Origin of the sequence: Ruegeria pomeroyi DSS-3 (assembly GCF_000011965.2) — a bacterium.
GTDB classification, from domain to species: domain Bacteria; phylum Pseudomonadota; class Alphaproteobacteria; order Rhodobacterales; family Rhodobacteraceae; genus Ruegeria_B; species Ruegeria_B pomeroyi.
Map to the genome: position 1 here is coordinate 2,459,882 of NC_003911.12, position 57,357 is coordinate 2,517,238.

Consider the following 57,357-nt stretch of genomic DNA (forward strand, 5'->3'; position numbering starts at 1 on the left):
AGGCGCGGGGGCCTGCCCCCTCTCTCCGGTCCGGAAGGCGGCCCGGCCATCCTTGACAGAAGGAACAGGCGCATGATGATGGTGCGCTGCTATCTCGCCCCCTCCGAAATCGAAGGGCTGGGGGTATTCTGCCATGACGACATCGCCCGGGGCGACAAGGTCTGGCGCCATGACAAGATGCTCGACATCACCTTTCCCGAAAGCAAGCTCGACAGTGTCGAACCGCATGTGAAGGAGTTTCTGGAGCGCTATAGCTATCCCGATATCAACCGTCCCGGCTACCTGATCCTGGAAAGCGACGAAGGGCGGTTCATGAACCATTCGATGTATCCCAATCTGGATTTCGCAGACGGGATCTGGGGGGTGGCGCTGACCGATATTCCGGCAGGCACCGAACTGACCTGCGATTACGCCGATTTCCTGACCGGCGTGATCCACATGCAGCCGCCGCGCCACAAGGTCACCGCGCCCAGCGTCACCTTCAGCTAAGCCCGCGCCACAGCGGCAATCGGGGGCCGGGTGCAACACCCGGCCCCTTTCTGTGGCGGCAATCGGGCGGCGACGCTACACCCCGGCGCACGGATGGTGCATAACCGGGCCAGTGAATCACCCAGTCCAAGGACCAGACCCATGCACGACATCCGCGCCATCCGCGAGAACCCCGCCGCCTTTGACGCCGCGCTTTCGCGCCGCGGGAGCGCGCCGGTGTCGTCGGACATCCTGGCGCTGGACGAGGCGCGCCGGGGCAAGATTCTCGCCGCCGAGACCGCCCAGGCCGACCAGAACAAGGCCAGCAAGGAGGTCGGCGCCGCCAAGGCACGCGGCGACGAGGCCGAGTTCGAGCGCCTGCGCGCGCTAGTGGCCGAGAAAAAGGCCGAGATCGCCGCGATGCAGGCCGAGGCCAAGGAGCTGGACACCCAGCTGAGCGAGCTGCTGGCAGGGCTGCCGAACCTGCCCGCCGAAGACGTCCCGCAAGGGGCGGATGAGGCCGACAATGTGGAACTGCACCGCTGGGGCACCCCGCGCGAGATGGATTTTGCGCCCAAGGAGCATTTCGACCTGGCCTCGGTGCAGGACGGCATGGATTTCGAAACCGCCGCCAAACTGTCGGGCGCGCGTTTCGTGCTGCTCTCGGGCGCGGTGGCCCGCATCCACCGGGCGCTGGCGCAATTCATGCTCGACACCCACAGCGAACAGAACGGGCTGACCGAGGTGAACGGCCCGGTGCTGGTGCTGTCCGAGATGATGTATGGCACCGGCCAGCTGCCGAAATTCGGCGAGGACAGCTATCAGACCCGCGAAGGCTGGTGGCTGATCCCCACCTCCGAAGTGTCGCTGACCAATATCGTCAATGGCTCGACCATTGCCGAGGATTATCTGCCGCGCCGCTATACCGCCCATTCGCTGTGCTTCCGCTCCGAGGCGGGTTCGGCCGGCAAGGACACCCGCGGCATGCTGCGCCAGCACCAGTTCGAAAAGGTCGAAATGGTCTCGGTCACCCATCCCGATCATTCCGACGCCGAGCAGAAACGCATGTTGCGCTGCGCCGAGGGCATTCTCGAGGCGCTGGGGATCCCCTATCGCACCATCGTTCTGTGCACCGGCGACATGGGGTTCGGCGCGCGGCGCACCTATGACATCGAGGCCTGGCTGCCCGGCCAGAACACCTATCGCGAGATCAGCTCGGTCTCGACCTGTGGTGATTTTCAGGCCCGCCGCATGAATGCGCGCTTCAAGCCCGCCGACGGCGGCAAGCCGCAATTCGTGCACACGCTGAACGGCTCGGGCCTGGCGGTGGGGCGGTGCCTGATCGCGGTGCTGGAGAACGGGCAGAACGCCGATGGCTCGGTCACCCTGCCCCAGGCGCTGGCCCCCTATCTGGGCGGCAAGCTGACGCTGAACACGGACGGCACCCTGAACTGATCCCAGGGACCCGAACCGACCCGAGAAGAGGCGAAGAATTTACTTCTTCGCCTTTTTCTTTGCCTTCTTCTTGTCTTTCTTCTTGTCCTTCTTCTTGCCGGACTTCTTCTTGACCTTCTCTTCGGCCTTGCGGATTTTCTCTTCGAAATCCTTCTTTTTCTGCTTGGCCTTGGCCGCCTTGGCCGCTGCCTTGGCCTTTTTCTTGGTCTTCGCGTCGGCCTCGGCCAGTTCGGCCAGCGCCGCCGCCTCGCCGGCGCGGATCTCGGCCTCGCTCGCCTCGTCGCGGCTAGGTGCCGGTTTGGCGGGAGCCGCCTTGGGCGCGGGCACCGCGGCGGGTGCGGTGGCCGCCTTGGTCACGGCAGAGGCGGGTTTCTTGCCGGAGGCAGCGCGTCCAGCGACCGGGCGTCGCGTGCGTGGGGTGCGCCCCGCCGGTTTGCGGGCGGGTGCCGGGGTGGCGCCACGTGCGGCGGGCTTTGCCGCCGCCACCAGCGCCTGCGCCGCCGCATGAATGGCCTTGGCCCTGAGCGCGCCGACGCGCGGCAGTTCCATCAACCGCTCGACACTGACGGCGGCGACCGCCTCGGCACTGTCGAACCCGTTTTCGGCCAGCATCTTTGCCAATGCAGGGCCGACACCCTCGATATCCTTGACAGGGGTCATATCAGAACTTCCTTTGCCTCCCGCATCTAGAACTATACATTGTATATACAAAAGGCGCGGCGCCCGCACCCCCTTTTCCTTGACCTGTACCGGAACTAGCCCGTCACCACCGCCACCCTGCCTGCGCGTTTGGGAAAGGGCACCAGACAGCGCGCCTCTTCATCCCAGAGCTTGAGGTTGAGCGCCGCGACCGCCTCTGCAAAGCGGATCCGGCGCGGGGCATATTCGGGCGGCAGATTGTAATGGCAGCCGCGCAGCCGGTAGGACGGGATACGCGCATTGAAATGGTGGATGTCGTGCAAAGTGATGCAGGCCACGGCGGTGTCGAACCACCAGCCGAAATCCAGCGCCGACGATCCCTGCAACGCCGCCAGTTGCGGGTCGAGGTCCGGGCGGCGGTCCCAATAGGTGTCCTCGAAATTATGTTGGAGATAGACGAGGAACACCCCAAGCATCCCGCCCAGGAAGGAAAAGCCCAGCCAGACCCAGAAACCGGTCATGCCCGCCAGCGCCCAGAGCAGAGTCAGGAAAGCGACGATGGAAAGGTTGTGCAGAACCACGCCGCGCGCACCGAACCGGGTCGCATTCTTGGGCCAGCGGTAGCGGATGAAATAGGTGAACGCCGCCCCCAGCGGAATCAGGATGAACGGGTTGCGATAAAGCCGGTAGACCAGCCGCTGGCGCCAGCCCGCCGCCTGCCATTCGCGCAGGGTCATGGTGTGGATCTCACCGGTCTCGCGATGTTCGAGATTGCCCACGCCCGCATGATGCAGGTTGTGGTTCTGCTTCATCACCTCGAAGGGTGCGAAAGTGAAGGGTGACAGGACATGGCCCGCGATCTCGTTCTGATTGCGCGTCTCGAACAGCGAGTGGTGGCCGCAATCATGTTGCAGCACGTAAAGCCGCACCGCCGCAAAGGCAAAAACCACCCCGGCCGGGATCAGCACATACCAGTGCCCGACATAGGTGATCGCCAGATAGAGCGCGGTGAAATAGACCGCGAATGTTCCGAAGTAACTCAGACTGGCAAGGCGGTTGTCCTGCACCGCGTATTGCCGGGTATATGTTCTCAGATCCATCTCCGCACCGCTCCCTCGGATGGCCGGGTTCACTTGCGATAAAAGACTTGGGTGCGCGGCGGCCCAAAGACAAGCGCGCCGCGACAAAGAAACCTTTGCGTGCATAGTGATAGCGCCGCAAGCGGGTGTTTGTCACCCGCTGCGACAATTCGCATCGCAATCCGGCGCGATTACGCACCGGATGGCCCGCTGCGCGCGGCCTAGCCGCGCGATTTGAGGTGTTTGGCCAGGGCCCCGGCGTTCTTCTTGCGCCGGCCCTTGTAGGGGTTCTTGTCGCCCTGCCCGCGCAGGGTCAGCCGGATCGGCGTGCCGGGCATGTCGAAATCGGCGCGCAGCCCGTTGACCAGATAGCGCGAATAGCTTTCGGGCATCTTGTCGGGATGGCTGCACATCACCACGAATCCCGGCGGCCGGGTCTTGGCCTGGGTCATGTAGCGCAGCTTGATCCGCTTGCCCTGCGGTGCGGGCGGCGGGTGCTGTTCCAGCATGCCGATCAGCCAGCGGTTCAACGCGGCGGTGGGGATGCGGCGGTTCCAGACCTCATGCGCGCGCAGGATGGCATCATGCAGCCGCTCCAGCCCGCGCCCGGTCTTGGCCGAGACGGTGACCAGCGGCGCGCCGCGCAGCTGCGGCAGCAGCCGCTCGAAGCTCTCTTTCAGCTCGCGCAGCTTGTCCTGCTTGTTCTCTTCGACATCCCATTTGTTGACCGCGATCACCACGGCGCGGCCTTCACGCTCGGCCAGGTCTGCGATGCGCAGATCCTGCTGTTCAAAGGGGATGGCCGCGTCCAGCAGCACCACCACGACCTCGGCAAACTTGACCGCGCGCAGCCCATCCGAAACCGACAGCTTTTCCAGCTTTTCCTGCACCTTGGCCTTTTTGCGCATGCCAGCGGTATCGAAGATCCGCATCGGCGTGTCGTTCCAGTCGATCTGGAGCGAGATGGCGTCGCGGGTGATCCCGGCCTCGGGACCGGTCAGCAGGCGGTCCTCGCCCAGGATACGGTTGATCAGGGTCGACTTGCCCGCATTGGGGCGGCCCACCACCGCGACCTGCAGCGGTTTTTCGCGGGTGATCGCGTGGGGTGCCGCAACCTCCTCCCCGTCCTCATCCTCGGGGTCGAGGTCGACATCGGTTTCCGGCGCCTGCTCTTCGGCCTGCTGCTCCATCTCGTCGGCCAGCGGCATCAGCACGGCGTAAAGCTCGTTCAGCCCCTCGCCATGTTCGGCGCTGAGCCGGATCGGCTCGCCAAGGCCCAGCCCATAGGCCTCGATCACCCCGGCATCGGCGGCGGCGCCCTCGGCCTTGTTGGCGGCCAGGATCACATGCGCCGAGCGGCGGCGCAGGATATCGGCGAAAATCTCGTCATTGGGAGTCACGCCCGCGCGGGCGTCGATCATGAACAGGCAGATATCGGCCATGTCCACCGCCCGTTCGGTCAGCCGCCGCATCCGGCCTTGCAGACTGTCGTCGGTGGCGGTTTCAAGGCCGGCCGTGTCGATCACCGTAAAGCGCAGGTCGCCCAGCCGCGCCTGCCCTTCGCGCAGGTCGCGGGTTACGCCCGGCTGGTCATCGACCAGCGCCAGCCGCTTGCCGACCAGACGGTTGAACAGGGTGGATTTGCCCACATTGGGCCGCCCCACGATGGCGAGGGTCAGAGACATGGCACTCTACTTTTCTAGACTCAGACGCGCCCTATAGCGCGTCCGCGCGTCAACGGAAAGCGTGCAGTTGGCCCTTGGCCCCAACGACATAAAGCGTGTTGCCCGCCACCACCGGCCCGGTGGTGGCCCCGCCCGGCACCTCGACCCGGCTGATCATCGCGCCATCCTCGGGGTTATAGAGCCGCAGATAGCCGTCGTTCGAGGCGACGATCACCCGGCCGCCCGCCACCACCGGCCCGTAATGGGCATAGCTGGCGCCGCGTTTCTTGGGCTTGTCCTTGATGAACCCGGGCAGGTCCTGCGCCCAGATCACGCTGCCGTCGCTGGCATCGAGCCGCAGGATCTGGCTGCGGTCGCTGACCAGGAAGATGCTGTCACCCGCCGGCCAGACCGGCCCCAGCGCGCCTTCGGTGGCGGTCCACAGCCGTTCGCCATTGTCGGCGCGAAACGCCACGGTGCGCCCCGAATGGTTGCCTGCATAGACGGTCTTGCCCTGAATCACCGGGCTGCCGGTGACATCGCCGATCCGCGCCGCCGCGCGGCCCTTGCGCTGCCCCGAGACCGAGGCGCCCCAGCGGCGCACCCCGCCCTGGCGGAAGCTGCCGATCAGGTCGCCCGAGCCAAAGGCGAAGATCACCAGGTCCGGGGTCATCGCCGGTGCCGGTGCACCCAGAACGTTGCCGACGCTGGGCGTCGCCTGAACCTGCCAGGCGATACGGCCGTCCTTGATGTTGATGGCCCAGCCGGTATCGTCGCCGGCCACCAGATAGAGCAGCCCGTCGCGAATGGTGGGCGTGCCCGAGCCGGTGGCGTTCAGCTTCTGCTGCCAGCGCACCGTGCCGGTCTTGGCCTCGAGCGCGGTCAACAGGCCATAGCCCGACGAAACATAAAGGATGCCGTCGGCATAGGCCATGCCACCGCCGGTGGCCTGTCCTTCATCCTCGCCCGGCGGCACCAGATCGGTCTGCCAGGCCAGCCCGCCGCCCGGGGTCACGCCCGAAACGCGCGCCGCACTGTCGAGCGTATAGATCAGACCGCCCGCTACCACCGGATCGGCGGTGATGCGCTGGCGTTTCTCGTCGCCCGAGCCGATCGGGGTCGACCAGACCAGTTGCGGCGTGCTGCGCAGCGCCGGATGGGCGGTGCGGAACGCCTCGGTCCCCGGGGCCTGTGCCCAGGCGCTGTTGGCCTGTTGCGCCGGCAAGCGGATCGCACGGCCCTGATTGACCACCGCGTCGGTGGCACCGGGGCGGATATCCTCGCGCGCGCCGGGCAGGATCACCTCGGGTTCGGCACAGGCCGAGAGCAGCAGCAGCGCGCTGCCCATCAGGGATGCCCCGATCCGGGAGAAAGAGCTGGTCACCATGGTCGAACTCGCCTGTCTGTCGTTGTCTCTTTGCCGCCGCGCGGCGCTTTTGCTATCCCGGGTCTCAGCCCTGGCGGGACGGCAGCGGCGCGGGGTCGGCCCCCAGCGCCACCATCAACTGAGTTGCGCGCTGTTGCAAGTCCGTGCTGACCTCGGCGTCCTCGCGGATGGATTGCAGCCGGGCCAGCGCCGCCTCGGTGTCGCCTTCGGCGATGTCGATCAGCGCCAGCTGTTCCAGCGCCAGCAGGCGCAGCGGCGCGCCGGGCTGGGCCAGCGCCTCGAACTGCTGGCGGCGGTCGCTGACCGGCAGCGTGTCGGCCTGCAGCAGCAGCGCCTTGAAGGCGGCGATCTGACGATAGACCGGCGGCAGGTCGCCCTGCGCGGCCAGTGTTTCAAGCCGGGCAACCGCCGCGGCAGTGTCGCCCTTGCCCGAGTCCGCGGCCGCCGTCAGCAGCGCCAGCACCGCCGCGCCACCGGTGCTGTCGGGCGTGATCGCCCCCAGCGCCTCGGCCCGGGCGGCGGCATCGTTGGCGGACAGCGCCGCGATCACCGCGTCGCCCAGCCCCTGAGCCTTGGCGGTGGCCTGCGCCTTGGAATACTCGTTCCAGGCCGCGCCGCCGACGATGGCCACCACCGCCAGCCCGCCGATCCAGCCCCAGCGCTTGAGCAGCAGGAACATACGGTCGCGGCGGACCTCTTCGGTGACCTCGTCAATGAAACTGTCGGTGTCGCTCATTCCTGGCCCCTGCCCTGTTGTCCTGACCTTTTCCGGTTCCGGCCTCTCATACCCCGGGCCACCGGGCAAGCCAAGAGGCGGCGAACCTGCATTTTTCTTGCGCATTTGCAGCGAGGGGGCAAAAAATGAACTGAACTGACCAGTTCAGTATGGACAAGACGTCGCGGAAACCCCATGTCTCTGCGCAACGGCCCGGGACGCGTATTTCCCCTGGGCGGGATTGAAGAAAGGCACATCATGCGACTGGTTCCCTTCCTCACAGCGATCCTCGTGACCGTCACACTTTACATGCTGGTGTTCGAACGCGATGCGCTGATGGCCTTTGCCAAGGCCGAGAGCACGACCCAGGCTGCGCCAGAGACGCCGCCCGCCGCCGATCCCGTCGGGGCCGCCATTGCCGAAACCGCCACCATCGGGGTGGTCGTGCTGCGCTCGCAGGCGAGCGAGATCGACAGCGCCGTGGTGCTGCGCGGCCAGACCCGCGCCATGCGCCAGGTCGAGGTCCGGGCCGAAACCACCTCGACGGTGATTTCCGAACCCAAGCGCAAGGGCAGCTTTGTGAAGGCGGGCGATCTTCTGTGCGAGCTCGATCCCGGCACCCGCCCGGCCAGCCTGGCCGAAGCGCGCGCCCGCAAGGCACAGGCCGAAAGCTCGATGCCCGAGGCCGAGGCCCGGCTGGACGAGGCCAAGGCGCGGCTGAAAGAGGCGCGCATCAACGACAACGCGGCGCAGAAACTGGCGCAGACCGGCTATGCCTCGGAGACCCGCCGGGTCGCGACCGAGGCGACGGTGCGCTCGGCCGAAGCCGGGATCAAGGCCGCCGAGGCGGGGCTGGAAACCAGCCGCGCCAGCATCGAGGCCGCCGCCGCCGCCGTGGACGCGGCCCAGCGCGAGATCGGCCGGCTGACCATCATGGCGCCGTTCCAGGGCCTGCTGGAAAGCGATACCGCCGAACTGGGCAGCCTGCTGCAGCCCGGCGCGCTCTGTGCCACCATCATCCAACTTGATCCGATCAAGGTGGTCGGCTTCATCCCCGAGACCGAGGTGAACCGGGTCCAGGTGGGCGCGCTGGCCGGGGCCGAACTGGCCACCGGCCTGCAGGTGCAGGGCCGGGTCACGTTCCTCAGCCGTTCGGCGGACGAGACCACCCGCACCTTCGAGGTCGAGATCACCGTGGCCAACCCCGAACTGCTGATCCGCGACGGCCAGACCGCGACCATCGCGATCTCGTCCGACGGGGCCAAGGCGCACCGGCTGCCGCAATCGGCGCTGACCCTGAACAACGAGGGCGAGCTGGGCGTGCGCGTCGTGCGCGAAGGCAACAAGGTGGGCTTTGTCCCGGTCGAACTGGTGCGCGACACCCCGACCGGTATCTGGGTCACCGGCCTGGCCGAACAGGCCGATGTCATCGTGGTCGGTCAGGATTTCGTGACCGAGGGCGTCACCGTGACGCCGACCTGGCGGGAGGTCTCTGAATGACCGGTATCGTCGACTGGGCCGCATCCCGCGCGCGGATGGTTCTGGCCTTCATCGCCATCTCGCTGCTGATCGGCGGCTTTGCCTATGTGAACCTGCCCAAGGAGGGTGAGCCGGATATCGAGATCCCGATGTTGTTCGTGTCGGTCAGCTTTCCCGGCATTTCCGCCGAGGACAGCGAAAGCCTGCTGGTCAAGCCGATGGAGACCGAGCTGGCCGATCTGGACGGGCTGAAAAAGATGTCGGCCACCGCCGCCGAGAACTATGCCGGCGTGGCGCTGGAGTTCGAATTCGGCTGGGACAAGACCGCGATCACCGCCGATGTGCGCGACGCGATGAACACCGCCCAGGCCAGTTTCCCCGACGGGGCCGAGCAATATACACTGACCGAGGTCAACTTTTCCGAGTTCCCGATTGTCATCGTCAACCTGACCGGCGCCGTGCCCGAACGCACCATGGCGCGCATCGCCAAGGATTTGCAGGACGATCTGGAATCGCTCGACGCGGTGCTCGAGGCCGGGATCGCCGGCAGTCGCGACGAGATGCTCGAGGTGATCATCGACCCGCTGCGGCTCGAGGCCTATAACGTCACGGCGCTGGAACTGATCAATGTGGTGCAGAACAACAACCAGCTGATCGCGGCGGGCGAGATCGAGAGTGAACAGGGCTCGTTCGCGGTCAAGATCCCCTCGTCGTTCAAGACCGCGCGCGATGTCTATGACCTGCCGATCAAGGTCAATGGCGACCGGGTGGTGCGGCTGGGCGAGTTGGCGCAGATCAACTATACTTTCGAAGACCGCAAGGGCACCGCGCGCTTTGACGGCGAAAGCACCGTCGCGCTGCAGGTGGTCAAGCGCAAGGGCTTCAACCTGATCGACACGGTCGAACAGGTCAAGGCAACCGTGGCCAAGTCGCGCGCCGCCTGGCCGCCTGAATTGCAGGCGGCGGTGCAAATGGGCACCTCGAACGACCAGAGCCGGGTCGTGGGCTCGATGGTCAGCCAGCTCGAAGGCTCGGTGCTGACCGCCATCGCGCTAGTGATGATCGTGGTGCTGGCCAGCCTGGGCAGCCGCGCGGCACTGCTGGTGGGCTTTGCCATCCCGACCTCGTTCCTGCTGTGCTTTGCCTTTCTGGCGGCGATGGGCGTGTCGATCTCGAATATCGTGATGTTCGGCCTGATCCTGGCGGTGGGGATGCTGGTCGATGGCGCCATCGTGGTGGTGGAATATGCCGACAAGCGGATCAAGGACGGCATCGGCCCGATGCATGCCTATGTCGAGGCGGCACAGCGGATGTTCTGGCCGGTGGTCTCGTCGACGGCGACAACGCTCTGCGCCTTTCTGCCGATGCTGTTCTGGCCCGGCGTGCCGGGCGAGTTCATGGGAATGCTTCCGGTCACGCTGATCTTCGTGCTGTCGGCCTCGCTGGTGGTGGCGCTGATCTATCTGCCGGTGATGGGCGGCGTGTCGGGCCGCATCAGCCGCGTGTTCAACCGCATGTCCGACTGGCTGCGCGCGCGCACGCCCTGGTGGGTGCGCGCAGCCCTGGTGCCGCCCGCGCTCTACGGGATGTTCCTGGGCGCGATGCAGCTGCTGAACCCCGCCTATCTGCTGCCGGGCGGGACGCTTGTCGGCGCGCTGCTGTTCCTCATGTCGGCCTTTGCCGCCTCGGTCACGCTGGGCGCCGCCCGGATCGAGATGCCCCAGCGCCGGGTCGCCGCCCCCGGCGGGCACACGCCCTTTGGTCATGTGATCAAGTTCATCGCCGGCAACCCGGTGATGCCCATCGTCTCGATCCTCGCGGTGACCTTTGCCGTCTATCAGGTGGTGTTTGTCATCTTCCCCGAGCGCGCGCTGGGGATCGAGTTCTTTGTCGAAAGCGAACCGGAACAGGCCACCACCTATGTCCGCGCGCGGGGCAACCTGTCGCTGGCGGAAAAGGACGTTCTGGTGCGCCAGGCCGAAGAGGTGATCGCCGCCCACCCGGCGGTGATCAACGTGTTCTCCTTTGCCGGCGAGGGCGGGCTCGACCAGAACAACGGCGGCGCCCAGGCGCCCGCCGATACCGTGGGCCAGATCCAGTTCGAGATCATCCCGTGGGAGGACCGCCCCACCGAAACCCACCCGCTGACGGGCTGGCTGGGCAGCCGCATGAGCGCCTGGCTGGGCTTCGAGGAAGAGGTGGTCGCCGCCGAATATGACGGCGATTTCGTGCTGGAACAGCTGAGCAACGAACTGGCCAAACTGCCCGGCATGGTGGCCGAGATCGAGGCTTTGGGCCGTGGCCCGGCCTCGGCCAAGCCGGTGCATCTGCGCATCAAGGGCGACGATTGGAACACGCTGCTGGCCACCACCGCCCAGGCGCGCGCCGCATTCGAAGAGACCGCGGGCCTGATCAAGATCGAGGACAACCTGCCCCTGCCCGGCATCGACTGGCAGATCGACGTCGATGTGGCCAAGGCGGGCCGCTTCGGCGCCGATGTGGCCACCGTGGGCGCCATGGTGCAGCTGGTCACGCGCGGCGTGTTGCTGGGCGAATACCGCCCCGCCGATGCCGATGACGAGATCGAGATCCGCGTCCGCCTGCCGGAACAGGACCGGGTGCTGAGCACGCTCGACACGCTTAAGGTGCGCACGCCCGAGGGGCTGGTGCCGCTGTCGAACTTCATCACCCGCAAGCCGGTCGAGAAACTGGCCAAGATCAACCGGGTCGATCAGAAACGCTATTTCGACGTCAAGGCGGATGTGGAGCCGGGTCTGTTCAAGCTGACCCCGGACGACGATACGCAAGCGGTACTGGCGGTGCTGCGCACCCTGCCCGACGGGGTGGCGCCGACCGGCGAGGTGGTGACCCGCCCCGCCGATGGCGCGCAATTCCATATCGAGAGCCTCGACGGGTTCGACAGTGCAGCCGCCGCGCGCAACGCTGTCGCGGCCGGTAGCGTGCGCTTTGCCCCGATCAATGCCAACGAGCGCATCGCCACCCTGACCCAGTGGCTGGAGACCGACCCGTTCGGCCCGGCGGTTGAATGGGAATGGACCGGCGATCAGGAAGACGAGAAGGAAAGCCAGGAATTCCTGCTCAAGGCCTTTGTCGCCGCGCTGGGACTGATGTTCATCATCCTGCTGGCGCAGTTCAACAGCTTCTACAATTCGGTGCTGGTGCTGTTGGCGGTGATCCTCAGCACCACGGGCGTGGTGATCGGCATGATGGTGATGGGCCAGCCCTTCTCGGTGATCATGACCGGCACCGGCATCGTCGCGCTGGCCGGGATCGTTGTGAACAACAATATCGTGCTGATCGACACCTATCAGGAATACAGCCGCTACATGCCCCGGATCGAGGCCATCGTGCGCACCGCCGAGGCGCGGATCCGCCCGGTGCTGCTGACCACGATCACCACCATGGCGGGCCTGACCCCGATGATGTTCGGGCTCAGCCTCGACTTCATCAACGGCGGCTATTCCATCGACAGCCCCACCGCGCTGTGGTGGAAACAGCTGGCCACGGCGGTGGTGTTCGGCCTGGGGATCGCGACCGTGCTGACCCTGGTGGTCACGCCGTCGCTGCTGGCGCTCCGGGTCTGGGCCTCGACCTATCTGGTAATGATCTGGCGCGGCCTGGCGCGGGTCACCGCCGGACGCTCCAGCCGCATCGCGCGCGATATGATCCTGCGCCGCTCGGCCAAGCGGTTGAAGGCGACCGAGATCATCTGGGACCCGATGCAGGCTGAACCGCCCCTGATCGCAGCCGAGCAATCGCTGAAGGCGGCGGAATAGTCTGGGCTCGCGGCGATTCGATCTCTGGTTGCAATCGCCGCGCTCGCGACCGCCCGGACCTGCCCGGTTTTGCCGTCGCGATTGATCATGGACAGCGTTCAATGCGCCATGAGAGCCAGTTATCGTTTCCGCAGCGGCGCGCAATTGTGGCAAAATCTTGTAAAGATCAAGGCAAAAAGGCATCTTCCTGGGGAAAGCGTAGGGGGACTACACCAATGTTCAACAAGACGATTACCGCCGCGGGCACAGCACTCTCGGCACTGGTTCTGACAGCCACATCCGCTGCCGCGCAGACCTATGACTATTACTACTGGTGGTGGGGCGGCTGGAGCTATGGCGGCGGTGGCGGTACCAGTTCCTCGGTGCCCGAAATCGACGCCTCGACCGGCGCGCTGGCCCTGGCGGCCGTGGCCGCGGGCCTGCTGCTGGCGCGCGAGATGCGCCGCCGCAAAAGCCGCTAAGCCTGCCCGTCAGATCAGCGACCAGTCACCGGTGAGCAGCGCTGTCAGCGCGATCAACCCGTTGGCCACCGCATGAGCCAGGATGGCGTCGCCCAGACGCCCCCGGCGCAGCGCAATCCCCGCAAAGATGAGGCCGGCCAGACCGGCCTCGATCACGCGCCCATGCAACAGCGCAAAGGCAAGGCTGGTGACACCGACCGCCAGCGCGGTCTGCCATGCCGACCGACCGCCCAGCAGTTGCAACAGATACCCCCGGAAAAACCCTTCTTCGATCACCGGCACCAGCAATGTGGTGCCGAGGACGCGGCACAGGACCCAGCCTGTCAGCGCCGCACCGGTCAACTGTGACACCCCCTCGGGTGCGGGACCGCCGCGAAAGGACAGGATCCAGCCGACCCCGACCACCGCCCCGCCCAGCAGCGCGACCGGGTCGAGCCGCCAGTCAAGCGCCAGCAGCGGTTTGCGAAACAGCCACAGCACCGCCGCCATCAGCGCCGCCTGAAGCGGATAGCCCTGCGCGGGGGCCTGCCAAAGGCTCTGCACCAGCAGGCCCGACAGCATGAATACGATGAAAGGCGCGATCAGCGCCGCCGCCGGGTCCTCTCGAAAGGGCATTCGCGCGCCACTCTCGGGCGCGACCTCTGCGACTTCGGCCTCGCGGTGCAGCGCGGGGCGCGCCTGCACCACCCAGATCACCCCCAGCGCCAGCACGGTAAAGAACAGCCAGCCGGCAAAGCTGTGAAACCCGTTCACCGCCAGTTCCGGCGAGATGCGGGCCCCGATCATGATCAGCACCGCGATGCGCAGCACGTTGAACAGCCAGCTGACCAGCAGAGCCAGCGGAAACACGATCAGCCAGAACCGGCCCAGCCGCAGCGTATCGCGCATCAGCACCGAATAGATGGCAAAGAAACCGGCGGTCAGGGCAAACCCCTCGATCCCCGAACAGCTGCCGGCCATCTCGACAAAGAAACCCTCGGTGCCGATGGTGGCGGTCTCGGGGCTGAGCACCACGTGAAAGCCCAGCACCGCCAGCACCACCGCCACCCCATAGAAGGTGACAAGAATCAGGCCGCGAAACGCCCACCAGAGCGGCGCCAGCGCATCGGCCAGATCGGGGATCAGCGCCGCCACCAGCACCACCAGCGCCAGACCACCGCCGCCATCGCGCAGCAAGGTCGACATCTCGCGGCGCGGCACCAGCAGGAACAGCGCGCCGATCGCCGCCAGAACCGCCCCCGCCAGCAGCGTGACCAGATGGGCCTGGAAATCGGCGTTCAGACTGGCCGAATCCGCCCTGAGCCAGGGCACGAAGATCAGGCCAAGGCCGATCAGATGCACCGCCCACCAGCGCCGCGCCTCGCCATTGGCGGTGTCGGCGGCGGTCACCAGACGGCGGCGCAGATTTGGGCGGAACCAGATGAACAGGCCCAGACCGATGCCGACACAAAGGATACGGATCGTCGCGCTGCGCAGCGCGCGACAGGCGGTCTCGATCCCGGTCAGGCGGCATTCGACAGAAGAGAACACCTGAAAGATCAGGACGATGGCCAGCATCTCCAGGGCAAAAAGGACCATCAACTTGTAGAACTGATGCCGCAACGCCGGGTCGATCCTTGTAACACGCCCGCAACCCACGGGCGCGTTTTCAGCTATCGCGCGAAAAGGGCATCACTGTGAAGGGCAAATGACGCTTCCATGGCGCCCGGCGCCTCAGGCGGCCTCGTCCTCGCCCGCCTGCTGGCGCGTCCAGAGCTGGGCATAGCGCCCGCCGCGCGACAACAGCGCGTCATGGGTGCCCTGTTCGACGATCTCGCCCTTTTCCAGTACCACGATCTTGTCGGCCTCGGCGATGGTGCTGAGACGATGGGCGATGGTGATCACCGTGCGCCCCTCGCCTGCCAGCGCCAGCGCCTCCTTGATCTCCTGCTCTGTCTCGGTGTCCAGCGCGCTGGTCGCCTCATCCAGCAGCAGGATCGGCGGATTCTTCAGCAGGGTGCGCGCAATGCCCACCCGCTGTTTCTCACCCCCCGACAGTTTCAGCCCGCGTTCGCCCACCTTGGTGTCATAGCCTTCGGGCAGCGAGGCGATGAAATCATGGATCTGCGCCGCACGCGCCACCGCCTCGACATCGGCCTGAGTGGCGTTCTCGCGCCCATAGGCGATGTTGTAGCGGATGGTGTCGTTGAACAGCACCGTGTCCTGGGGCACCACGCCGATGGCATCATGCAGGCTGGTCTGGGTCACGTCGCGGATGTCCTGCCCGTCGATGCAGAGCGCGCCGCCGGTCACATCGTAGAACCGGAACAACAGCCGCCCGATGGTCGACTTGCCCGAGCCGGTGGCCCCCACGATGGCCACGGTCTGCCCCGCCGGCACGCTGAGCGTCACGCCCTTGAGGATCTCGCGATCCGCCTCGTAGCCAAAGCGCACATCCGTCAAGGTGATCTCGCCGCCGCTGACCTTGAGCGGCGCGGCATCCGGCTTGTCGCTCACCTCGGCGGGCTGTTCCAGCAGATCGAACATCTCGCCCATATCGACCAGCGCCTGCCGGATCTCGCGATAGACGGTGCCCAGAAAGTTGAGCGGTACGGTGATCTGGATCATATAGGCGTTGACCATGACGAAATCGCCCACGGTCAGATCGCCCCGCTGCACCCCCAGCGCCGCCAGCACCATCACCCCGATCAGGCCGCAGGTGATCAGAAAGGACTGACCGAAATTGAGGAAGGCCAGCGAATAGGAGGTCTTGAGCGCCGCGCGGGCATAGGCCTGCATCGACTGGTCATAGCGGCGCGCCTCGCGGTCCTCGGCGCCGAAATACTTGACCGTCTCGAAATTCAGCAGGCTGTCGATGGCGCGCTGGTTGGCCTCGGTATCCTGATCGTTCATCTCCCGGCGCAGTTTCACCCGCCATTCGGTCACCGCGAAGGTGAACCAGATATAAAGCGCGATGGTCCCCACCACCACGGCCAGATACCAGACGTCGAACAGGTACATCAGGATCGCCGCCACCAGCACCAGTTCCAGGATCAGCGGGCCGATGGAAAACAGCATGAAGCGCAAGAGGAACTCGACCCCCTTGACCCCGCGCTCGATGATCCGGCTCAGCCCGCCGGTCTTGCGGGTGATGTGATAGCGCATCGACAGACGGTGGATATGGCGAAAGGTCTCCAGCGCCAGCGCCCTCAGCGCCCGTTGCCCGACCGGGGCAAACAGCGCATCGCGCAGCTGTTGGAAGCCCACCGTCAGCATCCGCGCCACGCCATAGGCCACGGTCAGACCCACAGCGCCCAGCGCAAGCGGCGGCACGCCCTCGCCCGCCAACGCGTCGACCGCGCCCTTGTAGAGAATTGGCGTGTAGACCGCGATCAGCTTGGCCAGCACCAGCATCGCCAGGGCCGCCACCACCCGGCGTTTCACCCATCCCTCGCCCTCGGGCCAGAGATAGGGCGCCACCCGGCGCAGCGTGCGCAGGCCCGAGCGGCGTTCGGAGGATGCGGTCTGATCCGCCGGGGCGGTGTGTGCCAGTCGTCTCATCACGTACCCTTGTTGCGGTCAGAGCGTCGGTTCGGGTTACCCTGCCCCGCTTGGCGGCACAAGGCCGCCGCTTACTCGGGCACGGTAAAGACCTGGCCGGGATAGATCAGGTCGGGGTCACGGATGGCGTCGCGGTTGGCCTCGAACACCTTGACGTAAAGCACGCCGTCGCCATAGCGCTCGCGCGAAATGGCCCAGAGCGTATCGCCCTTCTGCACCGTGACCGCGCGTACCGGAGGCTGCTGGGGCGCGGACGGGTCGCTTTCGGGTTGGGCCGGGCGCAGCACTTCGGGCGCCTCGCGCTTGAACGGGGTTTCCAGCCGGCTCAGCACGACCCCCTGCGCATCCAGCTCGTCCAGCCGCAGCGTATAGACACCGGGGGCGATATCGCCGATCTCGCCCCGCCATTTGCCCAGCGCATCGGCAGTCATGTCGGCAACCGCGCGATTGTCGAAATAGGCCCGGACCAGCGAGCCGACATTGGCGCGGCCCGCAAGGCGCACATTGCCCGCATCATTATAGCCGATCGTGTCGAGCGCGACACGCTGCGCTTCCACGGTCTCGGGCTGTTGGGCCGGCTGGACCAGCTCGACCCCGCTTTCATCCGAGCGCAGCACCGCCACGCGGGCCGGTTCTTCGGGCGCGGCGGCGGGTTGAGGCGCCTCGGCGGTCTGCTGTTCGGCGGTCTGTTCGGTGGTGGTCTGGTCGGTAGCGGGTTGTTCGCTTGCAGCCTGTTCGGTTGCGACGGGCACGGCCGGTTCCGCTGTTGCCTCGGCGGTCTCTTGCGGTGCCGTGGGCTGCGGCGCGGGCGCAGGCGCCTCGGCCGTTTCGACCGGTTCCGGCGCGGGCGCGGGCGCGGGGGCTGCCGCTTCGGCACTTTCGTTCGCGGGTGTTTCGGCCGCATCTGCTGCGGACGCTTCGGCGCGTGCGGTGTCGGTGGCGGGCGCCGGTTCGGCATCGCTTGCCGCTGCTGCTGGTGCGGGCGCGACTTCGGCTGTCTCGACCGGTTGCGCTTCGGGCTTGACCTCGACGGGTTCCGGCTGCGCCTCAGGCGTAGCCTCGGCCACCTCGACAGGTTGCGGCGCGGGCAGCGCGGCAACGATGTAATCGCCCGAGAGCGCCTCTTGCCCGTCGCGGGCGGCGCGCAGGGTCAGGGCCCGGGCGGCAGCGCTGAACGGGACTGTCAGGAATTCGGCGAATTTACCGTCGCGGGGCACTTCGAACTCATGCAGCGGGGCGCCATCCAGCAGCACCGCGATTCGCGCCCCGGCGGGGGCGCTGCCCGAGAGCAGCGCGGTGCCGTCGGGCTCGACAAAGATCTGGTCCAGCACCGGCGCGCCAAGCGCGGCGGGCAGTTCGGCGGTTTCGGCCGGTGCGGCAGCGGGCGCTTCGGGCGCGGCCTCGCTCGGTGCTTCGGCGGTGGCCTCCGGTTCCGGCGTGGCGGCCTCGGCGGTGGTCTCGGGTTCGGAGGCGGGAGCGGCTGCGGCCTCGGGCGCGGGATCGGGTTTGGCTTCACCCGTAGGCTCGACCGCTGCAACCGCAGGGTTTTCCTCTTTTTCCTCAGAAACTTGCGGGACATTGGCCACAACGGGCACCGGCACTGCCGGATCCTGCCTGCCGCCGATCACCCCACCGAAATAGAGCCCGGCCACCCCGGCCACCAGAACGCCTCCCGCAACGACTGCCCAGCCTATGCCGCCAAGCCCCGCGGTCCCGGTTTCTCCTGCCATGTCCGTCCTTCCCCATTCACGGAAGGGGCATGCAGCCCGATCCGTCCCATCACGGTTGAGCCGCCCCCCGCTTCCCGATATCAGAGCCCCATCTCTCTGTTCACGGAATCCCGGAAAGGCCGCCCATGACCGTCAAATCCGTTTGTATCTATTGCGGATCGCGCGCCGGAGCAATGCCCGCCTATGCCGAGGCGGCCCGCCGGATGGGCGCGCTGCTGGCCGAGGCGGGTTGGCGGCTGGTCTATGGCGCTGGCGATGTGGGCCTGATGGGAGAGGTGGCGCGCGCCGCTCAGGCCGCAGGCGGCCAGACCTTTGGCGTGATCCCGGTACACCTGCTGCGGCGCGAGGTCGGCAAGACCGACCTGAGCACATTCGTCGTCACCGAAACCATGCACGAACGCAAAAAAGTGATGATCATGAACGCCGATGCGGTGGTGGTGCTGCCCGGCGGCCCCGGCTCCTTGGACGAGCTGTTCGAAGCGCTGACCTGGCGCCAGCTGGGCCTGCATGACAAACCCATCCTGGTGATGAATGTGGACGGCTATTGGGACCCGCTGCGTGCCCTGATCGAACGCACGGTGGATCAGGGCTTTGCCGATGCCTCGCTGGCGGATTACCTGACCTGGGTCGACACGCCCGAAACCGCCATGGCGGCCCTGCGCGCCGCCCTGTCCTGACGGATCAGCGACAGCGAGAAAACCGCCACGGCCCCCCAGATCAGCGCAAAGGCCATGCCGTGCCAGCGGGTGAAGGGCTCGCCAAAGATCACCACCGCGCACATGAACTGCAGGGTGGGGTTGATGTATTGCAGCACGCCCACGGTCGACAGCGGCACCCGGCGCGCCGCATAGCTGAACAGGATCAGCGGGATTGCCGTCAGCGGCCCGGATCCGATCAACAGGAGAGAGGTGGCCAGATCGCCGCCGAACGCCCCCTGCCCGCGCAGATGGAACCAGGCCAGCACCGCCAGGAACAACGGCATCATGATCACGATCTCGGCAGTGACCGAGATCACCGGCCCCAGCGGCAGGAACTTCTTGACCGCGCCGTACAAGGCAAAGCTGGATGACAGGATCAGCGCCACCCAGGGTGCCACGCCCAACCCCCAGGTCAGCAGGGCCACCGCCAGCGCCGCCAGCACCACCGCCAGCCATTGCCCGCCGCTTAGCCGCTCGGCAAACCAGAACCGTCCGATCAGCACCGCGATCAGCGGAAAGATGTAATAGCCGATCGAGGCCTCGGTGGCATGTCCCAGCTGGATCGACAGGATGAAGACGAACCAGTTGAGCGAGATCATCACCGCGGCCAGCGCGATCAGCCCGGTCTGGCGCGGGCCGGCATAGGCGCGGCGCAACTCGCCCAGCCGCCCCTGCATCGCCAGATAGACACCGAACAGCAGAACGGACCAGAAGGTGCGATGCGACAGCACCTCGGGCGGGGGCACATGCGCAAGCAGCTTGTAATAGAGCGGCGAGAGTCCCCAGACCAGACAGGTCCCGATCATTGCCAGAATACCGCGCCCGCGCTCGTCCATGCCCTGCCCCGAATTATACCCTGGCGGTGATGCCCCGCCCGGCGGCCCTTGGCAAGCGCCAGTTGTCTCTCAGTCGATCCAGTCCAGATGGCGGCGGCCCGGATCCATGAAATGCTCGACCATGACCGGGGTTGCCAGCGCATAGGCCTGCTCCAGCGGCAGCTCCAGATGCCGGTTCAGCGTTTCGAGCCCGCGCCGCAGCGGTGCCTGGTTGCGCGCCGCCAGCGCGCCTGCCAGATCAGCCACATGCGTCGCCAGCGCCGCCTCGGGCAGGATACGGTTGATCAGCCCCGCCGCCAGTGCCCAGTCGGCGTCATAGGTGGCCCCGGTCAACGCCATCTCGGTAACCGCGCGGCGCCCGATCACCCGTGACACCGCCACCGCGGGCGTGGTGCAAAACCCGCCATTCTGCACCCCGGGCAGGCAGAATCGCGCAGCAGGAGAGGCATAAGCCAGATCGCAGGCCGCCATCAGTTGCAACCCGGCGGCGGTGGCGATCCCTTCGACCAAAGCGATGGTGGGCTTGGGGCAATGCGCCAGATCCAGCATCAGCGCGCTGCACGCCTCGAACAGGTCGGTGACAAAGGCCCGCCCCTCGTCCGGGTCGGCCCGGTGGCGCCCGATCTCCTTCAGGTCGTGGCCCGCACAAAAGATGCGCCCCGGCCCGTGGATCACCAGCACATGCACATGATCATCGCCCATCGCCCGCCGCAGAGCGTCGTGCAGCGCCGCGATCATCGCCCGCGACAACGGATGCGCCGGGGCCCGGCCCAGCGTCAGGGTCAGCACCCCCTCGCTCAGCACCTCGCCCAGCAGCCCGTCTTGCGACATCTCGTTCATGCCTTGACCCTCCCGTATGCAGAATGCCCTGCATGACCCAGGCTGACCAGCCCCTTCATTTCGCTCAAAATACTCCGGGGGAGCCGCCTTCAGGCGGCGGGGGCAGCGCCCCCTCCTCCGCCAAAGAAAAACCCGGCCCCCGAAACGGAGACCGGGCCTGAACCGTAACACCTGCGCAAGGTTACATGCGCGAGGCGACGTTTTCCCAATTGACCAGATTGTCGAGGAAGTTGGTCAGATAGGCTGGGCGCTTGTTGCGGAAGTCGATGTAATAGGAATGCTCCCACACATCGCAGCCCAGCAGAGCGGTCTGACCAAAGCAGAGCGGGTTCACACCGTTCTCGGTCTTGGTCACTGCCAGCGAGCCGTCGGCATTCTTGACCAGCCAGCACCAGCCCGAACCGAACTGGCCGGCACCGGCAGCGGAAAACTGCGACTTGAACTCGTCGACCGAGCCAAAGCTCTCGGCAATCGCCTTTTCCAGCTCGCCCGGCATCTTGCTTTCGCCCGGGCCCATCATTTCCCAGAACTGGTTGTGGTTCCACAGCTGGCTGATGTTGTTGAAGATGCCGTTCTGTGCCACGGCGCTCTTGTCATAGGTGCCGGTGATGATCTCTTCCATCGACTTGCCGTCCCACTCGGTGTCGGCGATCAGCTTGTTGCCGTTGTCGACATAGGCCTTGTGGTGCAGGTCGTGGTGATATTCCAGCGTCTCGGCGCTCATGCCCTTGGAAGCCAGCGCGTCATGTGCATAAGGAAGGTCGGGAAGTTCAAAAGCCATCTTGGCCCCCTGTTGAAATTTCTGTTGCGGTCCCAAGGTTACATGCTTCCCGGGCGGGCAGAGGTCAAGGGCCGAGACGGCAAAAGCGGGGTATAGGGCAGATGTTCACCGGATTGCGCAAGATGGCCTATCGGGCGCGCGGCTATTATGCGGGCGCACTGAATGGCGAGCCCTTCCGGCTGGACCCCTATCATTCCAAGTTCTGGCGCAGGGCCACGGCGGGCGGCTGGGAGCCCGAGACTTTTGCCGTGCTCGACCAGTATCTGTCGCCCGATCGCGACTATGTCGATATCGGCGCCTGGATCGGGCCAACCGTGCTTTATGCCGCGCGCCGGGCGCGCCATGTCTGGTGTTTCGAGCCCGATCCGGTGGCGTTGCGCCATCTCCTGTGGAACCTGGAGCTGAACGACATCCGCAATGTCTCGGCCTTTGGCGTGGCCTTGTCTGACGGGTTCGGGCTGGCGCGCATGGCCTCGTTCGGGGGCGAGGCCGGGGATTCGATGACCTCGCTGCTGGCCTCGGGCAATCATGGTACCGAGGCGCTCACCATAGGCTGGGACCAGTTCGCGCAAACCGTCGATCTGACGGATGTCTCGCTGGTCAAGATGGATGTGGAGGGGGCCGAATTCGGCGTGGTCCCGACGCTGAGCGACTGGCTGCGCGCCCACCGCCCCGCCTTTTACCTGTCGACGCACGCCCCGTTTCTGGAGGAAGCGGCGCGGCCCGAGGCGATGGCAGGCCTTGCACGCGCGCTGGAGTTCTACGCCTCGGCCACCGACGAGGCCGGCGCCCCCGCCGACCTGACCGCGCCCGAGGCCCAAAGCCGCTTTTGCAGTTTCCTGTTCAGTGGCTGAAAGAGTTCAGGTTTTTGCGATCTTGCACTGCCCGGTGGCGGTGACATCGTCGTCATAGCCGCGAAACCACAGCCGCAACGAGGCTTGGCCGCTGTCGGCCCGGACGCGCATAACGAAGGTGATGCCCAGATCGCTGTTTCCTGTCGTGGGAACCCGGTCGATTGTCCAACTGGCGCGCCACCTTTTTCCCTGCCTGGTCACCTCGGCACGGATCGGTTTGCCGTGGACATGAGCGATAATCGGATCAATCACCGTCGAGCGCGAGAGGTCGGGCTGGATATCAAGAATCACGCGCTTGGGCACAAAACTGCGATCATTGGTGAAACCATACCCGGTAAAGTCGCAATCATAGACCTGCCCCGCCACTGCCGCCCCGGCCAACATCAGGGCGCAGGCCTGTGCCAGCAGACAAGACCGCAGCCCCCGTTTCAAAACATGTTTCATTTCTTCTTCCCTCTTTCGCACTTGCCCTGCCCGCGCAGCGCATCGCCATCCATGCCGCTGTGAATGGCCGAGATGTTCACACTCGCCTTTCGGGTATTCAGCGTCGCCTTGTATTCCACATCGGTCGATCCGGGGCTGTTGGAGTAATGCGCGTCCTTCAGCTCCCACCGGAATTCCCAAAGATCGTCGCTTCGTTTCTTCAGGTCGGCCTGAATAACGTCGCCGTAAATCTCCTTGATATAACCGTCATAAACAACCGCGGCGCCGCTGCTGCGATCCATCGCGAAACAAATCTTGGGGGGAATCCAGCCGATATTGGAGTAGCTCTTGGTCTCGCAGATATATTCCTCGGACAGGACCTTGTCATTCTTCGCCAGAACAGAGGTGGCGGGCAGCGCCAGGCTCAGCGCAATAGTGGTGATTTTCAGCATATCTTTAGAACGGCCTTTCCTTTGTCATTCTTTTCCAATCGCGCATTTCCCCCACCCCTTAGGGTAACTCGAATACTGGGTCGCCAGAACGGCACGGAGCCGGACCTTGCCGGTCTTTTCGTTCAGGACCGCTGTGTAGACGGCATGTTCCTTCATCCTGAGATTGCTGACGGGAATGTTCTTGACGCTCCACTCGATTTGAATGGAGGTCGCGTCCCGGCGTTCCAGCTTGCCCGCCATGGGGCCTTCCTGAACCATCGCGATGATCCCATCCATGACCTGCACATTGGGCTCATCAACCACAAACACGACTCTTGGCGGGATCCAGCCATAGTCCTGGTTCGAGTCTAGCTTGCAGTCATAGGCCTGCGCCGCGCTGGCCTGCATTCCGGCTAGACCTGTAATCGCGGCAATCACGGTTGCCACCATTTTCATGTTCGTTCTCAATTTCTTGCGATCCACTTTTATACTCACTCCCGACTGACTGCTCTCATTGCCTGACGCAATCCCCTTGCACCGCCTCTAGCTCCACATCCAGGACCTCGTCGCTTGTGAAATTGAGAACAAACCTCCCGGGTCCGCGCGGGATACTGGCCATGAACCGCCCACGCCCGCTGGCCTGACCGCGTCCTCGAAGGTGAAACAACTCCCATTCGAGGACCATCTTCCTGTCACTATACCGCCGAAGCTGAGCGGGAATTGCGCGGCCGAACTCCAGATGCGTCAACGAATCTTCCACCATCGCCGAACCCTGCTCGGGAAAAACCACAAAAGAAAAGGTCCACGATGCTGGCAGGTGGCTCCGGCTCAAAGGTTGCAATACCTCCGGCTTGTTAACCGTGCAGGAATAGCACTCGGTCTCCGCTGCCACAGAGATGGAAGTAAGAGGTAAAAAGAACCCGGCCAAAAGAAAAACCGGCCCGAAAAAACGAGCCGGTTTGAAAACCTTGAGCGAGCCGTGATGCATTCTATTCTCCGTCTTACCCGGAGAATACGTTCCCATCCGACTTATTCAACCCTGAATATGTCTTCAGAATGCGCCGACAGCGCTTCCCGGTTGTGCGGCCACTTTCAGCAACTTGAACACGTAATCTGCGACTGAACGGAAGCAAATAATGCAGAAGCTGCCATCCTCCTCCATCCAGAAGGCACCGGCCACCTGGGCCAGGCGCGAGCGGCGGAAATCGCCAGGGCCGAACGCGCCCGGGGCGAAATCGACCGGGGCGAGCTTGGCCATCACCTCGCGCGAATGTGCGCCCGAGACACGAAACATGGCGCGGGCGTCCGACACGTCCACCGCCAGGCTGTGGGCCTCGCCCAAAGCCTTGGTCATGGCGGCCAGCTTGTCGCCGACCTCACCATGCGGGACCAACACCAACAGTTCGTCGGGCGACATCCAGCACAGCCCGCTTTGGCCCGCCACTTTGGCGCGGCGCTGGCCGGGCATGTCCTGCCCGGTGGCGCCAGTGGCGGCGGCCATGACCGGTTTCGAAGCCAGATCGCCCCGCAGGGTGATCATGCCCTGCAGGCCGCATTCCTCGACCCGCACGATGCCGTCATAGGCGGCACCCATCAATGCGCTGACAGGTTTAGACATTCTGTTTCGCCCCTTCCTTGTCATAGAAAACCGGGTCCACGATCTTGGCCTTGTAGGACTTGCCGTCAGTGCCGGGGAATTCGACGATCTCGCCCATCCGGTCCGGCCCGTGCTGGATCAGGCCCATGGCGATACCGCGGCCCAGATTGGCCGAGTAATAGGTCGAGGTGACCCGCCCGATCATGTTGCGCTGACCGTTGGCATTGACACCCTCGCCCACCGCATAGGCACCGTCGGGCAGGACCGAGCCGTCGACCGTTTCCAGACCCACCAGTTTCCAGCGGTCGCGGTCGGCCATGTGGCTGCGTTCCTGCGCGCGCTTGCCCAGGTAGTCGTCCTTCTTCTTGGACAGAGCCCAGTGCAGCCCCAGATCCTGCGGGATCACGGTGCCGTCGGTCTCGTCCCCGATCATGATGAAGCCCTTTTCGGCACGCAGGATATGCAGGGTCTCGGTGCCATAGGGCATGACACCGAATTCCTTGCCCGCATCCACCAGCGCCTCCCAGAAGGCCAACCCCTGGCTTGCTGGGACCGCGATCTCGTAGCTCAACTCGCCCGAGAACGAGATGCGATAGGCCCGCGCGTCGAATTCGCCGATCCGCCCGTCGCGCCATTCCATGAAGGGCAGCGCCTCGACCGACAGGTCCATGCCGCCGCCCGCCTTGGCGTTCAGCTTTTCCAGCACCTTGCGGGCCTTGGGGCCGACCACGGCGATCTGGGCATATTGCTCGGTCACGTTGGCGACATAGACCTTCCAGTCCCACCATTCGGTCTGCAGCCATTCTTCCATGTGGCCATGGATGCGCTCGGCGCCGCCGGTGGTGGTGTGACACAGGAACGTGTCCTCGTCGATCCGCGCCACCACACCGTCGTCGATGAGGAACCCGTTCTCCGAACACATCAGGCCATAGCGGCATTTGCCCGGTTTCAACGTGCTCATCATGTTGGTGTAGAGCATGTCGAGGAACTTGCCCGCGTCCGGCCCCTTGACGATCAGCTTGCCCAGCGTCGAGGCATCGAGCAGCCCGAGGTTCTCGCGGGTGTTCTTGACCTCGCGATTGACCGCGTCATGCACGCTTTCGCCCGGACGGACATAGGCAAAGGGGCGGCGCCACTGGCCGACCGGTTCCCAGTCGGCGCCATTGGCGTTGCTCCAGTCATAGATCGGCGTCTTGCGCACCGGCTGGAACACTTCGCCACGCGCCTCGCCACCGATGGCGCCCATCGAGATCGGCGTATAGGGCGGGCGGAAGGTGGTGGTGCCGACCTGCGGGATATCTGCATTCAATGCATCAGCAAGGATCGCCAGGCCGTTGATATTGCTCAACTTACCCTGATCCGTCGCCATGCCCAGCGTGGTATAGCGCTTGGTATGTTCAACGCTTTCATACCCCTCGCGCGCCGCCAGCTGCACGTCCGAAACCTTGACGTCGTTCTGGAAGTCGAGCCAGGATTTCATCCGCAGCTGTACCTCGGCATTGGCGGGCATCAGCCAGACCGCCTCCATCGCGTTCTCACCCGTTGCCACGCCTTCGGGCACCTTGGTGCGCTTGGGGCTAAACCCGGCGGCCTTGGCGGCAGCCTTGCCCGCGGCATCGGCATCGGCCATCACCTGATCCAGCGCCAGCGGCCCGTTGGCGGACCCGGCTGCCACCACATAGCCCTTGCCATCCGCACCCAGCGGCGGGCGGTCGGGATCGGGGCGGAAATGCGCGTTGGCGCGGTCCCAGATCAGCTTGCCGCCGCAATGGGACCACATATGTACCACCGGCGACCAGCCGCCCGACATCGCGACCGCGTCGGCCTCGACCTCTTCACGGGCGCCGCCAACACCGTCCTGATTGCAGATCGAGATCTTCTTGACCCGCTTGCCGCCCTTGACCTTGGCAATCGCCTTGCCGGGATCGACCCGGATGCCCAGCGCGCGCGCTTCGTCGGCCAGCGCACCGCCGCCCTCCTTGCGGGCGTCGAGAATGCGCAGCACGTCGACACCAGCCTGTTTCAGGATGATGGCGGTGCGATAGGCGTCGTCATTGTTGGTGGCGACCACAACGCGCTGGCCCGGGGTCACACCCCAGTTCACCACATAGTCGCGCATCGCGCCCGCCAGCATCACGCCGGGCACATCGTTGCCGGCAAAGGACAGCGGGCGTTCGATGGCGCCGGTGGCGCTGACGATCTGCTTGGCGCGGATCCGCCACAAGCGATGGCGCGGCCCCGGCACGCCGGGGGTATGGTCGGCCACCCGCTCGTATCCCAGCGCATAGCCGTGGTCATAGACACCGGCGCCCATGGTGCGGGCGCGCAGGGTGACATTGTCCATCGCTTCCAGCTCGGCCAGGGTGCGGCTTACCCATTCGTCGGGTGACAGGCCGTCGATGGTGCCGCCGTCGACCGGCGCCCGCCCGCCCCAATGGGCGGTCTGCTCAATCAGCAGCACCCGCGCGCCCGAGCTTGCTGCCACCTTGGCCGCCTGCAATCCGGCCACGCCGCCGCCGATCACCAGGATATCGGTGTGGACATGGAAATGCTCATAGGTATCGGCATCCACCAGCTCCTTGTCGGGCGCCTTGCCCAGACCGGCCGAGCGGCGGATGATCGGCTCGTAGACATGCTTCCAGAACGGCGCCGGATGGATGAACATCTTGTAGTAAAAGCCCGCCGGCAGAAAGCGCGACAGATAGGTGTTCACCGCCCCGATATCGAAATCGAGGTTGGGCCAGTGGTTCTGGCTGGCGGCCTTGAGGCCGTCGAACAGCTCGGTCGTGGTGGCGCGCTGGTTCGGCTCGAACCGCGCGCCCTCGCCCAGACCGACCAGTGCGTTGGGCTCTTCGGCGCCGCTGGCCACCACCCCGCGCGGGCGGTGGTACTTGAACGAACGGCCCATCATCATCTGGTCGTTGGCCAGAAGCGCCGAGGCGAGCGTATCGCCCTGAAACCCACGCATGGTGGTGCCGTTGAAGGTAAAGGTCACCTGTTTCGAACGGTCGATCAGGCGGCCCTGTTTTGCGAGACGGGTGCTCATCTTACGTGAACCTTTCGCAAGAGAAAGACATGACAGAGGCGGACATCAGGAGAATTCCCTCCAGCTCCAGCCGGGGCGTTTTGCGCTGATCGCGTCGCGGATCTCCTGCGGCGGGCCGCTGACCTGCGCCGAATAGGTGCCGAACACTTCCAGCGTGGCGGTACAGCGCGCGGCGTGAAACCACTTGCCGCAGCCCGAGGCATGGCGCCAGCGTTCCAGATGCACGCCCTTGGGGTTTTCGCGCGAGAACAGATAGCCATGCAGCTCGTCATCGCTCGCTCCCGGGCCGAAACGCTTCAGATGCGCTTCGCCACCGGCGGCAAGTTCGGTTTCATCGGCAGCAACCCCGCAATAGGGGCAGGTGAGGATCAGCATCGACAGCCTCCTTGGTCAGTGCCGGTCGCAGGGACCGGGACGCGCAAACGCCCGCCGCCGCGCCGGGAAACCGGGCGGGCGGGGCAGATCAGGGTGAGAGAAACGGGAATGGCGGCGCACAGGGCCGCGAGGGTGGCGGGCGCCAAGGGGCGCCCGCCCGCGCCAGTACGGCGCGCGGCCTCAGTCGGCCGGCGCCGCCGGAGCGGCAGGTTCGATGGCAGGCTCGGTTGCCGGAACGGAACTGGTCGCGCCTGCCGGGTCGGCCGGTGCGCCGGTGCCATCGCCGGACGGTGTGCCGCCCAGGCTGAGCAGCACGACGAGCAGCAGAATGATGAACACGATGGCCGCGCCGACGGCCCAGCTGCCGACCGATCCGCTGCGCGATGGCGGGTAATACTGGCGTTGCTTGATGTCGTCCATGGAAACTCCTCCGATGGTTGGAGTTCCAGAATGACCGCAGACGCATGCGCGGCAATATCGGCGGATTTCCCCGCGCCAAATCGGCATGCCACAGCCGGAAGCGCAGGCAAGACCCGGCCAATTCCAGCCGGTCGCACCAGGATATCGAGCGGGGCGCTCATCGCGCGGCCTCCTTGGGCGGCAGGCTGGCGGCATGAGCCAGGGACATCTCGGTCAGGCGGGACCGCAGGGCGGCATCCTCGAAGGCGCCCGCGTCCAGCTCGACCATACCGCCCATGGGACGGCCGGTGAATGAAAGCGGCTGCGCGCCCAGCGCCAGCGCTGCGCCCTCCTGTGCCTTGCCGGGGCGGTACATGGCGCCGTCACGGGTGACGCCGCAGACCATGTGGCCATGCAGCAGGAAACACAGACCGCCGAACATCTTCTTTTCGGACAGGCCCGGCTCCACGCCCAGATCGGCGCGCATGGTCTCGGCCAGGGTCTCGGAATAGGCCATCACGCTCCCCTCGCGGCTGCGCGGCAGGCAGAGTTTTCGACGAAAACTCTGCAAAAGATTTTTCGGAGAAAAATCTTGGTCAATGCGCCACCCCTGCGGCCACGCTCTCGTCGATGAAGCGGCCTTCCTTGAAGCGGTCCAGCGAGAAGGCCTCGGCCAGCGGCGAATGGCCCGTTGCCATCAGCTGCGCCATGGCCCAGCCCGATCCGGGGATCGCCTTGAACCCGCCGGTGCCCCAGCCGCAGTTGATGAAACAGCCGCCCAGCGGCGTTTTCGAGATGATGGGCGAGCGGTCGCCGGTCATATCCACGATGCCGCCCCATTGGCGCAGCATCTTGAGCCGCGAGATCATCGGGAAGGTCTCGACCAGGGCGCGCACGGTCTCCTCGATATGGTGGAAGCTGCCGCGCTGGGTAAAGTTGTTGAACCCGTCGGTGCCGCCGCCGATCACCATCTCGCCCTTGTCCGATTGCGACATGTAGCCATGCACCGTGTTGGCCATTACAACCACGTCCATGCAGGGCTTGATCGGCTCGGAGACCAGCGCCTGCAGCGCCAGCGCCTCGACCGGCAGGCGGAAACCGGCCATCTCCGCCAGCTGGCCGGAATGGCCCGCCACCACGACGCCCAGCTTGCCGCAATCGATCGACCCCTTGGTGGTGTCGACGCCAACGACCTGGCCGCCCTCGCGGCGCACGCCGGTGACCTCGCATTGCTGGATGATGTCCATGCCCATGGCCGAACAGGCCCGCGCATAGCCCCAGGCCACCGCATCATGGCGCGCGGTGCCACCGCGCTCTTGCCAGAGCGCGCCCAGCACCGGGTAACGCGGCCCGTGCAGGTTGATGATCGGCACCAGCTGCTTGACGCGTTCGGGGGTGATCCACTCGGTCTTGACCCCTTGCAGCGCGTTGGCATGGGCGGTGCGCTTGTAGCCGCGGATCTCGTGCTGGGTCTGGGCCAGCATCATCACGCCGCGCGGGCTGAACATCACGTTATAGTTCAGGTCCTGGCTCATCGTCTCGTAAAGGCTGCGCGCCTTTTCATAGATCGCGGCGGAGGGGTCCTGGAGGTAGTTCGACCGGATGATGGTGGTGTTGCGCCCGGTATTGCCGCCGCCCAGCCAGCCCTTCTCGATCACGGCCACATTCTGGATGCCGTAGTTCTTGCCAAGGTAATAGGCGGTGGCAAGCCCGTGCCCGCCGGCGCCGACGATGACCACGTCATAGCGCTTCTTGGGCTCAGGCGAGCGCCAGGCGCGCTCCCATCCGGTGTGATAACGCAGCGCTTCGCGCGCGACGGCAAAGGCGGAATAGTGCTTCATGGGCGAATCCGATCCGGTTCGTGACTTGGTGGCAGATATGCCGTGCCCCCCCAGCATAGCCCCGTCCCGGACCGCCGCAATAATGCGAGATTGCGACATGGCACCGCCTCGCGTCCATTTGCCCCTTTTTTCAGCGCACAGGCGGGGCTAGATGAAGGGGATCAAAGCGGAGCACCCATGACATTCTGGATCCTCGTCACCCTGATGGCCCTGACCGTGGCGGCGCTGCTGGCGCTGTCGATGCTGCGCGCGCGCGTTGCGGCGGAACCGGCGGCGGCCTATGACCTGCGCGTCTATCGCGACCAGCTGGCCGGGGTCGACCGCGATCTGGCGCGCGGCGTGATCGACGCTGGTGATGCCGAACGCATCCGCACCGAGATCTCGCGCCGCATCCTGGCCGCCGATGCGCAGATGCGCGCCGAGGTCGAAGGCGGCGGTCAATCGCTTCGCAAGGCGGGGTTGGGGGCGCTTCTCGGTGCGGTGGTGATCGTTGGCGGCACGATGGCGCTTTACTCACGGCTGGGCGCGCCGGGCTATGGCGACCTGCCGCTGCAACTGCGCCTCGACATTGCCGAGGCCAACCGTACCGACCGCCCGGGCCAGGGTGAGGCCGAGGCGCGCATTCCCGCGCATCCCGCGCCGCAGCTGGACCCGGGCTATGCCGAGTTGCTGGGCAAGCTGCGCGACACCGTGGCCCAGCGACCCGACGACATTCAGGGCCAGATGCTGCTGGCCCAGCACGAGGCCAATACCGGCAATTTCGCCGCCGCCTATGCCGCCAAGGGGCGCGTCATCGCCCTGCTGCAGGGCGATGCCAGCCCGCAGGATTTCACCGAACAGGCCGAAATGATGATCCGCGCCGCCGGCGGCTATGTTTCGCCCGAGGCCGAGGCGGTGCTGTTCGAGGCGCTGCGGCGCGACCCCGAATACGGGCCCGCGCGCTATTACTGGGGCACCATGCTGGCACAGATCGGGCGGCCCGACCTGGCCTTCAACACCTGGGCGCGAACGCTGCAGACCGCCCCGGCGGGCACTGCCTGGGGCGAGGCGATCCGCGAGCAGATCGGCGAACTGGCGATGCGGGCCGGGGTCAACGACTATACCCCGCCCGCGCCGCCAGCCGGCACCGCCCTGCCCGGTCCCCGGCGTGAGGATGTCGAGGCCGCCTCTGAAATGGACGCCGAAACACGGGCCGAAATGATCCAGGGCATGGTGACCCGCCTGTCGACTCGCCTGGCGACCGAAGGCGGCACGCCGCAGGAATGGGGCCGCCTGATCGGCGCGCTGGTGGTGCTGGGTGATACCGACCGCGCCCGCGCCATCCTGGACGAGGCGCGCCAGGTCTATGGCGAAAGCCCCGAGGCGCTGGTCCTGATCGAAAGTGCTGCGCAAAGGGCGGGGCTGGGCGAATGATCTGCGAAACGGTCGAAGAGTTCGCCGCCGCCCTGCCCCCGTTCAGCGCCCTGGCCGGGCTTGACCTGGGCGACAAGACAATCGGCGTTGCCGTATCCGACCGGATGCGCGGCGTGGCCACCCCGCTGGAAACCATTCGCCGGAAGAAATTCGGGCTGGATGCCAGCGCCCTGCTGGCGATTGTCGAGCAGCGCGAGATCGCCGGCATCGTGCTGGGCCTGCCGCGCAACATGGATGGCAGCGAGGGGCCGCGCTGCCAGTCGACCCGCGCCTTTGCCCGCAACCTGAGCCGCCTGACCGAGGTTGCGATCACCTTCTGGGACGAGCGCCTGAGCACGGTTGCGGCGGAAAAGGCGCTGCTTGAGGCGGATACGACACGAAAGCGTCGCTCAGAGGTGATCGACCACGTGGCGGCGGCCTATATCCTGCAAGGGGCGCTGGATCGCCTGCGCAATCTCTGAGGGGCTTTGGCCGATGTCCGACATGGTCTGGAAACGCAACGAGGTCGACAGCCCCTGCATCCGCATCTGCGTGGTGCACCCGACCGAGCGCATCTGCACCGGCTGCTATCGCTCGATCGACGAAATCTCGCGCTGGTCGAAGATGCAGCCCGAAGAGCGCCGCGCAATCATGGAAGAGCTGCCCGACCGCGCGCCCCAGCTGCGCAAGCGCCGGGGTGGCCGGGCCGCGCGGCAGGCGCAGGAGTGAGGCACCCGATCCCTGTCAGCACAGGCCGCCCGCGCCGATAGGACGCGGGCAGGCAATCGCCCTCCGGTGCCTCAGGCCGCTGCAACCAGATCGTCATTCTCGACAACCTGGATATCGGCCACGGTGAGCCCGGGATAGGCATTGTCGATCTGGGCAACGATGACATTGTCATACAGCACAAGCGCGACACCGCTGGTGTCCGGATCCTCTTCGATGGTCACTTCACCGGAACTGCCGGTGGGCACCTCGATCCGCAACTGATCGGTGACGGTGTTGAAATCGTCGATCCGCGCAACCGCGCTCTGTTGCATCCATGGACCGACAACAAAGGTATCTTCCCCGCCGCCGCCGGTGGCCTGATCGCCACTGCCCAGCCACAGCTCGTCATCGCCCGCGCCGCCGATGATGGTGTCGCGGTCCAGTTCGTCCTGAATTCCCGAGGCCGCATTGCCCAAGCGGCCGACGATCCCCATGATCGTGTCCTCGCCCGTGCCGCCATCCAGCAGATCGCCGCCAGTGCCGCCATCGAGACTGTCATTGCCCGCCTCACCGTACAGGCTGTCGGGCCCATACCCGCCCAGCAGCGTGTCGTTCTGGTTGCCGCCCAGCAGCACATCCCGGCCCAGGCCGCCGCGCAGAAGGTCGGCGCCGTCGCCGCCAGACAGGCTGTCATCACCGTCCTGCCCGCTCAGCCGATCGTCTCCGGTGCCACCAAGGGCGGTATCATTCCCCTCGCCCGCGTTGATCACATCCGGCCCGACCCCGCCGTCCAGACTGTCATCCCCGGCACCGCCCGACAGGTGGTCGCCGCCATACCCGCCCAGCAGCGTGTCACTGCCCGCGTCGCCATAGAGATGATCCAGCCCGGTGCTGCCATGCAGGAGATCGGCCCCATCGCCGCCGGACAGGGTGTCGTCGCCCCCTTGCCCGCGCAGCACATCGTCTCCGGTGCCGCCATCGGCGCTGTCATTGCCGTCGCCGCCAAAGATCAGGTCGCTCCCGGCGCCACCATCAAGGCTGTCATCGCCGGAATTGCCGAACAGGCGGTCACCACCGAAGCCGCCTTGCAGCGTATCAGTGCCCGCGCCGCCCGACAGAACGTCCAGGCCGGTGCTGCCATGCAGCAGGTCATCTCCAGCCCCGCCCGTCAGCGTATCGTCGCCATCCTTGCCACGCAGCACGTCATTGCCGGTGCCGCCATCGGCACTGTCATTGCCCGACCCGGCAAAGATCGAGTCATCGCCGCCAGCGCCGGACAGGGTGTCATCCCCGGTGCCCCCGTTGATCCAGTTGGCCAGATCATTTCCCTGCAACAGGTCGTGGCCATCGGTTCCCGAGAATTCGCGATCGCTTGTCGGTTCCCCTTCGCCCCCCGAACCGCCGTCATCATCATCGTTTTCATCAATTGCCCAGGCAATCGTTCCAACCGTCAAAGCCGTTCCAAGCAAAATGAGAACCGTAAGCATACTGGTATTCCCCCAACACTAAATCGCAATAAATTTATCACATATTTCATGAAGTTAGAGGGCCTTATTGAGCTTCTTTGAAATTGCACTCAATTGGCGAAATTAACCAACATGCTTCGCGTTTGAGGGGATAAATCTATCTCTTTACGGGAGCGCAATCCAATCGCTGACGCCCCCAGGTAGTTCCGGCCGGAAATAGGCGATCATGCGGCCATCAGGTCCGGCATCCAGATCTTCGGCCCAGGGTGCGACCCCGTGCAGGCAATGACGGTGCAAGAGATAGGCCTCGCCCGGGCGGGCATGCACGGCGATTCGAGGGCAGGTTTCGAATACCACGCGGCGTGCCGCCTGATAGGCCTCGGTCACGTCGACCCGGTGCCAGTCCTCGGGCGGATGGCCCGCCATCGCGCGCGCCAGCGCCGGGCCCAGGATGCGGTGGCTGCCCTCCCACAGGATCAACGGCGCGGCCTCGGGCGCCGCCGCGCTCAGCGGCAGGCCGAGGATCCAGCCATGCGGCTCGTCCACATGGCGGCGCCGGTCGGTGCCTTCGGGTTTCAACCCGTCCACATGCGCCGCCCCCCGGTTCAGGCGATAGCGAAACGCCACCTCACCCTCGCCCTGGCGCGGACGGGGATAGCCCGGATAGGTCACCGAGACCTGACCGCGATGTAGCGGCAGCATGCCCAGGTGGCGGGTGATGAAATCAATCGCCTGCCCGGCCAGCGGCGGACCGTCGCCCACCCGGCCCGTTTCGTCATTGTCCAGCGCGTCGACCCCGATGAACCAGGTCCCCTCGCAATCGAGCCATTGGGCATGGGCCGGATCGCGCACCGCGTGACGCGCAGCGGGCAGCACATGGTCGACCCAGGCGGCCAGAACCGGGTCGAACGGAAACCGCAGCCAGCCCCGGCGCAGAAACGCCTCTACCATCCCAGCGCCTTGCGCAGCATGTTGAGCGCCACCAGCGTCAGGAACACGGCAAAGATGCGTTTCAGCGGTTTGGGGTCCATCGCATGGGCCAGTTTCACCCCCCAGGGCGTGGTGATCAGCGTCATGCAGATGACCACGCCAAAGGCCACCAGATTGACCGCCCCCACCGTCAGCGGCGGCCGCTGCGCCGGGTCGATCTGGAGAAGCAGGAAGCCCAGCACCGAGGGCACCGCGATGATCACGCCGAACCCGGCGGCGGTGGCAACCGCGCGGTGAATGGGCGTGTTGTAAAGGCTCATCAGCGGCACGCCAAAGCTGCCGCCACCAATCCCCATCAGCACCGACAGGAACCCCACGATGGGCGACAGGACCATGCGACGCAGACCGCCCGGCATCGCCTCGCCCAGCCGCCAATGGGCACGCCCCAGCCCCAGATAGGCGCCGATCACGATGCCCAGCACGCCAAACAGCGCCTGCAACGCGACCGAGCGCAGCGAGGCGGCGACCATGACACCCAGAACAGCGCCCACCGCAATCCCCGGCCCCCAGCCGCGCAGGATCTGCCAATCGACCGCGCCCTTCTTGTTGTGGCTGAGCACCGAGCGCAGAGAGGTCACGATGATGGTGGCAAGCGAGGTGGCCAGGCACATCTGCATCAGCTGCGGCCCGCCATAGCCCAGCGTCTGGAACGCATAGAAAAAGGCCGGCACCAGCACGATACCGCCGCCCACCCCCAGAAGACCGGCCAGCACCCCGGCAAAGGCGCCGATCACGATCAGCAGGGCCAGCATCTGCAACAGCAGCATCGTATCGGGCATCGGTCGGTCTCCGCGCTTTGGTCCCGTCAGGGGTACAACGCTGGCGTGACAAGGAAAAGCGCTCTTGTGAGGCTATTGCCCGTGTCCAAGGTCACATGAGTTTTACCGTCATGTCATCGGCAGACTTCGGAAATGCCGCGAGAGGGCGAACGGCAGCTTCGGTCCCGGTCTTTCTTATGCTGCTCCTTGCGCAACCGGGTGCGTGGCACAGAAAACCGCCATTGACCTTTGCGCGCACTATCATTCGGCGCGGGAGTCGGCCGCAATCGGTTCGCCCTCGGACAGCAGTTCCGACAACCGGCGCGCCGCGGTTTTCAACCGCTCGACATGGCCGATGGCGTCGGGCATCGCCAGCCGTTGCACCGGAGCGTGGAACGACAAGGTCGACACCATCCGCCCGTTCCCTTCGAGGATCGGAACCGCAACGGCGATCATGTCTTCCATGAATTCCTCGTTGTCGGTCGAATAGCCCCGTTCACGCGCTTGTATCGCCTCGTCGATCAATGCTTCGGGGTCGGTGATCGTACGTTTCGTGTGCGGGTCCAGTTGCGCGGACAGGGCATAGTTTCGCAGATGGCGGCGATCGAGGCTGCTGAGATACATCTTGCCGCTGGCAGTGCAGTAGAACGGAACGCGCGTGCCCACCGGAAGCTGGATGCGCAGCGGCCATTTGGTTTCCACCCGGTCGAGATAGACCATCGCGTCGCGGTCCGGGATCGCGATATTGCTGGTTTCGCCGATCTCCTCGGCCAGTTTCGAGAGAATGGCGATACGTGCGGTCCGGATCCGCAGGGACGACAGGATGCCGGTCGACATCTTGCGCATGCGGCGGCCGGGGGAATACCCCCGGCCATCGATTTCGCGTTGGATGAAGCCCTCGTTTTCCAGCGTCGTGAACAGCCGGTGGATCGTGGGCTTGGGCAGGCCGAGTCTTTCGTTCACTTCGGTCGGGGTGACGGGCACCCCGGCTTCGGCCATGGCTTCGAGGACGAGCAGCAATCGCAGGTTGGTGGGAATCGCGCCTTCTCTTTCGCCGTCGTCTGCCATTACCGTTCCTTGTTGGTGAACCCCTTCACCATGCTTTACCCGCTCGGGATCAGGATTGTCGAGAGAGCCGGAAGCAGCGCCACCATGATCCAGACCGACAACAGGGCGAACAGGTAAGGCACCGTGTAGCGCAGCAGCCGGAAATAGGGCACGCCTGTCACGCCCGAGGCGACATAGAGGTTCAGCCCGTAAGGCGGGGTGATGAAGCCGATCGAGGCACCGACAAGGAAGATCACGCCGAACTGGATCGGATCGACCCCGACAGAGGCCGCGATCGGCGCGAGGATCGGGGCGAGGATGATGGTGACGGGCAGGCTTTCAAGCACCATGCCGGCAAAGAAGACAATCGCCATCGAGGTGAACAGAACGGCATAGTAGCCACCCATCCCGCGCACGAAATCCCCGATGATCTCCTGCGCGCCCAGTACCGACAGGATCTGCTGCATCACCACCGAAACGGCGATCAGCGGCGCCAGGATGCCGGTGATCTGGGCCGAGCGCATGGTGATCGAGGGCAGTTCCAGCGGGCTGAACCCCTGTACCACCAGATATTCCGAGATACCGCGTTCCCGGAAATCGCGTTCCTCGGACGGGCGCCCCATCAGCGCATGGATCGGCAGGCTGACGAAGCCCACGATGATGCAGAAGCCGACGGTCACACCCGCCGCCTCGGTCGGAGAGAACTTGCCGGTGTAGATCCCCCACAGGACCAGCCCGATCGCGAAGAAGCCAAGCCAGGCGCCAAGGCCGGTTTTCAGAACCCGGGCCAGCTCCAGCCGGATCAGGTGACCCCACTTGTTGCGCGAGCAGATGAAGAAGGCCACCAGCATCATGCCGCCGACCATCATCGCGCCCGGAATGATCCCGGCCACGAAAAGCTCGGAAATCGGCAGGTTCATCAGGAAGCCGTAGACGATGAAGATGATCGAGGGCGGGATGATGATGCCCACCGTGCCGCCCGCCGCCGCGGTGGCGGCCGAGAAGCGTTCGTCATAGCCGCCCTTGACCATCTCGGGGTGCAGCATCGAGCCGATTGTCGCCGTGGTGGCCGAGTTCGAGCCGGAGATGGCGGCAAACAGGCCGCAAGCCCCGAGCGAGGCCATCGCCAGCCCGCCGCGCAGCCAGCCAAGGCAGGCATAGGCGAAATCCGACAACCGCCGGGCGATGCCGGAGCGGTTGATCAGGTCTCCGGTGAGGATGAAGAGCGGCATCGCCAGCAGGGCGAACCCGTCGGTGAACACATCGGCCAGCGCCGAGCCGGTGTTGATCAGCGGCAGGCCCAGAACAAGGCTCATGCCGATGACCCAGTAGCCGATCACCAGAAAGACCGGCACGCCCAGCATGAACAAGAAGGTCACCCCGACCGAGATGAGGATCGTCCAGTTTCCGTCAGTCATGGTCTTTCCCTCAGTCAGCGCCAATGGATACGGCGGCGATCAGGTCACTTCCGTCACGATAGTTTCTCAGGTCCTCGAGCCAGTTTTCCAGCGCGCGCGCAGCGATCAGGATAAAGCTGAGCGGGACCGAGACCAGGAACCACCATTGCAGGACATTGTCCGTGCCCAGCAGGATCTGGAAATTCGCGGCCGAATTGGCGGCCACCTGGGTCGAGGTCACGATGACGATCCAGGCAAAGCCGATCCACAGGAGCGCATCGAGCGACAGGCAAAGAAACTGCAGTGGCCGGGGCATATTGCTGCGGAACTCGGCAAAGGCCAGATGCGTGCGCAGCTTGACGTTATAGGCGCAACCCGCCCAGGTCATGATCAGGAACATGAAGGGCGGCAGGGTGGTGGACCACGGCGCCTGCACGTTCAGGACAAAGCGCCGGAAGACCTCGACAAAGATGATCGCGCCGATCAGCAGATAGGTTGACACCATGACGGTGGCTTCGAACTTGCGCTCGACCCATGGGAAGTAGTGATAGATCGCCAGAAACAGCGCGCTGCCCAGCAGGGTCACGACGCCACCCAGGACCCATGCGGCATCGGTCTTGAGGGACTCGCTGATCATCCAGGCGTCGTTTGACAGGACAGCGCGGAATATCTCGGCGATGTCGCTCATGATAGTGGTCATTATGCCTCCTCCCCGGGACAGGCAAGGTTGTGAAGTTCATTGGCTGGCGCAACGGTGGCGGCGCCGGCTTGGCCAGCGCCGCCAGGTTACGTCCTCAGCCTTTCCACCAACGGCGCGGTTCGACATTTTCCGGCTTCATGTCGGCGGGCACTTCACGGGCCACCCGATGCAGTTCGGCATAGGTATCAATGCCGCCCGACCAGTTGTTCAACCGCTCGCGCCATTGCGCCCACGGCTCGGGGTTGTACTCGGGCGAACACATTTCCTCGGCCATCTTGATCTGGTCCTCGGCAAGGAATGCCGGGCGGACGTCATGTTCGTCAAACAGGGTGCCAGGCAGAACCGGATCCGAGAAACCGACGGTCTTGACCAGCGCCGCCTCGTTTGCCGCCTGAACGTGAACCTGCGCCAGATAGGCCGATTCCATCACTGCGTCCTGAAGGTAGCCATCGAGGCTGTCAAAGACCTTGGCCGACATCGAGGTGTGTTCGGTTCCGCAGAAGAACCGCAGGTCGACCGACTGCGACACCACCGGAGACATGTTCGCATAGGCCACGGCCGAGGCCCAGGTTTCGGCACCGTCGATCAGGCCGGTCTTGAGACCGTCAAGGGTTTCTTCCCAGGCCACCGGCACCGGGTTCAGGTTCAGCAGCTGCATCGCGATGCGGCCCAGCTGGGTTCCCGTGACGCGGTTCTTGGTGCCGAACAGTTCCTCCAGCTTGGTGACGGTCGGCTTGTCGGCAAAGGACTTGCCCATCTGCAGACCGCGCAACTCGCAATGGCTGAACAGGAACTTGAGGCCGTGACGCTTTTCCAGCGGGTCGCGCAGGATCGCGTTCGATTCCGGGCTGTAGAGGAAATGATACTGCGATGCGCGGCCCGGGAAGACATAGGCATAGTCGAGAACATTCAGATAGGGCGCGCCACCAGCCGAGTTCTGGGTCGAGGCCGCATAGATATCGACGATGCCATTCTGGGTCTTCTCGACACAGGACAGCTGGCCGCAGATCTGGTTGTCGCCGATGAACTCGACACGGATTTCACCATCGGTGCGCTCTTCGAGATCGCGGGCGAATTCCAGGCAACCGGCGCGTTCGATCAGCAGGTTGCGCGCGTTGAAACCGGCGGCACCGAACTTCAGCGTGTGCTTGGCCTCTTTCTTGAAGCGCTTGTCATAGGTCGATTCGGCGGCAGCGGCGAGTGATGGAAGCGTCACCGCACCGGTCAGGCCTCCCAGCCCCAAAACCGTGGATGACAGGCCGAAACGCCCTGCGACCCTGAAAAAATCGCGGCGCGACACGCCGCTCAGTTTGTCCGAAACCTTCATGAACTTCTCCTCCTCCGTTCATAATTGTTGATTATTGAGACTTGTGGTATCATTTTTAAAATAATATGCATAGTGACGCAAGAGAAACTTGCCCAGTGACTTTCAGAGCCGTGGGAGGACCCAGTCGATGCAGACGAAGCAGGCCGATTACATCGTTGTTGGTGGGGGTTCTGCCGGGTGTGTGCTGGCAAATCGCCTAAGCAAGGACCCGGCGAATCGGGTGGTGTTGCTGGAGGCCGGGCCGCGCGACTGGAATCCGTGGATTCATGTGCCGGTCGGCTATTTCAAGACGATGCACAACCCGAGTGTCGACTGGTGCTACCGCACCGAAAAGGACAAGGGGCTGAACGGCCGGGCCATAGACTGGCCGCGCGGCAAGGTTCTGGGCGGCTCGTCCTCGCTGAACGGTCTGCTTTACGTGCGCGGCCAGCCCGAGGATTACGACCGCTGGCGCCAGATGGGCAACGAAGGCTGGGGCTGGGACGATGTCCTGCCGCTGTTCAAGCGGTCCGAGAACCAGGAGCGCGGGCCGGACGCGTTTCATGGCACCGGCGGCGAGCTTTCGGTGTCCAACATGCGCCTGCAGCGTCCGATCTGCGATGCCTGGGTCGCGGCAGCCCAGAATGCAGGCTACCCGTTCAACCCCGATTACAATGGCGCCACGCAGGAAGGGGTGGGCTATTTCCAGCTGACCACCCGCAACGGCCGCCGCTGCAGTTCCGCCGTCGCCTTCCTGAACCCCGCGCGCAAGCGGCCCAATCTGGAGATCATCACCAAGGCGCAGGTCAGCCGCGTGATCGTCGAGGATGGGCGCGCCACCGGGGTCCGCTATTTCGACGGATCGGGCCGGGAACAGACGATTACCTGCAGCCGCGAGGTGGTGCTCTCGTCGGGTGCCATCGGCTCACCTCAGATCCTGATGCTGTCGGGCATCGGCGAGGGAGAGCAGCTCAAGGCCAACGGGATCGAGGTGATCCACGACCTGCCAGCCGTGGGCAAGAACATGCAGGACCATCTTCAGGCCCGGTTGGTGTTCAAGTGCAACGAGCCGACGCTGAACGACGAGGTCCGCTCGCTGTTCAACCAGGCGCGGATCGCCGCAAAATACGCCCTGTTCAGGTCAGGCCCGATGACGATGGCCGCCAGCCTTGCCGTCGGGTTCATGAAGACCGGCCCGCATGTGGACACGCCCGACATCCAGTTTCATGTGCAGCCCTGGTCGGCCGACAGCCCGGGCGAAGGGGTGCACCCGTTCTCGGCCTTCACCATGTCGGTCTGCCAGCTGCGTCCCGAAAGCCGCGGCGAGATCCGCCTGAACGGCAACGACCCGCGCGAATACCCCAGGATTCACCCGAACTATCTGGCGAGCGACCTGGATTGCCGCACCCTCGTCGAAGGCGTCAGGATCGCCCGGAGGATCGCGCGCGAGGACCCGCTGAAGGCCAAGATCTCTGAGGAGTTCCGCCCGGCGAAAGAGCTGGGGCTGGACGATTACGAGGGCACGCTTGACTGGGCGCGCAACAATTCTTCGTCGATCTACCACCCGACGGGAACCTGCAAGATGGGCCGGGGATCAGGCACGGTGGTGGATGCACGGCTGCGCGTTCATGGCATTCGTGGCCTGCGTGTCGCCGATTGCTCGATCATGCCCGAGATCGTCAGCGGCAACACCAACGCCCCCGCCATCATGATCGGCGAAAAGGCCAGCGACATGATCCTGGAAGATCACGTCTGAACCCGGCGCGCGCCATCTATTCCTGCCAAGAATTCACCGAGGAGACCCCCCATGAAGATGACGACTGAAGAAGCCTTTGTGAAAGTGTTGCAGATGCACGGGATCGAAAAGGCCTTCGGGATCATCGGCTCGGCGATGATGCCGATTTCCGACCTGTTTCCGGCAGCGGGCATCCAGTTCTTCGACTGCGCTCATGAATGCAACGCGGGCATGATCGCAGATGGCTATACCCGCGCCACCGGCAAGATGTCGATGATGGTGGCCCAGAACGCCCCGGCATCACCAGCCTGGTGACCCCGATCAAGACCGCCTACTGGAACCACACGCCGCTTTTGATCGTGACGCCGCAGGCGGCCAACAAGACGATCGGCCAGGGCGGTTTCCAGGAAGTCGCGCAGATGGCCCTGCTGGAGGACATGGTGGCCTATCAGGAAGAGGTGCGTGACCCCAGCCGGATGGCAGAGGTGCTGAACCGGGTGATCCTGCAGGCCAAGCGCGCCAGCGCGCCCGCCCAGATCAACCTCCCGCGCGATTTCTGGACCCAGGTGATCGACATCGACCTGCCGGCCATCGTCGAGTTTGAACGCCCCTCGGGTGGCGAAGAAGCTGTGGCCCGTGCCGCGGAACTGCTGTCCTCGGCCAGGTTCCCGGTCATCCTGAACGGCGCCGGAGTCGTTATCGGCGGCGCGATCAGCGACTCCAAGGCGCTGGCCGAACGGCTCGACGCACCCGTGTGCTGCGGATACCAGCACAACGACGCCTTCCCCGGCTCGCACCCGGTCTCTTCGGGCCCTGCGGCTATGGCTTTCCGGCCATCGTCGGCGCCAAGATCGGCCGCCCGGACGTACCCGTGGTGGGCTTCGCCGGTGACGGCGCCTTCGGCATCTCGATGAACGAGATGGTCTCGGTCAGCCGCGACGACTGGCCAGCGATCACCATGATGATCTTCCGCAACTACCAATGGGGCGCGGAAAAGCGCAACACCACGCTGTGGTTCGACGACAATTTCGTCGGCACCGAACTGGCGCTGGACGTGAACTATGCCGCCATCGCGCGCGGGTGCGGCGTCGACGGCGTGCAGGTCTCGACCATGGACGCGTTGACCGATGCGCTGAACACCGCCGTGCAGGCGCAGATGAAGGAAGGCAAGACCACCTCTATCGAAGTGCTGCTGAACCAGGAACTGGGAGAACCCTTCCGTCGTGACGCGATGAAGAAGCCGGTCTCGGTGGCGGGGATCAACCGCGACGACATGCGGCCCCAGCCATTGGCCAACTGAAACGAACGGACACCGGGGTCAACCTCTCTGCCCGGGTGTCCCGCGCCCATCCAGTGCTTCCTTCCGCAAGGGTCGGCGCTTCTCAAAGAGGGAAATGATGACACAGGCGGCCAGCGTATCCGGGCGGTCGTTTGCCGGGCTCGTCGATCTCTCGCGCGGCAAGGACCATGGGTTCAATGATCAAACGCACCGCCCCGGCGGATCAATGCGTTTGCCCGCTATCGCTTGACCGAGGCGCCCCCGTTACCGAAGCCCTGCCCCGTAACGCCGACTGCAGCCGCGTTTCAGGTATCGCTGACAGTATTTTTCGGCTTGGCAAGAAAGCGGACCAGACGCACCAGGCGACTGACCGAGAACGGTTTTTCCAGAACGGCGACATTGCCCGTCCGGCGCCAGGCCTCGGGTACTGCGGCAGGACTTGCCGTGGTGACGATGACACCGGCAAGACCTGCAGCAGTCTCCAGCGCTTCGTCGACGAACGAGCAGACCTGATGCCCGCGCCCGAGATCCAGATCGGTGATCAGCAGGAACGGCCCGGCCTGCTGCGAGATGAGCTGCCGTGCATCCTCCCGCGATGCACAATCCGTAACGTCGCACTTCAGGCGCCTGAGACTTTGAAGGGTCGCGGCGCGCACCTCGGGGTCGTCTTCGAGAAGGATAATGCGCACCCCGTCAAGCGCAGTGATCCCAACAGACGGATCCGGCAGCGCACCGGGCTGACCTTCGTCGGCCTCCACCAGCGGCAGCGGCAGTGAGAACCGCACGCCGCCCGTCTCGGGCCGATCAATCGTCATCCGGCTCTGCATCGCCTGCGCAAGGGCAAAGCAGATCGACAGGCCCAGGCCATAACCCGCGCGGCTTTGCCTGGGACCGGATATATCCGGTTTGTCGCCATCCAGAACAAAGCCGGGCCCATCGTCTTCGACCGTGATGATGCAGCTTTCCTCTCCGATCTCGCAATGGAGCCTGATATGCCCGCCGCCCGCATACTGGATCGCATTGGCAATCAGGTTGCCCAGGATGCGATAAAGGGCCTGATCGTCGCCCAGCACGCAGAGGTCGGATGCGGGTTGTGCGATGTCCAGAGTTGCGCCCGCCAATTCGGCGCGTTTGCCGAACGCGGCCTCGATGCGCCCGAACAGCTCAGCCAGCCGGATCGGCTCTTGCGCTGCGGTAAAGGTGCCCGCCTGCAGTTTTGACAGGTCGAGGATCGAATTGAACAGCTGCATCGTTTCCTGCGTGAGCCGTGCCAGCTGATCCAGGGTTTCGCACGAGGCGGCATCCAGCGCGCTGCGGTCGATGCCGCCGATCAAAAGCCCCATGGCATGCACCGGCTGACGCAAGTCATGGCTGGCCGCGGCCAGAAGCTCCGACTTCGACCTGTTGGCCTCCTCCGCCTCCAGCCGGGCGTCGCTGGCAAGCCGATTCAGCGCAACAAGGCGGCCTTCGCGTTCGGCGATCGTTGCGGTCAGGTTCGAAAAGGCGGTCTCGATCAGGGTGATCTCGTTGCGCCCGACCGGATCGGGCGCGCGTCCGCTCCCTTCATAGGCGCGGATGCGCTGGGTCAGTTTCTGCACCCGGCCAACCACCTGCTTGTCCAGAAAGGTGTAGATGAAGGCGCTGATCGTCGCAAAGACCAGAAAACTGATCAGGATCAGGTACATGTTCGTCCGCACCAGCGACAGGATGGCGTCGCCGCGCTGGTTGGCCCCGGAGATCAGGCGCGAGGACATGAACCGGGTGCTGTCGGACAGGCGATAGGACAGCTGGATGTGGTTCTTGAGCCGTCCGCGCAGCACGGTCTCCGTTTCCAGCAGGGTCCTGCGCATCGCCAGCATCTCGTGCCCGATCACCGCCAGCGGATGGGTCTGGTCCGGGGCGAGCAACGCGTCAAGCTTCTGTCCCAGACCGTGGAGCTCGCGCGCCCAGTTCGCGGCATCAAGCTCCTGACGCCAGAGCAGGAAGGCCAGCCGCGCGTCTGGGCTGGCGGGCGCCTCGGTCGCCCGTTCCGACAATGCGATCATCCCGGCCTCGCTGCGCAGGCGCAGGGTGTTCAGCGCGACCAGGCTATCGAGGTTTTCGGTGAGCTGGGCCAGCGCGGTTTCGATATCGGAATACTCGCCGGGCCGCAGGGTAAAACCGCTCAGGTCGCGGCTTTGCCGTTCGATCGCGCCAAGCTGATCCTGAAGCTGAATGAGGGTGGTTGCGGCGGCGATCTCGGTGTCGGCCGAGACCAGCAGACCGACCAGGCTGGTTAGCCCGAGGATCTCGGCGTTCAGTCGGGTTGCCACCGTCGCCTGTGGCAGGTCCTCGTCGACCAGCCGCTCGAATTCCTGGCGAAAGGTCTGGGCGCCATAGACCGAGACAAAGCCGATCGCCAGCGCCCCAAGAGACATGCAAAACAGCGCCAGAAAGACGATCCGCCCGACACTGACCTGCGCCCTGCGCATCATGGCGGTGTCATCGGCAGGGGATACATCAGGCCGCCGTCCGTCCAGAGCGCGTTGCGCCCACGCTCCATCCTCAGTTCGGAACCGTCCCCCAGATTGCGGCGGAAGATGTCGTCGTAATTGCCGACCTGGCGGATCACCTCTGCCCCCCAGGTGTCGACCACGCCCAGATCGGCGCCCGCAGGCAGGGCAAGGCGGGCAATCTCTTCCGGGTCGCTGACCTGCCCGATCCCGGCTGTTTCGGCAACCAGGGTCAGGTTGATCACCCAGCGGACGATCTGCTCCCATTGCCGGTCATCCTCGCGCACGACAGGTCCCAGCGGCTCGTTTGCGATCTCGTCCTCGAGCAGGACAAAATCGTCGCGATAGCCGGGGCGGCTTGCCATCATCGCGGCCAGATCGCTGCCATCGGCGGTCACCGCCTCGCATTCCCGGCCAAAGAACGCCCGCCAGCGTCCCGCCTGCGAGGCGTATTCCTGTATGCCGATGCCGCCTCCCAGGCTGTCGATCCTGTGGCGGATATTGGTGATGCTTGTGGTGCCGGAGTTGGCGCAGACCGTCTTGCCGGCCAGATCCGACAGGGTGCGCGCACCGGTATCGGCATAGACCAGCACTTTCTGACTGTCGTAATAGGTGATGGCCGGGAATTCGAGCGCGGCGTTCACGTCCCGGTCAAAGGTAAAGGTGGTGGTGCGAAACAGCACATCGACCTCGCCCCGGGCCAGAACCTCGAGCCGGTTCAGACTGTCCAACGGCACAAATTCCACCGCCGTCGCATCGCCCAGCATGGCCGCCGCCACCGCGCGGCAGAAATCGACGTCGAACCCGGTCCATTCGCCATCAAAGCGCAGCGTTGCAAAACCCAGATCATCGCTGCCGACACCACATAGCAGATAGCCGCGATCCCGGATCGCGGCGCCGGTATCGCCCTCGCCGGCCTGCGCGCTGAGCGCCCCCGCCAGCCATAAACCAAGTGTCAGCGCGCCGCGAAACCGCATCACCGCCCCTCGATCTCATCTGCGGCAAAACCCTGCGCGAACAGCGCGGCAGTCAGGTCGCCCCGCGCGATATCGAGATCGACGATGTCCTGCACGACCGGTTTCCCCCTGTAGCTGACAGGCAGGCCACAGGCCCGCAGCATCAACATGTCATTTGCCCCATCGCCAATGCAACAGGCCATCTCTGGTCCGATGCCCAGGGCGGCGCATTCCGCCAGCAGCACCTCGCGCTTGGTCTCAGCCGTGCAGATCGGCAAGGTGAGCGCGCCGGTCATGACGCCCGCCTCGATCACAGGATTGTTCGCCACCACATGATCGAACCCGCACAGCCACGCGACCTCTTGCGCAAAGATCCCGTAGCCGCCGGTCACCAGAACCGTGCGGGCGCCTGCTGCGCGCATGGTCTGCACCAGCGCCCGGGCACCGGGGGCCAGCCGGATGCGCTGGCAGAGCCCTTCGAGCTGGGCCAGCGGCGTTCCCGCCAACAGCCGGGTGCGCTCGGCCAGCGACTGGGCAAAGTCCAGCTCGCCCGCCATGGCACGGGCTGTGATTGCGGCGACCTCGGCGCCCTGGCCGCGGTCCTCGGCCAGCAGATCAAGCATCTCGTCGAGAATGATCGTCGCTTCCATATCCGCCACCAGCAATTTGCGCTTGACCGGATTGCCGCGCAGGAAACAGATATCCATCCCCTGTCGCGCGGCCATCGCGCGCAGCCGGGCGCGTTCGCCGACTGGTGCACTGACGATCGGTGGCATATCGAATACATGTGCGGATGAAGATGCGACCATCGCCCCATGCGCCAACCCGGCAGAGGCGCCGGCATGGTTGACAAAGTCCGCGAAACAGGTCGCGCTAGCGCCCTTTTCACCCGGTATCGCCAGAAATTTCGTCATCGTATTCCTCCTCTCCTGCCCGGAATACCTCAGGTATGACCCCATAGGCGCGAATGACCAATACGCCTGAATGACGAGAGCGCTCGGCGGCCACGGCGCCGAAGCATGGCCGGCAAGATGCTGAAAACACGTCCTTAAATTTCGCCTCATCCGAAAGGACTAGTCCCTTTGTGCCGAATGGCGCAATTGGGAAAGGCCCGGAACGCGCCCGCCTCCCCCATCAGGCCAATATCCCGACGGCGGGCCTCTACCTAGTCTCGCTCTCCAAGCCGGCCGGTGCCCGTAACGGGGCCACAGGGCCGCGCCTGACGCAAAACTGGGAGGATAGAATGCGGAACAAAGAAACACTCGTGATCCTGGCGGCGGCCGCTGCCGCGATGGCGACCGGCGCCCATGCGGGCAAGCTGGACGATGTCCGGGCGGCCGGCGAGCTGGCCTGTGGTGTCAGCGAAGGCGTGCCGGGCTTCTCGAACCCGAACTCGGAAGGGGTCTGGACCGGTCTGGACGCGGATATCTGCCGCGCCGTCGCAGCGGCAACGCTGGGCGATGCAAACGCCGTGCGCTTCGTGCCTTTGGCCTCCAAGCAGAAGGTGCTGGCCGTTTCCAGCGGCCAGGTCGACATGACCTCGCGCACCACCACCTGGACGATGAAGCGCGACTCGGCCGAGGGCGTCGATTTCACCTCGGTCGTCTATTACGACGGCCAGGGCTTCATGGTGCGCGCCGATGCCGGTGTGACCAGCGCCAGGGAACTGGACGCCGCAACCGTCTGTCTGACAACCGGCACCACGACCGAGCTCAACATGGCCGATTTCGCCCGCGCCAACGGTCTGACCCTCGAGCCGGTGGTCTTCGAAGGCAAACGCGAGGCGGTCGAGGCCTATGCCTCGGGCCGGTGTGACGCCCTGACCACGGATGCCAGCCAGCTTGCGGCCTTTCGCGCCGGCTTTGCCGATCCGTCCGAACACAAGATCCTGCCCGAGATCATCTCGAAAGAGCCTCTTGCCCCGTTTGTCGCCCATGGCGACAACCAGTGGAAGGATATCGTGACCTGGGTCGTCTACGGCCTGATCACCGCCGAGGAGCTGGGCGTGACCCAGGCCAATGTGGCGGAGATGACGGCAAGTTCGACCAATCCGAACATCCAGCGGCTGCTGGGAACGTCCGGCGACACCGGGGGCTTCCTCGGGCTGAACAGCACCTGGATGGTCGACACGATCAGCGCGGTAGGCAACTACGGCGAGATCTACGACCGCAACCTGACCGCGACGCTGGGTCTGGAGCGCGGTGTGAATGCGCTGTGGACCGATGGCGGCATTCTCTACGCGATGCCGGTTCGCTGATCGCGCCGATCCTCGATCTGAAACGCTCACGGTCGGCCCTTGGGGTCGACCGTCCTCTGAAACCGATTGGTGAATCCTGATATGCCTTCATCCAAGAAAACGGCAGCCTGGTCCCCGGGCTCACTCCTGTCGCAGGGCGGGGTATTGGTCGTTGTCATCGCGATCCTTTACGTCCTGTTCTCCAACACGCAGGAAAATCTGGCCATCCGTGGGATCGAGAGCGGGTTCGCCTTTCTCGGGCACGAGGCGGGCCTGCCCATCGGCGACAGCCTGATCGACTATTCCCCGACCCGCAGTTACGGATATGCCTTTCTGGTCGGGATCCTGAACACGCTCTTTGTCTCGGTCCTGGCCATCGTGTTCTCGACCTTGCTGGGGATCGTCATCGGCGTTGCGCGGGTGTCGCGCAACTGGCTGCTGGCCAAGGGCGCGGCCATTTATGTCGAGACCCTGCGCAACCTGCCGCTGCTGCTGACGCTGTTCTTCATCTACACGGTGGTTCTGGCCGCACTGCCGCATCCGCGCGATGCCATCGCGCTGAGCGAGGGTGTCTTCCTGTCCAAACGCGGGTTCTACCTGCCCCGGCCGGTTGCCGAAGACGGGATCGGGCTGTTTCTCGGGGCCTCTGCCGTGGCGCTGGTTCTGGCGGTGATGTTCTGGCGTTGGGCAAAATCCTACAAGGTGCGCACCGGCCGTTCGGTGCCCGGGCTTCGCGGCGGGCTGGCGATCTTCCTTGCCCTGAGCGGGCTCGCCTTTCTGGCCAGCGGTCAGCCCCTGACCAGCGAGTTGCCGGTCTACAAGGGGTTCAACTTCAAAGGCGGCCTGTCGATCAAGCCCGAGTTTGCCTCGCTGCTGATCGGTCTGGTTCTCTACACCGCGGCCTATGTTGCCGAGAACGTGCGCAGCGGCATCCAGTCGGTTCATGCCGGCCAGATCGAAGCTGCCAATGCCCTGGGTGTTTCCAGCGGCGTGGTGACGCGGATGGTTTTGCTGCCGCAGGCGCTGCGAGTGACCATCCCGGCAACCACCAACGACTATGCCAGCCTGGTCAAGAACAGCTCGCTCGCCGTGGCGATCGGCTATCCCGACATGGTTTCGGTCGGGGGGACGATCATCGGCCAGAACGGTCAGGCGATCGAGATCATCGCCATGTGGATGGCGGTCTATCTGACCATCAACCTCATCATCTCGCTGGGCATGAACATGCTGAACGCCCGTGTGCAGCTTGTTGAAAGGTAACGCAATGTCCCAAGATACCATCCTGTTTCAACCCATGGCCGCGCGTCCCGCGCCCGCGTCCCAGATCGGACCGATCGCCTGGCTGCGCGCCAACCTGTTCGGCGGCTGGAAGGACACCGCGATCACGCTGTCCCTGCTGGCGGTGCTGCTGGCCGTTGTCCCCAATCTGATCGAGTGGCTGCTGATCAACGCCACCTTCCTCGGCGACGATGAGACCTGCCGCCAGAACGCCGGTGCCTGCTGGCCCTTCCTGCAGGCCAAGTTTCAGGTTCTGATGGTCGGCGTCTATCCGCAGGACCTGTCCTGGCGCCCGGCTATCGCCGCGCTCGCGCTGCTGGTTCTGGCCGGGTTCACCTATGCCGACCGGATCCGCGGGATCGCCCTGATCGTGGCCTGGGCGGTGCTCCCGATCTTTGCCCTGATCATGATCGGCGGTGCCTTTGGCATGCAGGAAGTCGACCAGTCGCTTTGGGGCGGGCTGATGCTGTCGGTGCTGCTGGCGCTGGTCGGTGTGATCGTGTCGATCCCGCTGGGCGTTCTTCTGGCGCTGGGTCGGCATTACGGATCGCCCGCGGTCAAGGCAATCTGCGTCGCCTTCATCGAGCTGGTCCGGGGCGTTCCGCTGATCACCATCCTGTTCATGGCCTCGGTGATGATGCCGCTGTTCCTGCCGCCGGATCTGGTGATCAACAACCTGCTGCGCATCCAGATCGGCATGATCCTGTTCTCGTCCGCCTACATGGCCGAGGTCGTGCGTGGCGGGCTGCAGGCCATCCCCAAGGGACAGACCGAGGCCTCGCTTGCACTCGGAGTATCGCCGGCCCGCACCATCATCTTTGTCGTAGTGCCCCAGGCGTTGCGCCATGTCCTGCCCCCGCTGATCGGACGCTGCATCGCGCTGTTCAAGGATACCTCGCTGGTGATCATCGTCGGCCTGCTGGATTTCCTGGGCATGGTCCGGGGGGCGGCGCTGGACCCGGAATGGCTGGGTTTCCAGGCCGAGGCCTATGTATTCGCCGCCTTTGTCTATTGGCTGATCTGCTACAGCCTCAGCCTTTACGGGCGCGCGCTCGAACGTCGCGGACCTGCCGGTTCCAAGCGCTAATCGAACTCTGGAGACACCAATGACTGTCAAAATCGAAAGCCATATCGCATCCGGCGAAACCGTCATCGAGATGCAGAAGGTCAACAAATGGTATGGCGAGTTCCATGTCCTCAAGGATATCGACCTGACCGTATCCAAGGGCGAGCGCATCGTGATCTGCGGCCCGTCGGGGTCGGGGAAATCGACCCTGATCCGCTGCATCAACCACCTGGAAGAGCATCAGGAAGGCACGATCACCGTCAACGGCACCGTGCTGAACGAGAACATGAAGAACATCACCCATATCCGCCGCGAGGTCGGCATGGTGTTCCAGCAGTTCAACCTGTTTCCGCACATGACGATCCTCGACAACCTGTGCTTTGCCCCGGTCTGGGCGCGCAACATGCCGCGTGACGAGGCCGAGGAAACCGCCTGCCGCTATCTGGAGCGGGTCGGCATCGGCGCGCAGAAGGACAAGTATCCCGGACAGCTGTCGGGCGGCCAGCAACAGCGCGTCGCCATCGCGCGCTCGCTGTGCATGAACCCTTCGGTAATGCTGTTTGATGAGCCGACCTCGGCGCTTGATCCCGAAATGATCAAGGAGGTGCTGGACGTGATGATCGAGCTGGCCGACACCGGCATGACCATGATCTGCGTCACCCATGAAATGGCCTTTGCCCGCTCGGTGGCCGACCGGGTGATCTTCATGGATGGCGGCGAGATCGTCGAAGAGAACACGCCAAACGCGTTCTTCGACAATCCGCAGGTGGATCGCACCCAGAAATTCCTGAGCCAGATCCTGTCACACTGAGTCAGTCGGAACCAAAAGGGAGGGCTGGCCATTACCAGCACGGTCGTACTTGTGCAGATCGTCGGATCTGTCGCGTTGATGCTCTGGGGCATTCGCCTTGTCCGCACGGGGTTCATCCGTGCCTTTGGCGGCTCGCTGCGGCATTATCTGGGGCTGGCGATCAGTGGCCGGCTCACCTCGTTCGGGGTTGGGCTGGCGATCACGGTCTTCCTGCAAAGCAGCACCGCGACGGCACTGATCATATCGTCCTTCGCCTCCAAGGGTCTGGTGCAGACGCCGGCGGCGCTTGCGGTGATGCTGGGGGCGGATGTGGGCACGTCGATCTCGGCCCAGATCCTGTCGTTCAATCTGTCCTGGCTGGCTTATGCGGCCATTCTGATAGGCTTCTTCCTGCATGGCCGGGGCGGGCGCTTCGCGACCCGCCAGATCGGCCGCGCCATTGTCGGGCTGGGCATGGTTCTGCTGGCGCTGAGCCTGATCCGCATGTCCTCGCAGCCGTTGCGAGAGGCCGACGGGCTGGCCTATGTCCTTTCGGCGCTCGAGGGCGAGGTTCTGCTGACCCTGTTCCTGATGGCGGTGCTGACCTGGCTGGTGCATTCCAGTCTGGCGGTGGTGCTGCTGACCGCCTCGCTGGCCAGCGCGGGCATCGTGCCCACCGGCACCGGGCTTGTCATGATCCTGGGGGCCAATATCGGCGGCACCATCCCGCCGATCATCGCAACGCTCAGCACCGGCCCGCAAAGCCAGCACGCCGCCCTTGGCAACGCGGGATTCAAGTTGCTGGCCAGCCTGCTGGTGCTGCCCTTCCTGCCCTGGGTAGGTGAACGGCTCCAGTCCTTTGGCGGCGACGCGCAGGTGCTGGTGAATTTCCACCTGACGTTCAACCTGTTGGTGGCCACGCTGTTCCTGCCCTGGGTGCAGACCGCCGCCGCGCTGCTGGCGCGCGTCTTTCCCGATACCGGCGCCGGCGCCGTCGAACCGGTCACGAAGTATCTCGACAAGGAACTCATCACCTCGCCTGCCCTGGCCCTGACCAGTGCCACGCGCGAGCTTTACCGCGTGAACGAGCGGATCGAAGATTCCCTGGCGCTGCTGTCAGGCGGCATCGCCGCACGAGACCAGGTCGATGTGCAGGGTGCCCAGGAGAACCGCGCGCGGGTCGCCGCGATGCTAGAGGAGTTCAAGTTCTATCTGACCGATATCACCCGCGAGGAAATCTCGGAAAGTGACAGCGCCAAGGCGATGAACCTGCTGCTGATCGCGACCAATCTGGGACATGTGTCAGAGCTGGTGACAAACGCGGTCGAACTGACGGCCTCGACCTCGCACGAGCAGATCCGGTTTTCGGAGGCCGGAACCGCCGAGTTGCTGGAGATGCTGGAGCTGATCCATCAGGGTATCCGTCTGGCATTGTCCGCCGCGCTGCTGGGCGATGCCAAGGTGCGCAAGACACTGCAAAAGGGCCGCAAGGAACTGGAGCGGATGGTGGATGAAAGCCGCCAGGCCCATTTCAGCCGGCTTGCCGAGGGCACCCTGTCCTCGATCAGCACCACATCGTTGCATAACGAACTGCTTCGGGATTTTTCGCGCATCTACTACCATATTTACACCGCATCCAAGATCGGAGGCCGGGACAGCTCTGTCATGATACGCGGATAGCCATGGAACCAGCGCGCCCGGGCTGTTAATCCTGCAACGGATGGGGAAAGAGGGCAGACAATGACCGTTGTGTTGATCGTGGATGACCATCACCTGATCCGGGCAGGCGCCAAGAACCTGCTGGAGGGCGCCTTTTCGGGCATGCGGGTCGAAGGGGCCGAGACGGTCTCGGACGCGCTGGCCTTTCTGGAGGCGGATAACACGGTCGATCTGATCCTGCTGGATGTCAACCTGCCGGATGCCGAGGCTATCGACGGGCTGGTCCGCCTCAAGCGGTTCGATCCCTCGAACGCGGTCGCGCTGATCTCGGGCGAGACGGATCATGAGCTGATCAGGGCCGCGCTGGAGGCCGGAGCGGATGGTTTCATCCCCAAATCGGCGGATCCACAGGTCTTGATCCATGCGGTGTCCTTGATCCTCGAAGGCGAGATTTTCCTGCCCCGTTCCTATCTGCAAGGCGGGAGGATGGCAGAGGTCGCGACGCCTTTGGACAGTTCCGAACGGCCCGAACAAAACCTCACACCCCGGCAACGCGATGTCTTCGAGCTGATGTGCAAGGGGTTGGCCAACAAGGAGATCGCAAGGCTGCTCGACCTCTCCGAAAGCACGGTCAAATCGCATGTATCGGCCATCTTCAAACAGATCGGCACCACCTCACGCTCGAAAACGATCGCGATTTTCCGGCAGGAAGGGGTCGCTCTGCCCTCGGCATCCGAAGACTGAAGGGGCCCGCTGGGCCGATCCGGCGTGCCGGTCTGGAGCGCACCTCCCCATCTGAATTGGTCCACCGTCATGTTCAGGGAACGGAGGACAGAGAACGGCAAACACGCGGCACAAACCCGAGGAAATAGTTCAGAAGTTGCGGCAGGTTGACGTGCTTGTTGGCCAGGGTATGCAGCGCGTGGATGCGATCGGCGAAAAGCGCATTGCCCCGGCAGCGCGGTATTTGCGCAAAGAAATATGGCACATGGCAAGAGAGCCGTTCAGGCCACACAACTTCCTTCCACAAAAAAGGGCGGGGTATCCCCCGCCCTTTCCATTCTTATTTCAGAAGCTTAGCCGAACTTCTTGATCTCGCCCGACTTGAGCCGCGACAGATAGGAGTCGAGCTCTTTCTTGACGATCGGCATCAGCAGATACAGCGCCATGATGTTGACCACGGCCATGGCAAAAATCATCGCATCCGAGAAGTCGATCACCGGGCCGAGATTAGCCGAGGCGCCGATCACCACGAAGAGGCAGAAGATAATCTTGAAGGTCAATTCCTTGGTCTTGCCTTCGCCGAACAGGAAGGTCCAGGCCTTGAGGCCATAGTAGGACCAGCTGATCATGGTCGAGAAAGCGAACAGGATCACCGCGATGGCCAGGATGTACTTGAAGAACGGGAAGGCCGAGGAGAAGGCCGCCGAGGTCAGCGCCACGCCCTTGTTGCCGTCAACGGTCTGGATGGTGCTTGCGCCCTCGTCCAGCAGGTACAGGCCGGTATTCGGATCGCTGACCAGCTGACCGGTGATGATGATCACCAGCGCGGTCATGGTGCAGATCACCACGGTGTCGATGAAGGGTTCCAGCAGCGACACGAAGCCTTCGGTGATCGGTTCCTTGGTGCGCACCGCCGAGTGGGCGATCGCAGCCGAACCCACGCCCGCCTCGTTCGAGAAGGCGGCCCGCTTGAAGCCCTGGATCAGCGCGCCGACCATGCCACCGGCAATGCCCAGCCCGGTAAAGGCACCGGCAAAGATCTGGCCAAAGGCCCAGCCGATCATGTCCGCGTTCATCAGGATGATCACCAGCGCGGTGGCCACATAGAGCACGCCCATGAAGGGCACGACCTTTTCGGTCACGCTGGCGATGGATTTCAGGCCACCGACGATGACGGCAAAGACGATGCCGGCAAAGATAAAGCCGGTGATCCAGCCCGGGAAATCACCCACAACGTTGGCGATCTGCGCGTGGGCCTGGTTGGCCTGGAACATGTTTCCACCGCCAAGGGCGCCAAGAACACAGAAGATCGAAAACAGGATCGCCATGAAACCGCCTGCTGGCAGGCCCCGTTCCTTGAACCCTTTTGTCATGTAATACATCGGGCCACCCGAAACGGTGCCGTCCGCGTATTCGTTGCGGTACTTCACACCCAGCGTACATTCGGTGAATTTGGATGCCATGCCCAGGAGACCGGCAAGGATCATCCAGAAGGTCGCGCCCGGGCCGCCAATGCCAACGGCAACCGCAACACCGGCGATGTTGCCCAGACCCACGGTGCCCGACAGCGCGGTGGCCAGCGCCTGGAAATGGCTGACCTCGCCCGCGTCATTGGGGTCGGAATAGTCGCCCTTGACCAGCGAGATGGAATGCGGAAACGCCCGGAACTGGATGAAGCCGAAATAGAGTGTGAACACCGTCGCGGCGATCACCAGCCACATCACGATCCAGGGGAACGAGGTGCCGGGGAACGGGCTGAAGATGAAGTTGACGAACCAGCCGGTCGAGTTGGCGAAGATCTGGTTGACCTTCTCGTCGACGGACTGGGCCAGGACCGGCGCTGCGCTCAGCATGGCCATGGGCGCGGCAAGCGCCGCGGCTTTGATAGGTGTGTTCATGATATCCCTCGTCTGTTGGCCGTTTACGGCACGATCGTGCAAGGCACGGGAGCGTATTGGGCAAGCGTACCGGCAACCGAGCCGAAGACGCGCGCGGCCAGGCCGCTTTCACCCTGACGTGCGATGAAGATCTGCGCTGCGCCGCTCTTGGTGGCGATGTCGCAGAGCGTGTCGGCGACCTGACCATAGCGGATCGCGGTCTCGATCTCGACGCCGCTGCCGGCCAGTTCCGCCTTGAGCGGTGCCAGGATCGCGGTTTCGGCACGTGCCATTTCCTCGGCCCGGCGCTTGTGGCGCTCTTCGATCTCGGTCGGGGTCAGGAACGAATAGGGCGACCATTCCAGAACATGTGCGACGATGATCGAGGCTCCCCCGGCCTTCGCCCGCTCCATGGCGAAGTCGAGCGCCCGGCGGGATGCCGCGCTGCCGTCGTAGCCGACGACGAATTTGGTTGTCATGTCTTCCTCCCTGGGGATGCTGCGCGTCCTTCTGACGCACTTGTAAAGTACACCACAGAGCAGGCGATTTGTTACGAAAATTCCTTGCCCGTCGGAAAATTTTCGGAAAATATCCCAGCTGAGGGGTCTGGGTGAGAAAATTTCCGATGGATGGACTGGACAAGAAGATACTTTCCGTCTTGCAGCAGGACGGTCAGATCTCGATGGCGGCCCTGTCCGAGCGGATCGGGCTGTCGTTATCCGCCTGCCACCGGCGCGTCAAGTTGATGGAGGCAGAGGGCATCATCCGCAACTATGCCGCCCAGATCGACCGCCAGACCGTCGGGCTGGAGGTGCAGGTCTTTATCGAGGTAAAGCTCAATTCGCAACGGCGCGAGGACCTGGAAGCCTTTGAAAAGGCGATCCTGTCGATGCCCGAGATCCTGGAATGCCACATGATCACCGGCGAGTTCGATTTCCTGATCCGCGTCTGCGTGCATTCCCCCGCC

General features: G+C 64.6%; 51 protein-coding genes and 1 pseudogene (1 of these 52 running past the window's edge). 19 read left to right on the forward strand and 33 right to left on the reverse strand.

The window, feature by feature from the left end; translation table 11 throughout:
• Positions 1-72 precede the first annotated feature (72 nt).
• Positions 73-489, forward strand: coding sequence for an SET domain-containing protein (locus SPO_RS11780; protein WP_011048041.1), 417 nt, complete (start codon positions 73-75; stop codon positions 487-489).
• 141 nt (positions 490-630) lie between these two features.
• On the forward strand, positions 631-1,923 hold the full coding sequence (serS, locus tag SPO_RS11785) for a serine--tRNA ligase (RefSeq protein WP_011048042.1): 1,293 nt from the start codon (positions 631-633) through the stop codon (positions 1,921-1,923).
• 39 nt (positions 1,924-1,962) lie between these two features.
• On the opposite strand, the gene SPO_RS11790 is transcribed toward serS, so the two are convergent.
• The 5 genes from SPO_RS11790 to SPO_RS11810 form a co-directional block, all read right to left on the reverse strand.
• Positions 1,963-2,583 carry a helix-hairpin-helix domain-containing protein gene (locus SPO_RS11790; protein ID WP_030003222.1) on the reverse strand — a complete coding sequence of 207 codons (621 nt, stop codon included), beginning with the start codon at positions 2,581-2,583 and terminating at the stop codon, positions 1,963-1,965.
• A gap of 95 nt (positions 2,584-2,678) precedes the next feature.
• Complete coding sequence (locus tag SPO_RS11795) at positions 2,679-3,662, reverse strand: fatty acid desaturase (RefSeq protein ID WP_011048044.1); 984 nt, start codon at positions 3,660-3,662, stop codon at positions 2,679-2,681.
• Between the two features lie 200 nt (positions 3,663-3,862).
• Positions 3,863-5,326, reverse strand: a complete 1,464-nt coding sequence (gene der / locus SPO_RS11800; protein WP_011048045.1) for a ribosome biogenesis GTPase Der — start codon at positions 5,324-5,326, stop codon at positions 3,863-3,865.
• A 49-nt stretch (positions 5,327-5,375) separates the two neighbouring features.
• On the reverse strand, positions 5,376-6,692 hold the full coding sequence (locus tag SPO_RS11805; RefSeq protein WP_044028356.1) for a PQQ-like beta-propeller repeat protein: 1,317 nt from the start codon (positions 6,690-6,692) through the stop codon (positions 5,376-5,378).
• Positions 6,693-6,756: 64 nt separating this feature from the next.
• The gene (locus SPO_RS11810; protein ID WP_044028358.1) at positions 6,757-7,428 is read right to left on the reverse strand and encodes a tetratricopeptide repeat protein; all 672 of its coding nucleotides are present in this window, start codon (positions 7,426-7,428) and stop codon (positions 6,757-6,759) included.
• A 237-nt stretch (positions 7,429-7,665) separates the two neighbouring features.
• Here SPO_RS11810 and SPO_RS11815 point away from each other — a divergent pair, with 237 nt between their 5' ends.
• From SPO_RS11815 to SPO_RS11825, 3 genes are all read left to right on the forward strand, one after another.
• Positions 7,666-8,907 (forward strand): efflux RND transporter periplasmic adaptor subunit, encoded by a 1,242-nt coding sequence (locus SPO_RS11815; RefSeq protein WP_044028360.1) that lies wholly within the window; start codon positions 7,666-7,668, stop codon positions 8,905-8,907.
• The gene (locus SPO_RS11820) at positions 8,904-12,683 is read left to right on the forward strand and encodes an efflux RND transporter permease subunit (RefSeq protein ID WP_011048049.1); all 3,780 of its coding nucleotides are present in this window, start codon (positions 8,904-8,906) and stop codon (positions 12,681-12,683) included. Before SPO_RS11815 ends, SPO_RS11820 begins: the two co-directional genes overlap by 4 nt.
• 215 nt (positions 12,684-12,898) lie before the next feature.
• Complete coding sequence (locus SPO_RS11825; RefSeq protein ID WP_044028362.1) at positions 12,899-13,144, forward strand: VPEID-CTERM sorting domain-containing protein; 246 nt, start codon at positions 12,899-12,901, stop codon at positions 13,142-13,144.
• Between the two features lie 9 nt (positions 13,145-13,153).
• On the opposite strand, the gene xrtE is transcribed toward SPO_RS11825, so the two are convergent.
• The 3 genes from xrtE to SPO_RS22890 form a co-directional block, all read right to left on the reverse strand.
• Positions 13,154-14,722, reverse strand: a complete 1,569-nt coding sequence (xrtE, locus tag SPO_RS11830) for an exosortase E/protease, VPEID-CTERM system (protein WP_144083995.1) — start codon at positions 14,720-14,722, stop codon at positions 13,154-13,156.
• 135 nt (positions 14,723-14,857) lie between these two features.
• Entirely contained in the window at positions 14,858-16,684 is a 1,827-nt protein-coding gene (locus tag SPO_RS11835) for an ABCB family ABC transporter ATP-binding protein/permease (protein ID WP_044028366.1), read from the reverse strand.
• A 71-nt stretch (positions 16,685-16,755) separates the two neighbouring features.
• Positions 16,756-18,414, reverse strand: a complete 1,659-nt coding sequence (locus SPO_RS22890; protein ID WP_011048053.1) for a LysM peptidoglycan-binding domain-containing protein — start codon at positions 18,412-18,414, stop codon at positions 16,756-16,758.
• 125 nt (positions 18,415-18,539) lie between these two features.
• On the opposite strand from SPO_RS22890, the gene SPO_RS11845 reads away from it, so the two are divergent.
• On the forward strand, positions 18,540-19,091 hold the full coding sequence (locus tag SPO_RS11845; RefSeq protein ID WP_011048054.1) for a TIGR00730 family Rossman fold protein: 552 nt from the start codon (positions 18,540-18,542) through the stop codon (positions 19,089-19,091).
• Here the strand turns inward: SPO_RS11845 and rarD are convergent.
• The 3 genes from rarD to SPO_RS11860 form a co-directional block, all read right to left on the reverse strand.
• Positions 19,028-19,948, reverse strand: coding sequence for an EamA family transporter RarD (gene rarD, locus SPO_RS11850; RefSeq protein WP_011048055.1), 921 nt, complete (start codon positions 19,946-19,948; stop codon positions 19,028-19,030). The genes SPO_RS11845 and rarD overlap by 64 nt on opposite strands.
• A gap of 69 nt (positions 19,949-20,017) precedes the next feature.
• Positions 20,018-20,788 (reverse strand): enoyl-CoA hydratase-related protein, encoded by a 771-nt coding sequence (locus tag SPO_RS11855; protein WP_011048056.1) that lies wholly within the window; start codon positions 20,786-20,788, stop codon positions 20,018-20,020.
• A 181-nt stretch (positions 20,789-20,969) separates the two neighbouring features.
• Positions 20,970-21,569 (reverse strand): superoxide dismutase, encoded by a 600-nt coding sequence (locus tag SPO_RS11860; protein ID WP_011048057.1) that lies wholly within the window; start codon positions 21,567-21,569, stop codon positions 20,970-20,972.
• A gap of 101 nt (positions 21,570-21,670) precedes the next feature.
• On the opposite strand from SPO_RS11860, the gene SPO_RS11865 reads away from it, so the two are divergent.
• A complete protein-coding gene (locus tag SPO_RS11865) occupies positions 21,671-22,423 on the forward strand; it encodes an FkbM family methyltransferase (RefSeq protein ID WP_011048058.1) in 753 nt (250 codons plus the stop codon).
• Positions 22,424-22,429: 6 nt separating this feature from the next.
• On the opposite strand, the gene SPO_RS11870 is transcribed toward SPO_RS11865, so the two are convergent.
• The 10 genes from SPO_RS11870 to SPO_RS11915 form a co-directional block, all read right to left on the reverse strand.
• Positions 22,430-22,807 (reverse strand): hypothetical protein, encoded by a 378-nt coding sequence (locus SPO_RS11870; RefSeq protein ID WP_030003224.1) that lies wholly within the window; start codon positions 22,805-22,807, stop codon positions 22,430-22,432.
• Between the two features lie 56 nt (positions 22,808-22,863).
• On the reverse strand, positions 22,864-23,298 hold the full coding sequence (locus SPO_RS11875) for a hypothetical protein (RefSeq protein ID WP_011048059.1): 435 nt from the start codon (positions 23,296-23,298) through the stop codon (positions 22,864-22,866).
• Between the two features lie 24 nt (positions 23,299-23,322).
• Entirely contained in the window at positions 23,323-23,733 is a 411-nt protein-coding gene (locus tag SPO_RS11880; protein WP_044028371.1) for a hypothetical protein, read from the reverse strand.
• A 55-nt stretch (positions 23,734-23,788) separates the two neighbouring features.
• Positions 23,789-24,265, reverse strand: coding sequence for a hypothetical protein (locus tag SPO_RS11885; protein WP_044028373.1), 477 nt, complete (start codon positions 24,263-24,265; stop codon positions 23,789-23,791).
• A gap of 63 nt (positions 24,266-24,328) precedes the next feature.
• Positions 24,329-24,895: a sarcosine oxidase subunit gamma gene (locus SPO_RS11890; protein ID WP_011048061.1), complete on the reverse strand. Its 567-nt coding sequence runs from the start codon at positions 24,893-24,895 to the stop codon at positions 24,329-24,331.
• Complete coding sequence (locus tag SPO_RS11895; RefSeq protein WP_011048062.1) at positions 24,888-27,920, reverse strand: sarcosine oxidase subunit alpha family protein; 3,033 nt, start codon at positions 27,918-27,920, stop codon at positions 24,888-24,890. The genes SPO_RS11890 and SPO_RS11895 overlap by 8 nt, the downstream gene beginning before the upstream one ends.
• A 45-nt stretch (positions 27,921-27,965) precedes the next feature.
• Positions 27,966-28,295, reverse strand: a complete 330-nt coding sequence (locus SPO_RS11900) for a sarcosine oxidase subunit delta (protein WP_011048063.1) — start codon at positions 28,293-28,295, stop codon at positions 27,966-27,968.
• A gap of 180 nt (positions 28,296-28,475) precedes the next feature.
• Complete coding sequence (locus tag SPO_RS11905; protein WP_044028375.1) at positions 28,476-28,715, reverse strand: hypothetical protein; 240 nt, start codon at positions 28,713-28,715, stop codon at positions 28,476-28,478.
• 157 nt (positions 28,716-28,872) lie between these two features.
• Positions 28,873-29,211, reverse strand: a complete 339-nt coding sequence (locus SPO_RS11910) for a TfoX/Sxy family protein (protein ID WP_030003225.1) — start codon at positions 29,209-29,211, stop codon at positions 28,873-28,875.
• Between the two features lie 79 nt (positions 29,212-29,290).
• The gene (locus SPO_RS11915; protein WP_030003226.1) at positions 29,291-30,535 is read right to left on the reverse strand and encodes a sarcosine oxidase subunit beta family protein; all 1,245 of its coding nucleotides are present in this window, start codon (positions 30,533-30,535) and stop codon (positions 29,291-29,293) included.
• A 177-nt stretch (positions 30,536-30,712) separates the two neighbouring features.
• Here SPO_RS11915 and ccmI point away from each other — a divergent pair, with 177 nt between their 5' ends.
• From ccmI to SPO_RS11930, 3 genes are read left to right on the forward strand one after another with little or no spacing between them, the layout of a single operon-like run.
• Positions 30,713-31,948 carry a c-type cytochrome biogenesis protein CcmI gene (ccmI, locus tag SPO_RS11920; protein ID WP_011048066.1) on the forward strand — a complete coding sequence of 412 codons (1,236 nt, stop codon included), beginning with the start codon at positions 30,713-30,715 and terminating at the stop codon, positions 31,946-31,948.
• On the forward strand, positions 31,945-32,409 hold the full coding sequence (gene ruvX, locus SPO_RS11925) for a Holliday junction resolvase RuvX (protein WP_011048067.1): 465 nt from the start codon (positions 31,945-31,947) through the stop codon (positions 32,407-32,409). Before ccmI ends, ruvX begins: the two co-directional genes overlap by 4 nt.
• A gap of 13 nt (positions 32,410-32,422) precedes the next feature.
• On the forward strand, positions 32,423-32,656 hold the full coding sequence (locus SPO_RS11930) for a DUF1289 domain-containing protein (RefSeq protein ID WP_011048068.1): 234 nt from the start codon (positions 32,423-32,425) through the stop codon (positions 32,654-32,656).
• A 71-nt stretch (positions 32,657-32,727) separates the two neighbouring features.
• Here the strand turns inward: SPO_RS11930 and SPO_RS11935 are convergent, their stop codons facing one another.
• The 7 genes from SPO_RS11935 to SPO_RS11965 form a co-directional block, all read right to left on the reverse strand.
• On the reverse strand, positions 32,728-34,122 hold the full coding sequence (locus SPO_RS11935; protein WP_011048069.1) for a calcium-binding protein: 1,395 nt from the start codon (positions 34,120-34,122) through the stop codon (positions 32,728-32,730).
• Positions 34,123-34,266: 144 nt separating this feature from the next.
• On the reverse strand, positions 34,267-35,052 hold the full coding sequence (locus SPO_RS11940; protein ID WP_011048070.1) for a hypothetical protein: 786 nt from the start codon (positions 35,050-35,052) through the stop codon (positions 34,267-34,269).
• Entirely contained in the window at positions 35,046-35,870 is an 825-nt protein-coding gene (locus SPO_RS11945) for a sulfite exporter TauE/SafE family protein (protein WP_011048071.1), read from the reverse strand. Before SPO_RS11945 ends, SPO_RS11940 begins: the two co-directional genes overlap by 7 nt.
• 240 nt (positions 35,871-36,110) lie before the next feature.
• Positions 36,111-36,917 carry an IclR family transcriptional regulator gene (locus tag SPO_RS11950; protein WP_011048072.1) on the reverse strand — a complete coding sequence of 269 codons (807 nt, stop codon included), beginning with the start codon at positions 36,915-36,917 and terminating at the stop codon, positions 36,111-36,113.
• A gap of 35 nt (positions 36,918-36,952) precedes the next feature.
• Complete coding sequence (locus SPO_RS11955) at positions 36,953-38,314, reverse strand: TRAP transporter large permease (RefSeq protein ID WP_011048073.1); 1,362 nt, start codon at positions 38,312-38,314, stop codon at positions 36,953-36,955.
• Between the two features lie 10 nt (positions 38,315-38,324).
• Positions 38,325-38,993 (reverse strand): TRAP transporter small permease, encoded by a 669-nt coding sequence (locus SPO_RS11960; protein WP_044028376.1) that lies wholly within the window; start codon positions 38,991-38,993, stop codon positions 38,325-38,327.
• Between the two features lie 94 nt (positions 38,994-39,087).
• Entirely contained in the window at positions 39,088-40,320 is a 1,233-nt protein-coding gene (locus tag SPO_RS11965) for a TRAP transporter substrate-binding protein (RefSeq protein ID WP_011048075.1), read from the reverse strand.
• Between the two features lie 127 nt (positions 40,321-40,447).
• Between SPO_RS11965 and SPO_RS11970 the strand changes: the two genes are divergently transcribed.
• Together SPO_RS11970 and SPO_RS11975 are read left to right on the forward strand one after the other, a co-directional pair.
• Positions 40,448-42,055 (forward strand): GMC family oxidoreductase, encoded by a 1,608-nt coding sequence (locus tag SPO_RS11970; protein ID WP_011048076.1) that lies wholly within the window; start codon positions 40,448-40,450, stop codon positions 42,053-42,055.
• 51 nt (positions 42,056-42,106) lie between these two features.
• A pseudogene (locus tag SPO_RS11975) lies at positions 42,107-43,334 on the forward strand (thiamine pyrophosphate-binding protein).
• A gap of 284 nt (positions 43,335-43,618) precedes the next feature.
• On the opposite strand, the gene SPO_RS11980 reads toward SPO_RS11975, so the two are convergent.
• The 3 genes from SPO_RS11980 to serB are packed head-to-tail and all read right to left on the reverse strand — an operon-like array spanning position 43,619 to position 47,675.
• Positions 43,619-45,787 (reverse strand): hybrid sensor histidine kinase/response regulator, encoded by a 2,169-nt coding sequence (locus SPO_RS11980; RefSeq protein WP_011048077.1) that lies wholly within the window; start codon positions 45,785-45,787, stop codon positions 43,619-43,621.
• The gene (locus SPO_RS11985) at positions 45,784-46,782 is read right to left on the reverse strand and encodes an amino acid ABC transporter substrate-binding protein (protein ID WP_230981736.1); all 999 of its coding nucleotides are present in this window, start codon (positions 46,780-46,782) and stop codon (positions 45,784-45,786) included. Before SPO_RS11985 ends, SPO_RS11980 begins: the two co-directional genes overlap by 4 nt.
• Positions 46,782-47,675 (reverse strand): phosphoserine phosphatase SerB, encoded by an 894-nt coding sequence (gene serB / locus SPO_RS11990; RefSeq protein WP_011048079.1) that lies wholly within the window; start codon positions 47,673-47,675, stop codon positions 46,782-46,784. Before serB ends, SPO_RS11985 begins: the two co-directional genes overlap by 1 nt.
• 329 nt (positions 47,676-48,004) lie before the next feature.
• On the opposite strand from serB, the gene SPO_RS11995 reads away from it, so the two are divergent.
• The 6 genes from SPO_RS11995 to SPO_RS12020 all read left to right on the forward strand — a co-directional run bounded on the left by SPO_RS11995 (position 48,005) and on the right by SPO_RS12020 (position 54,534).
• Positions 48,005-49,018, forward strand: coding sequence for an amino acid ABC transporter substrate-binding protein (locus SPO_RS11995; RefSeq protein WP_011048080.1), 1,014 nt, complete (start codon positions 48,005-48,007; stop codon positions 49,016-49,018).
• 144 nt (positions 49,019-49,162) lie between these two features.
• Positions 49,163-50,257 carry an amino acid ABC transporter permease gene (locus SPO_RS12000; RefSeq protein WP_230981737.1) on the forward strand — a complete coding sequence of 365 codons (1,095 nt, stop codon included), beginning with the start codon at positions 49,163-49,165 and terminating at the stop codon, positions 50,255-50,257.
• Positions 50,258-50,261: 4 nt separating this feature from the next.
• Positions 50,262-51,362: an amino acid ABC transporter permease gene (locus SPO_RS12005; RefSeq protein WP_051420358.1), complete on the forward strand. Its 1,101-nt coding sequence runs from the start codon at positions 50,262-50,264 to the stop codon at positions 51,360-51,362.
• A gap of 19 nt (positions 51,363-51,381) precedes the next feature.
• The gene (locus tag SPO_RS12010; RefSeq protein WP_011048083.1) at positions 51,382-52,152 is read left to right on the forward strand and encodes an amino acid ABC transporter ATP-binding protein; all 771 of its coding nucleotides are present in this window, start codon (positions 51,382-51,384) and stop codon (positions 52,150-52,152) included.
• Positions 52,153-52,203: 51 nt separating this feature from the next.
• On the forward strand, positions 52,204-53,811 hold the full coding sequence (locus SPO_RS12015; RefSeq protein ID WP_011048084.1) for a Na/Pi cotransporter family protein: 1,608 nt from the start codon (positions 52,204-52,206) through the stop codon (positions 53,809-53,811).
• 60 nt (positions 53,812-53,871) lie between these two features.
• Complete coding sequence (locus tag SPO_RS12020) at positions 53,872-54,534, forward strand: response regulator transcription factor (RefSeq protein ID WP_011048085.1); 663 nt, start codon at positions 53,872-53,874, stop codon at positions 54,532-54,534.
• Positions 54,535-54,866: 332 nt separating this feature from the next.
• Here SPO_RS12020 and SPO_RS12025 read toward each other — a convergent pair whose 3' ends face one another.
• Both SPO_RS12025 and SPO_RS12030 read right to left on the reverse strand, forming a co-directional pair.
• Positions 54,867-56,411: an alanine/glycine:cation symporter family protein gene (locus SPO_RS12025; protein ID WP_044028377.1), complete on the reverse strand. Its 1,545-nt coding sequence runs from the start codon at positions 56,409-56,411 to the stop codon at positions 54,867-54,869.
• Between the two features lie 23 nt (positions 56,412-56,434).
• A complete protein-coding gene (locus SPO_RS12030; protein ID WP_011048087.1) occupies positions 56,435-56,869 on the reverse strand; it encodes a universal stress protein in 435 nt (144 codons plus the stop codon).
• 146 nt (positions 56,870-57,015) lie between these two features.
• Here SPO_RS12030 and SPO_RS12035 point away from each other — a divergent pair, with 146 nt between their 5' ends.
• Positions 57,016-57,357 carry the 5' portion of an Lrp/AsnC family transcriptional regulator gene (locus SPO_RS12035; RefSeq protein WP_011048088.1) on the forward strand. It continues 114 nt past the right edge of the window, so the window shows 342 of its 456 coding nt (coding positions 1-342); it begins with the start codon at positions 57,016-57,018; its stop codon lies off the right edge, out of view.

Coding starts and splice junctions, on each gene's coding strand:
- SPO_RS11790 (WP_030003222.1), bottom strand. CDS start 2,583: ATGACCCCTGTCAAGGATATCGAGGGTGTCGGCCCTGCATTGGCAAAG.
- SPO_RS11780 (WP_011048041.1), top strand. CDS start 73: ATGATGATGGTGCGCTGCTATCTCGCCCCCTCCGAAATCGAAGGGCTG.
- SPO_RS11955 (WP_011048073.1), bottom strand. CDS start 38,314: ATGACTGACGGAAACTGGACGATCCTCATCTCGGTCGGGGTGACCTTC.
- SPO_RS11860 (WP_011048057.1), bottom strand. CDS start 21,569: ATGGCTTTTGAACTTCCCGACCTTCCTTATGCACATGACGCGCTGGCT.
- der (WP_011048045.1), bottom strand. CDS start 5,326: ATGTCTCTGACCCTCGCCATCGTGGGGCGGCCCAATGTGGGCAAATCC.
- SPO_RS11875 (WP_011048059.1), bottom strand. CDS start 23,298: ATGCTGAAAATCACCACTATTGCGCTGAGCCTGGCGCTGCCCGCCACC.
- SPO_RS11895 (WP_011048062.1), bottom strand. CDS start 27,920: ATGAGCACCCGTCTCGCAAAACAGGGCCGCCTGATCGACCGTTCGAAA.
- SPO_RS11865 (WP_011048058.1), top strand. CDS start 21,671: ATGTTCACCGGATTGCGCAAGATGGCCTATCGGGCGCGCGGCTATTAT.
- SPO_RS11935 (WP_011048069.1), bottom strand. CDS start 34,122: ATGCTTACGGTTCTCATTTTGCTTGGAACGGCTTTGACGGTTGGAACG.
- SPO_RS11810 (WP_044028358.1), bottom strand. CDS start 7,428: ATGAGCGACACCGACAGTTTCATTGACGAGGTCACCGAAGAGGTCCGC.
- SPO_RS12020 (WP_011048085.1), top strand. CDS start 53,872: ATGACCGTTGTGTTGATCGTGGATGACCATCACCTGATCCGGGCAGGC.
- SPO_RS11915 (WP_030003226.1), bottom strand. CDS start 30,535: ATGAAGCACTATTCCGCCTTTGCCGTCGCGCGCGAAGCGCTGCGTTAT.
- SPO_RS11815 (WP_044028360.1), top strand. CDS start 7,666: ATGCGACTGGTTCCCTTCCTCACAGCGATCCTCGTGACCGTCACACTT.
- SPO_RS11940 (WP_011048070.1), bottom strand. CDS start 35,052: ATGGTAGAGGCGTTTCTGCGCCGGGGCTGGCTGCGGTTTCCGTTCGAC.
- SPO_RS11950 (WP_011048072.1), bottom strand. CDS start 36,917: ATGGCAGACGACGGCGAAAGAGAAGGCGCGATTCCCACCAACCTGCGA.
- SPO_RS11960 (WP_044028376.1), bottom strand. CDS start 38,993: ATGACCACTATCATGAGCGACATCGCCGAGATATTCCGCGCTGTCCTG.
- SPO_RS11795 (WP_011048044.1), bottom strand. CDS start 3,662: ATGGATCTGAGAACATATACCCGGCAATACGCGGTGCAGGACAACCGC.
- rarD (WP_011048055.1), bottom strand. CDS start 19,948: ATGGACGAGCGCGGGCGCGGTATTCTGGCAATGATCGGGACCTGTCTG.
- SPO_RS11985 (WP_230981736.1), bottom strand. CDS start 46,782: ATGCGGTTTCGCGGCGCGCTGACACTTGGTTTATGGCTGGCGGGGGCG.
- SPO_RS11965 (WP_011048075.1), bottom strand. CDS start 40,320: ATGAAGGTTTCGGACAAACTGAGCGGCGTGTCGCGCCGCGATTTTTTC.
- SPO_RS11995 (WP_011048080.1), top strand. CDS start 48,005: ATGCGGAACAAAGAAACACTCGTGATCCTGGCGGCGGCCGCTGCCGCG.
- SPO_RS11910 (WP_030003225.1), bottom strand. CDS start 29,211: ATGGCCTATTCCGAGACCCTGGCCGAGACCATGCGCGCCGATCTGGGC.
- SPO_RS11905 (WP_044028375.1), bottom strand. CDS start 28,715: ATGGACGACATCAAGCAACGCCAGTATTACCCGCCATCGCGCAGCGGA.
- SPO_RS11820 (WP_011048049.1), top strand. CDS start 8,904: ATGACCGGTATCGTCGACTGGGCCGCATCCCGCGCGCGGATGGTTCTG.
- SPO_RS11870 (WP_030003224.1), bottom strand. CDS start 22,807: ATGTTGGCCGGGGCGGCAGTGGCGGGGCAGGTCTATGATTGCGACTTT.
- SPO_RS12030 (WP_011048087.1), bottom strand. CDS start 56,869: ATGACAACCAAATTCGTCGTCGGCTACGACGGCAGCGCGGCATCCCGC.
- SPO_RS11805 (WP_044028356.1), bottom strand. CDS start 6,692: ATGGTGACCAGCTCTTTCTCCCGGATCGGGGCATCCCTGATGGGCAGC.
- SPO_RS12010 (WP_011048083.1), top strand. CDS start 51,382: ATGACTGTCAAAATCGAAAGCCATATCGCATCCGGCGAAACCGTCATC.
- SPO_RS11970 (WP_011048076.1), top strand. CDS start 40,448: ATGCAGACGAAGCAGGCCGATTACATCGTTGTTGGTGGGGGTTCTGCC.
- SPO_RS12005 (WP_051420358.1), top strand. CDS start 50,262: ATGTCCCAAGATACCATCCTGTTTCAACCCATGGCCGCGCGTCCCGCG.
- ccmI (WP_011048066.1), top strand. CDS start 30,713: ATGACATTCTGGATCCTCGTCACCCTGATGGCCCTGACCGTGGCGGCG.
- SPO_RS22890 (WP_011048053.1), bottom strand. CDS start 18,414: ATGGCAGGAGAAACCGGGACCGCGGGGCTTGGCGGCATAGGCTGGGCA.
- SPO_RS11825 (WP_044028362.1), top strand. CDS start 12,899: ATGTTCAACAAGACGATTACCGCCGCGGGCACAGCACTCTCGGCACTG.
- SPO_RS11890 (WP_011048061.1), bottom strand. CDS start 24,895: ATGTCTAAACCTGTCAGCGCATTGATGGGTGCCGCCTATGACGGCATC.
- SPO_RS11855 (WP_011048056.1), bottom strand. CDS start 20,788: ATGAACGAGATGTCGCAAGACGGGCTGCTGGGCGAGGTGCTGAGCGAG.
- SPO_RS11885 (WP_044028373.1), bottom strand. CDS start 24,265: ATGCATCACGGCTCGCTCAAGGTTTTCAAACCGGCTCGTTTTTTCGGG.
- SPO_RS11845 (WP_011048054.1), top strand. CDS start 18,540: ATGACCGTCAAATCCGTTTGTATCTATTGCGGATCGCGCGCCGGAGCA.
- SPO_RS12025 (WP_044028377.1), bottom strand. CDS start 56,411: ATGAACACACCTATCAAAGCCGCGGCGCTTGCCGCGCCCATGGCCATG.
- SPO_RS11900 (WP_011048063.1), bottom strand. CDS start 28,295: ATGCTGATCCTCACCTGCCCCTATTGCGGGGTTGCTGCCGATGAAACC.
- SPO_RS11880 (WP_044028371.1), bottom strand. CDS start 23,733: ATGAAAATGGTGGCAACCGTGATTGCCGCGATTACAGGTCTAGCCGGA.
- SPO_RS11835 (WP_044028366.1), bottom strand. CDS start 16,684: ATGAGACGACTGGCACACACCGCCCCGGCGGATCAGACCGCATCCTCC.
- SPO_RS11930 (WP_011048068.1), top strand. CDS start 32,423: ATGTCCGACATGGTCTGGAAACGCAACGAGGTCGACAGCCCCTGCATC.
- ruvX (WP_011048067.1), top strand. CDS start 31,945: ATGATCTGCGAAACGGTCGAAGAGTTCGCCGCCGCCCTGCCCCCGTTC.
- SPO_RS11945 (WP_011048071.1), bottom strand. CDS start 35,870: ATGCCCGATACGATGCTGCTGTTGCAGATGCTGGCCCTGCTGATCGTG.
- xrtE (WP_144083995.1), bottom strand. CDS start 14,722: ATGGTCCTTTTTGCCCTGGAGATGCTGGCCATCGTCCTGATCTTTCAG.
- serS (WP_011048042.1), top strand. CDS start 631: ATGCACGACATCCGCGCCATCCGCGAGAACCCCGCCGCCTTTGACGCC.
- SPO_RS11980 (WP_011048077.1), bottom strand. CDS start 45,787: ATGATGCGCAGGGCGCAGGTCAGTGTCGGGCGGATCGTCTTTCTGGCG.
- serB (WP_011048079.1), bottom strand. CDS start 47,675: ATGACGAAATTTCTGGCGATACCGGGTGAAAAGGGCGCTAGCGCGACC.